This window comes from Flavobacterium salmonis, assembly GCF_903819435.1.
GTDB classification, from domain to species: Bacteria; Bacteroidota; Bacteroidia; order Flavobacteriales; family Flavobacteriaceae; genus Flavobacterium; species Flavobacterium chungangense.
Genome location: NZ_CAIJDP010000088.1, coordinates 1 through 57,671, shown reverse-complemented (window position 1 = coordinate 57,671; position 57,671 = coordinate 1). Strand labels below are relative to the sequence as shown.

Sequence of the window (57,671 nt, the reverse complement as noted above, 5' to 3'; positions counted from 1 at the left end):
TCAGCAGGATCATTAACTTTGACTGTTACCGAAACTGCAGTAGCAAATGGTACAGATTTTAGCACTACTCCAGCAGTTGTTGCAGGTAACGTAGTAGTTCCTTTTGAGAAAAATGTTTCTTCTGTAAGTTTTACTTTCAAGAAATTGAAAGAAGCTATCGAAGGTGAGGTTAAAAATGTGGTCTTCACTATTAGCAGTGTAACTATTAATTCTGTCATTTCTGACAACAAATCAATTCAGGTAAGCTTTAATGAGACAGCTTCTTTAGGAAATGCATTAGCTCCGGGAGTTGGAGGACCAACAGAACCAAATCAGGTTTTTGTTGATTTAAGCAGTGGAAAAATGACAGCAGTTCCTAGAGTTTCATGGGATTTAGGATTTTACTCTGGAACAGATTTTAGAGTAATAATCAACCACACTGTAAGAATGACTGCTAAGCAAACTACTAGTATAAATATTGATGAAGTTCAGGCAGAAGATGCGACTATGCTTGTTAATGGTTATGGAAGTTTAACTCAAATTGATGATCCTGCAGGAGATCTTACTAAAACAGCTATTGCGGAAATATCTGCAACAGATGCTGATAACAAAGTATATGTAATCAATATGGGAAGTAATCCTGGAACAGTTGATCCTGAAGTTGGATCTGAAGGTACAGGTACAGGACCTTCCAGAGGATGGAAAAAAGTTAGAATTTTAAGAAGTGGTAATGATTATAAAGTGCAGTATGCTAATATTGAAGCTACAACTCACGAGGAAATCATAGTTTCAAAGAATGCAGCTTATAATTTTACTTTCTTAAGTTTATTAGATAAGAAAACAGTTAGTGTAGAGCCTCAAAAAACACAATGGGATATTAGTTTTACAAGTTTTACTAATACAGCAGGTACAGCTCCTTACAATTTTGCAGACTTCATTTTAAATAACGTTAAAGGTGGTGCAAAAGCATATCAGGTTCTTACGACAGCTTTTACATATGATGCTTTCGCATTAGCAAATGTTGACAATGCTAAATTTACAGATGATCAAAGAAATATTGGTTCAAACTGGAGAGGAACTGTAGCATCAGGAGCAACAGATGCAAATGGTAACCCAGTTTCTTCATTTAATGCGAGATCAGATCGTTTCTATGTGGTTAAAGATCCGGCAGGAAATGTTTATAAAGTGAGATTTACAGCAGGTGTAAATGCTGCTGGAGAAAGAGGTTATCCTACTTTTCAGTATGCTATCTTGAAATAATAATAAATTTTCAATTAGTTAATAACTTGGTTTTTTTGTTTTTTTTTTGATAAAGAGGTTAGATTTTTCTAACCTCTTTTTTTTTTGAAAAGTAATTTGTAGGTATAAAAATGTAATATTTATTCAATAATTATTTTTTTCCAGGATTTATCGTTTTCATTTTTTAGTTCTACTAAATAAATTCCTGATTGTAATTTTTTTAAAGATACTTCAACAGTATTAGATGAATCTTTAATATCGATAGTTTCGACTAATGTTCCTATTAAAGAGTATACATTTATTTGATCTAAACCTGTTTTTGTTTCAATAGTGAAATTTCCGTTTGATGGATTTGGTGAAATAGAAGAAGCTTTCAAACCAAAATCATCTACACCTAAAGTAGTAGATAAAGGTCTATCAATACCATATCCTCGATTTCCTCCGTGATTTCCCAATCCATATCCTGCATTACTTCTTCTAGCCCAGACAAAATCAATAGAAGTGTTAGCATAATTGAAGGTGTAATCATTTGCGTCTCCGGTTGAAAAATTTCGTTCTGCGATTATAGTTCTGATTCCTGAGGTTACCGTATTTGATGTTACTGTCCAGCTTTGAGAGGCATCCGTACTTGGAGGATCACCTAATCCGGTTTGTCTGGCATCAACCAATGTTGTCCCGTTAGCATATACTAAATCGTGTCCATCACCCATACCTTCACCAGTGGCAAAACTTCCAAATTCCAATCCAAACCATCTGTCAGAGGGACCTATAAGTTTTAATGTTGCTTTTTGAGTAGTATTGTTTAAGGTTAGATTTGCGGTTATACCGCTAGTTCCAAAAGTAACATCTCCGGTAGATTTTTGCTGGGCAAAACTGCTTATACCAATTGCTAAAAGAGTTAAAAGAGTAATTTTTTTCATAATCGATTATTTTAAAAGGTTAATGATGGGTTCGTTTTGAGAAAAAACAGCATATTCAAATGCTGTTTTTCCTTGATTATCTTTAATTGTTTTATCAGCTTTATACTCTAAAAGCAATTTTACTAATTCAGTATTCTTAAATTGAACTGCTAGTGACAATGCTGTGATTCCGTTTGTATCTGTTGCATTTGGATTTGCTTTTTTCTCTAACAATAATTTTACTAATTGTGGCTGGTTTTTATACGTTGCCGCCATTAGAGCCGTTCCCATATCAGAGTTGTAGTTAATGTTTTTTACATTTTCTATCAGAAATTTGGCAACTTCAATATTTCCTCTGTAACAAGCCAGTATCAACGGACTTGTTTTATTTTCGTTAAGCGAATTGATTAAATCCGGGTTTGATTTGTTGAGGTTTTGAATCTCTGTTAAAGTTCCGCTTCGGGCAATATCAAATACATTTTTTTCTTGTGCCGTAGAGATATAGAAGCATAATAAAGCAGTCAATACTAATAACTTTTTCATAGTAAAATCAGTTGTTGAATTAATTTGGTTCAAGAACAAAATTCATTGTAACTTTTACATTTTCAGCGATTTTTCCTTTAACCAGACTTGGGATTTCAATTTTATAATCTTGCGGTTTAACCGAAATAGCACTTGCTGCAAGAATTTTGGCTCCGCTTAAAGTAAGGCTGATTTTTGTTTTTACCTTTTTTGTAACACCATGTATGGTTAGATCACCTTCTAAGTCATAAGTTGTTTTTGAAGCAGATAATTTTTTAGCATCAAAATTTAAAATCTTTCCTTTAAAAGTGGCTTTTGGAAATTGAGAAGATTCCATATAATTTTCATTAAAATGCTCTTCCATTAATGGTGCTTTGAATTTGAATGATTTTATTAAAGTCAGGGCCACAAAGTCACCTGTACTTTTTTCCAGAATGCAGGAAGCTGTTTTGTTTGTTGCGGCTATTTCTTCAAAAGCAGGCATTGAGGCTTCAAATTTTACTTCTCCGGTTCTGGTTACCATTTTTTGCGAAAAGGCCAGGTTTCCTGCCAATAAAAACAATGCTGATATTAGTATTTCTTTCATTTTATATGTATTTAATTTTTATATCCTTCTTTCTGCCAAAGTATAATCATGTCAATAGTTTGTCTTGGCATAGGTCCTGATCTTGGCATTACACTTCCGCAAGACTGAGTCTGATCTATTCTGCAAATTAAATTGCCGTTTTGAGTAGCATCTTTTACCTGATCATAAGTTTGTAAAGTTGGGAATCGGCCTCCTTCTGAATGGCAGCTCACACAATTTGCTTGTATGACAGGCCCAACATTTGCTGTATAAGTAGGTGAAGCAGATGACTCTGACTCTGAAATTTCTTCATAAGTTCTGGTTGTACAGGAAACTAAAAATGCTGTACAGATAAATAATAATACTATATTCTTTTTCATATGTTAACTTAAATGTTTCTTGTTTTTAAAAGGATCTGTACATGTTAAATCCAAAATAAATCTTTCCTTTATTCCAGTCTCCTGAGGCAGTTGAAAATACCGCTACATCATTCATAGGCTGGCTGTTTGAGAATACGAGTTGAAAAACGTGTCCTCCGGTTTCAATATCCAAACCAACCGTAAGCGGATTATGGTAAGGATCTATTGCTTTTTCTTCTGTTATCACCCGCGCAGCATATTCCAGGTTAACGCTCATTCTTTTGGCAATTTTGTATCGTAATCCTCCTGCTGCCGAAAATACATTTTGCTGTTCAATCGAATCATCATATAGATTTTTATAGACATTAATAAGTCCCAATTCGACTGATAATTTTTCATTTACTTTTCTAGAAACCAATAATTGGGTAGTAAAAGCTAAACGATCCGAAAATTGTAAATTTGGATATACTTCTTTTTCCAGTGCGCTGTTGATATCCATTGTATTGTAACCTACAATTGTAACAGGAAAGCCATTTACTTGCTGATTAGCCATTTTATATTTGGCAGTTACCTCATATGTTTTATTGTATGTGTGACGGGTTGCACCAACACTAAGCCAGTTTGTTACACCATAAATTCCACCAAACTTTGTCAGGGCATTATCTAAACCAAAGAAATTATTAAATCCTTCAGACAAATCGCCAAAACGATGTGATACAAGCATATACCATTCTCCTTTTGCCGGCAATTTTGTAGATTGCATATTGGCTATCTGCAATCCTTTAAAGGCTGCAATTTCAATTTGTTTTTCATCTGATTTAATGGTATCCAGCTGACTCAGTAAATCATCTTGTGCAAATAGATTTCCCGTTAAAAAAAACACAAGCATAAAGCCTAAAAAATTCTTCATTTTTATTTTATTAATCATTATTTATTACTGTACACTCGTCTAATTTGATCTCTCCCATAAGGTCGTCATATCCTACAACTCTGCCTTTAAGAGTTATTTCCTGATTTTCTTTAATCGCAGGATCTAATTCTTTTAAATCACAAACAATTGTGTTGTCCAGAGTGACTTGTTTTTGGTCTGTTTTACTAACGATTCCTTTGATGGCAATTGCTTTTTCCAGGTACTTTGCATTTGATTTGTCAATATCAGCATCAAATTCCGCTATAATGCTTTTTGAGTTAACATTAAATACAGCATCTTCAGCAGATACGTTTCTGGCACCTCCATACCAGACGTAGCAGTAACCAAAAATGCCCAAAGCAACTATTGCAAGAATAGTTAATATTAATTTTTTTTTCATTTTTATTCTTTTAGGGGTTCAGTAGTAAAACAGCCTTGATGTAGATTACCCTACCAAAGAATTGTTATTTTTTGAAAAAAAATTGAAAGAAATGTATTGCTTATTTTGTAATCCGGGATATTTGGATTAAAAGGAAACTCTAAAGCTCAGGTTTGGAGTTCTTTGCAGTGAAAATGTTTCGACATCCTCTATCGAATTTGAAAGGGAACTTATTCTGTAATATTCGCTAATTTCATTTTTCCTGTTGAGGATGTTGAGGATGGAGATTCCTAATTTGTACTGAATTCCATTGGCTATTTCCCATTTATAGGTAGAGGAAAGATTGACTTGCGAAAAAATATTCAAATTCGTATTGTTTGGTTTATTGTAAACCAACACAGGATCTGAAAGGTCTATTTTAGAAATATCAGGAGATGTTTTTGGTCTTCCTGAAGACCATTTTGTTCCCAAAGCTATTTTAAAATTATTTTTTTCATAACTTCCGGCCCACGATATGGTGTGTATTAATTCGAAGTTGTTCGGAAAACTTGGATATTCATAATTAGAGAAATGGTAATTATTATTGTTGTAAGTATAGCTAAGCCAGGTCAGAAAATGATTCATCTTTTTTTGAATTAGAAATTCTGTTCCTAAAACTTCATAGTCACCGGTTGTTCTCACAAATTCTAACTGGTTCTGAAAACCCTGACTGGCAGTTGTAATTCCGTTTACTTTTTTATAAAAATTTTCTATATCCAGCAACCAGTCATTTTTTTTATAAAATAGACTCAATGATATTTGCTTGCTTCTTTGTATTGGCATTGTTGTATTATTTGAAATAATCCAGCGCCTTTTTTCAATGCCAAAATAATCTTTCTGTAAATCAATAATTTGTTGAGAATTTTGACTTTTTAATTCTCCAAGCAATTCCAGATTTAGATTTTTGTTGAACCCATAATTAAACTGTATGCGGGGTTCAGGAATATATTTTTTAAATTTTTCAATATAATTTAATCGTATTCCCGCATTTAGTATTACTCTGGAAATTGTGTCATTGTATCTTCCTTCTAAAATTAAGGCATGGGTTCTTAAAACGTCTTTGGTCTTACGATAAAAATCCGGATTAGTTACTTGTTCTAAATTAGTAATACCAATTTCATTAAACTGATAGCCATCATGAAAACTGAATTTTGAATTAATCGTGTGGTTGTTTTCTAAATTAATTCCATTATTAGCGACAGTGTTTTCCTGAATTACTATTTGATTTCCAGTTGTAGTTTTTTGGTCTGCAAGAAGTTCATACGAAGAATTGTAAATATTTATTTTAGTAGTGTTTAAGCTATTCCAGTTTCTTTTCCAGGATAAATTACCACCATAGTTTTGTTGTCGTAAAATATTATCCTCAGATTTATTTATGTTGTACGAAGCAGCACTCTGAAATACTTTTAAGTTATCTTGTATAGTTATCAAATCTAATATTATTTGATCCTTTAAACCTAGTTTTTGAACGTATTTAAGTGTGGCATCGTAGAAATCGAATTCTTTGTCGCTTTTGTAATTAATATTTTGATTTTGAGAAAAATCAGTAATGGTTGTATTTTGAAATACTTTATTAAAATATTCTTTGTACGTTGGTGTTTCTACAAAATCAGTTATGGATTTTCGTCCTGAAATTTCTATATAACTCTTTTTCGAAAGATTGTATTTTGTATAAATATCAGCATTAATCATATTGATTCCTGCGCTAAAACTATTTTTTTCTGTTGTTTCAGGTGTTGAGGAAATAGCCACAACACTAGAAACGCTTTCGCCGTAAAATGGAGAGCTTCCATTTTTATAGATAGAAATAGTATGTGCCAAATTAGGATTAAATACCGATATTAAACCAAAAAAATGTCCGGTTTGAAACATTCGTATTCCATTCCATAAAAACAAATTTTGATCATGTGTTCCGCCACGGACATTAATACTTGATACGCTTTCGTCAATACTGTTTACACCTGGAATTTGCTGCATGGTCTGCAAGGCATCTGATTCAATAAGCCCGGGTAAAATACCAAATTTCTTTGGTTTAATTTCAAACGAACCATCACTGTTTTTCGAAATACCGGAAGCTAAAATAGGATTGGTTTTGATTTCTTCAAGTTCCGTAATTTCAGGTTCTAAGATTATTTTGAGACAATTTTGAGAATCTAAATTCGTGGTTGTTATTTTTTTGACCCTAAATCCGACATGACTAATAAAAAAAATATTTTTAGAGCCTTTTTCGAATTCAAAATAACCATTTGAATCAGTAGTAATATGAGTGATGCTGTTTAAATGAATATTAGCATTTTCAATAGGTTTTTTATCAATATTAGAAAAAACATATCCGCAAATTACTTTTGAATCGTTATTCTTTTTATAAATGTTGATGAATTTATTCCCCAGGTTTTCAAAAGATAAATTGGTTTTTCTGGTGAGATATTGTAGTTTTTGTTCTAAAGAAAGTGAACTTTTAGGAGGCAATAATAAAAAGTTTGAAACATTTTCTTCAGTGTAATTAAAGTTTACCTGATGTTGTTGCTCTATTTCAGTTATAATTTTTTTTAAGGGCATAACATTTCCTTTGTCTTGCGCGTAAACGTTCAGGACAAGAAAAAGGTAAAAAAACAAAAAATGAAATGGTTTGGGGCGTAACATTTATTTTTCGTCAAAAATTATTTTATTTTTTGAAACTTTTTTCGCTTTTAAATGATAGGTTGTACTAATAATTTGTAATGCAATATCCAGGTCTTTCGTAGGCAGTTTTCCTGTAAACAAAGAAGTTGTATCGTTCGCATTTAATTCAATTGTAATGTCGTATTGCCTTTGAAGTTCGTCTAAAATGCTTTTTATATTTTCTTTATTAAAACATATTTGGTTGTCGATCCATGCAGGTTTGGATGACTTTATATCCGTATTGAATTGTTTTCCGTTTTGAAAAGTTACACTTTGCCCGCGTGCCAATATGATTTGTGTGCTGGCATAATTTACTTTGACACGACCTTCATAACAGGTTACATCAAATCTGTTTTTTCTGGCTTTTACATTAAATTGAGTTCCTAAAACCGAAACTTTTCCAAGTGGCGTCTGCACTTCAAAACGTCTGCCTTTTGATACCCTGAAATAAGCTTCACCTTTCAGTTCAAGACGTCTGTTAGTGTTCCAGTTCCATTTTTTATAGTTTATTTCAGATCCTGAATTCAGTACCACCTCAGAATTATCGGGTAATGAAAAAGTAGTTTTTTCTCCAAAATTTGCTGTCTGGCTTTGTGGTACAAAATTCTTCATCACAAAAGTTATCCCAAGTGCTAAGACAAAAATAGCCGCTACACGAAATAACCTTTTTTTGTATAACGGAATCACTTTTGGTGCTGTTTTTTTCTGTTGAAGAATATTTGACAGCATCGCATTTTCATCCAGGTCATCTACTTCAAGGTGAGCCGTATAGTTTTTTATTTTGTGGTATTTTTCGAAATCAGGACTTGCTTCAAACTCGGCTAATTCTTTCTCGGATAAATCATCGTTGAGCCATCTGGCTAATAAATCATCTTCTTTCATTGTATTGGCATTATAATTTTAAAACAACCATGGTTGCATTTACCCTACTTTTATAAATCAATTTCTTTACGTAAACTTAACAAAGCCAGATGAATGCGCTTTTCTACTGCTTTTACGCTTATATTCAACTCTACGGCAATTTCACTATATTTTTTCTTATCAATTCGGTGCATTAAAAATGCCACACGCTGTGTTTCGTTTAAATTTTCAATAGCTTTTAAAAGTTTGGCCTGAAATTGCTTTTCCTCCAAAAGATATTCGGGACTTTCATTGGTTCTGTCTAAAGTGGCGAAATTTTTTTCGTAACGCAAAACTACTTTTTGATGTGCAATTTCATTCAAAGTACTATTGTTTGCAATCGTATAAATATATGATTTTGCTTTTTCAACAGGCACAGAAGCACAGTTTTGCCAAAGTTTCAAAAAGGCTTCCTGAGCTACATCTTCGGCCTGATCTTTATTTCCAAATTTGTAAAAAAGAAAATTCCGAAGTGCTTTGATATGACTTTTAAAAAAAGACGAAAATACTATTTCGTCGCAAGTATTTGATTGTTCTATATTTGGCATTAGCAGTAAAATCTTTCAATTTGGATTTGCAAAAGTATTTCTTTTTAATTCAAGTAGGGTATAACCGAAGTAAAATGTTTTTATTCAGGTATAGACTAGTTGAATTATTTAGTATTCAAAATCAGGTTTTACCTTGCCAACGCTCATTTTAACCATAATTTATTCCTTGTAAAAAAAGGATTACTTTATGTGAAAAAATGGGCAAATTATGCAATAAGTGATGGGCAATTTGCCAAAAACAATATGTTAAATTATACATTTGTAAAAATATAAATATGTTTCGTTTTAATAAATATTTATCCATATTAGCTTTTCTCTTCTTTTTCTCTTGTCAAAGTGAAACAGACGAACAAAGCTATAATACCCAGACAGTAAACAGTTCTTCCCCGCTTACATCCTATTTGCAAAGGGTTGCCATGGTAAAAACCGTACAGGATAACGTAGTCGACGGGTCAAATTATTGCACTATAAAACTACCTTATGCGGTTACTGTTAATAATGCAAGTATTGCGATTAACACTACTGCAGATTATCAAAAAGTGGTTGACAATATAAATGCAAGTACTACTGATGATGATATTGTAAAAATAGATTTTCCGGTAACAATGATTTACTATAATTATATAGAAAAATTGATTCCGAATGAAGCCGACTTTGATTCCTTAATCGATTATTGGAATCTTTACCCTGATCTTTTATCCAAAATAAATGGGTTAAATATAAATTATCCCATAACAATTAATATTTACAACAGTTACAATCAGTCTGCAAGTTCTGTTTCTATTACAAGTGATCAGGCATTTTTTAATTTTATAAAAAATTTAAATGATAGCCAGTATATTTCGTTAAGTTATCCTATTTCAATAACAGAATGTAATAATCAGACAAAATCGATAAAGAATAATTTAGAGTTCGAAAATGCAATTAAATATGCAATTGATAATTGCGCAGAAAATAACATTGTATCGCTTGATTTTACACAAACAATAACTAATGGTACCTGGAAGATTGCTTATTTTTTTAAGGATTCAGATAAAACTTCTTCCTATACTGGATATGAATTTGTTTTTAAAAACGACAAAACGGTGGTCGCTACAAAAGATGGAATTTCTGCCACAGGACAATGGGATTGTAATATAGTAAACGGTGCCAAAGAGTTCAAAATTTACTTTAGTTACAGTTCCTTACTGCTTCATAAATTAGATTATAACTGGGTATTATTTGAATTTAATAATTCTGTAATACGCTTTCGCGACATAACTAACAATAACTATCTTTATTTTGAAAAAAATTAAATTCAAACGAGAACGTTATTAGCATAAGAGTTACAGAGTATAACAAAAAACCAGTTAGTTAAGCTGGTTTTTTTATTGATATTCTCTAAATTTTACAAGTTGGTATCTTTGTGACTTTGTAACTTTAGTTTATATTTGCACTTCAATAAAAGAAAACAAAATTATGTTTGATAATTTAAGTGATAAGTTAGATAAAGCGTTCCATATATTAAAAGGACATGGTAAAATTACAGAAGTAAACGTTGCCGATACCTTAAAAGAAGTTCGTCGTGCTTTGCTTGATGCCGACGTTAACTTTAAAATAGCTAAAGATTTTACCACCAAAGTAAAAGAAAAAGCAATTGGTCAGGATGTATTGACTACGCTTCAGCCAGGACAATTATTGGTGAAGCTGGTAAAAGATGAGCTGACAGAATTAATGGGAGGGGATGTAGCCGGAGTTAACCTTTCAGGAAATCCAACAGTAATTTTGATGTCAGGACTTCAGGGTTCAGGTAAAACAACTTTCTCAGGAAAATTAGCCAACTTTTTAAAGACTAAGAAAAATAAAAAACCACTTCTTGTAGCTTGTGATATCTACCGTCCTGCGGCGATCAATCAATTACATGTAGTCGGAGATCAAATAGGTGTTGAGGTTTACTCAGAACCGGAAAATAAAAATCCTGTAGAGATTGCTCAAAACGCAATCAAACATGCAAAAGCAAACGGATTTAATGTTGTTATCGTCGATACAGCAGGACGTTTGGCTGTAGATCAGGAAATGATGGACGAAATTGCGCGTGTACACAAAGCAATTCAGCCTCAGGAAACATTGTTCGTTGTCGATTCTATGACAGGGCAGGACGCTGTAAACACAGCAAAAGCTTTCAACGATATCTTGAATTTTGATGGAGTTATCTTAACGAAATTAGATGGTGATACTCGTGGTGGAGCGGCGCTTTCGATTAAATCAATTGTAAATAAGCCAATCAAATTTGTAGGTACAGGTGAGAAGATGGAAGCAATTGATGTTTTCTATCCGGAACGTATGGCTGAGCGTATTTTAGGAATGGGAGACGTTGTGTCTCTTGTTGAAAGAGCTCAGGAACAATTTGATGAAGAAGAAGCCAGAAAACTTCAAAAGAAAATCGCGAAAAACGAATTTGGTTTTGATGATTTCTTAACGCAGATACAACAGGTTAAGAAAATGGGTAATATGAAAGACCTTGTTGGAATGATACCGGGAGCTTCAAAAGCTATGAAAGATGTTGAAATCGAAGATGATGCATTTAAACATATTGAAGCGATTATTCATTCGATGACACCGGGAGAAAGAAGCAAACCCGCCATTATCGACGTAAAAAGGAAAGCCAGAATCGCAAAAGGCTCCGGGACAAAAGTCGAACAGGTGAATCAATTGATGAAGCAGTTCGATCAAATGAGCAAAATGATGAAAATGATGCAGGGACCGGGCGGAAAAAACCTGATGAAAATGATGGGTGGTATGAAAGGTATGCCAGGCGGAATGCCGAGATAATAAAAAAGAAAGTTTCAAATTTAAGGTTTCAGGTTATGAAACGAAATTTGGAACTTTTTTACTTGAATATACATAAGTGTCGTTTCAACTTGAAACCTGAAACAAAAAATTAAACCTGAAACAAAAAACAATGCAAATACTAGACGGTAAAAAAACATCTGAAGACATTAAAAACGAAATTGCAGCCGAAGTTCAATCCATAAAAGCAGCCGGCGGAAAAGTGCCTCATTTGGCAGCAGTAATTGTTGGAAATAACGGAGCAAGTTTAACCTACGTAGGAAGCAAAGTAAAATCTTGTCAGCAAATTGGCTTCGATTCAACATTAGTGGCCTTGCCTGAAGATATTACCGAAGTAGATTTATTAGCAAAAATAAAAGAGTTAAATGAAGACGATAATTTAGACGGATATATCGTTCAGTTGCCTTTGCCAAAACACATAGATGAGCAAAAAATTTTATTAGCTATTGATCCTGACAAAGATGTTGACGGATTTCATCCAACAAACTTCGGAAGAATGGCATTAGAAATGGAAAGTTTTATTCCGGCAACACCATTCGGAATTATGGAATTGTTGGAGCGTTATAAAGTAGAAACTGCAGGAAAGCATACTGTTGTAATTGGGAGAAGTCATATTGTAGGACGTCCAATGAGTATCCTGATGAGCCGTAAAGGCAATCCGGGAGATTCAACCGTTACCTTAACACACAGCCGTACTAAAAATTTAGCCGAATTTACTAAAAATGCCGACATCATTATAACAGCTTTAGGAGTTCCTGAATTTTTAAAAGGAGACATGGTAAAAGACGGAGTTGTAATTATTGATGTTGGAATTACAAGAGTTGAAGATGCAGCAAATCCAAAAGGATATGTTATAAAAGGAGATGTTGATTTTGATGGTGTAAGCAAAAAAGCATCTTTCATTACCCCGGTTCCGGGTGGAGTAGGGCCAATGACAATTGCCATGTTGCTTAAAAATACACTTTTAGCACGTAAAATGAGAAGCGCAGGAAAATAATATTTTACAGAATATCAATAAACAAGCCCATTCAAAAGAGTGGGCTTTGTTATTTTAATTTTTAGTTTAAAGTTTCAGGTTTTAAAAATAAAAGATACTTTTGCACCACTAAAAAAACACTTCTCCAAATGGACGATTATTATTCGTTAGTATTAAATTAAAGCAGCTTTTGAAAAATTTCAAAATGCTGTGATAACACCCTGTATTTTGAAATGAAAGCCTTTTACACAAACAACAACGGAGTAACAGAAATCCCAAAATGGAATCCAGATTGCTGGATTAGTATTCAGGATCCAACAGATTCAGAAAAGAAATATTTATTAGAAGAGCTTCAGATTCCCGAAGCCTTTTACAATGATATCGAGGATATCGACGAAAGACCCCGTATCGAAATTGAAGATGGCTGGACGCTGATTATTATGCGGGTTCCTATCAAAAGCGATGATGTTAAATTGCCATTTCAGACGATTCCGCTGGGCGTGATTTTTAAAGAAGATATCTGTGTAACCATTACGTTTTACAAAACAGAAATCATAGCAGATTTTGTCTCGTATTCACAACGTAAGAATATTGAAATCAAAGACAATCCTGATTTGGTTTTACGATTGCTGCTTTCATCGAGCGTCTGGTATTTAAAATATTTAAAACAAGTCAATCAAAAAATAAAACTTGCCGAAGATAATTTGGAGAAATCCATCAAAAACGAAGAGCTGCAGGCATTACTTCAAATCGAGAAATGTCTCGTGTTTTTTATTACTTCTCTAAAAGCCAACGATGTCTTATTTCAGCGAGTTAAAAACCTAAAAGCACATAAGGCAAATTACGATTTGGATTTGCTGGAAGATGTCGAAATCGAATTAAGTCAGGCACAGGATACGGCTAATATTTACAGCAACATCTTAACAGGAATGATGGATGCCTATGCTTCAGTAATTTCCAATAACATGAATAATATTATGAAGCAAATGACGTCTATCTCAATAATTCTGATGATTCCTACGCTCATTGCCAGTTTGTACGGAATGAATGTACCCAATGGTTTAGAAGAGAGCAGATACGGAATCTGGATTCTGCTTTTGGTTTCCATTATTTTATCTGTTTTAGGGGTTTTATTATTCAAAAGAAGAAGATGGTTTTAATTAAAAATCTCACTATAAAACAAAAGCCTGTTCACTACAAATAGGCTTTTTCGTTTTTATATACTTTGGGCGTGACCCTGTTTGCAAAAAGGCGCTCTAATCTTGACGTATATTGTGCGCCTTTCCGCAAACAGGGTCGGGCTATCCATGCTACTTCGGTAGCTTATTTCTATCCCTCACGCGGCTCACAGGAAATTATAAACCCATAGTTCCTGCAAGTTTTTCAAAACCTTTCGGGTATACTTTAAGCACTATAACAATATTATTTTTTATTCTAACAAGACTAATGACCTGTAAGGTTTTAGAAACCTCGAAAGAAGAATCTACATTATCCTTAAAAATATTTTTAGATTTTTATTTGCCAATTCAAAATAAATACTAACTTTGCAATACAAAGTACTTTATTTATGAATCAGAAGCACCAGGAAGATTTAGCTCACATTCGTTCTATGATGGAACGCTCTTCAAGATTTATATCCTTAAGCGGACTCTCAGGAGTTTTTGCGGGATTGTCAGCTCTTATCGGCGGATTGTACGTTTATCAATTATTCAAAGCCAACGGTCTTGATTATTTTGATGGTGATCATAAATTGTATTCCGCCAGTTTAGTTTCAGAGTTAGTTTGGATTGCTCTTCTTATTTTGGTCTTTGCATTTACATTTGGAATCTTTTTTACCATCAGAAAAAGCCAAAAATACAACTTGCCGATTTGGACATCTGCAACAAAAAAAATGCTTTTAAATTTAGCCATTCCACTTTTGTCAGGCGGAATATTTTGTTTAGCGCTTTTATATCACCAAATATATGTTTTAGTTGCTCCTGTGACTTTAATTTTCTACGGTTTAGCCCTTGTAAATGCAGAAAAGTATACATTTTCTGATGTAAAGTATTTGGGATATTGCGAACTGGTTTTAGGATTTATTTCTCTTTTTTATTTAGGATATGGTTTAATTTTTTGGATAATCGGATTTGGTATTTTACACATCTTGTACGGATTAGTAATGTTCAAAAAATACAAATAAGCCCATGGGAATTATTGATAAATTAAATAAAGATTTCGAAAGCCGTGTCAGATTAGGTATAATGTCTATTCTGATCGTAAACGAGTGGATTGATTTCACCGAAATGAAAACACTTTTGAATATCACAGACGGTAATTTAGCAAGTCATTCCTCTGCTCTTGAAAAAGCCCAGTATATCGAAGTAAAGAAAGAATTTGTAGGAAAAAAACCTAAAACCTCATACAGAGTCACCGATCTTGGGCGTGTTGCCTTTAAAGAGCACCTCAATTATCTGGAAAAATTAATGAAATTTTAAAGATTCAAATTTTTTTGCCTAAAAACTTTGAAATACAAAGTACTTTTAAATATATTAAAATAACATCAAAAATAATATAAACAAAATCATAAAAGATATAAATTAATTTCAACACAACAACTAAAATTCTATAACCATGAAAAAACATCAATTTATTCTGGCTAGCAGTTTGATTTTTACACTGCTTTTTTACAATGAGACAATGGGCATTAATCTGGCGCTGTTCGGTTTGGCAATAACGGCGGCCATCTGTTATTTTTTTCAGGACAAATTTACAGACAGAACCCATTTAATATTAGTTGTAACCTCTATATTGTCTTGTCTGGCATTTGCCTGGTACGGAGATTTTGCCTCTTTTTGGGCGTTGTCATTATCAGTTGTCTTTTTACAATTCAAAACCCATGAAAGAGAACTCAAAGTAATTCAGGTGATACCGCTAATCTTTTTAAACGGAATTACTTCCTTAGGACGCATTTTCATGTTTAAACAATGGCTTCCCGAAAAGAAAATCCATAATAATTTTGCAAAAAAACTCGTTGCCTTCGTGATTATCCCAACCGTTTTTTTAGGACTCTTTTTTATTGTCTATTCTTTCGGAAGCGATCATTTTTCTTCACTCTTTACAGATTATACTTTAGATATTGATCTTTGGCAGTTAATCGTTATTTCAGGTTTAGGGTTCTATATTTCTTTCAGTTTTTGGAATTACTGGATCCCGGAAGTTTGTTATGAAAAAAAACATGTATTAGATAATGATTTCAGCAATACAGACACAATAGAAAACCAAAATACATTTTCTTTCCTGGATGTAGATTTTGAAAGAAAGAGTGGCGAAATTACGCTGGTATTGCTAAATCTAATGTTGTTGATTTTCATCGGGACCTATAATTACGAGCAGTTTTTTGAAGTGGTCGAGAAAACAAATTTAAGTTCAGACACACACGAACGCGTAAATGCTGTAATCTTCTCCATCGTTATGGCTGTCGGGGTAATTCTGTTTTATTTCAAAGGCGGATTCAATTTTGATGAAAAAGCCGCACAGCTCAAAAGGCTCGCCAAAATCTGGATTGCATTAAACTGTGTTTTAATTGTAAGTGCGGTGATGAAAAACACTGAATATATTGCATTTTTCGGGTTAACTTATAAAAGGCTTGGCGTATACTTGTTTTTAGCTTTAGCAATTATAGGTTTAATGGTTTCTTTTCAAAAAATAATCAGGCAAAAAACAAACGCTTATCTTTTTAACCACATGATTTGGTATGTATACGGAACGATTTTGATTTGCAGTTATTTCAATTGGGGAAATCTGATTACCAATTATAATATTTCAGTAAATAAAGGAGTAGAGCCGGTGTTTTTAAGTGATTTGAATTTTAATGATGAATCGCGTAATGCCTATTTTTTAGAGAATAAAATTGAACACAAGAATATTAATTTACATAGAGAAACCCGAATTCAGAATCATCAGAAAAAAACGTTTTTATCAAAAGCATTGTATTATGAGTTTTTGAAGAAATAGTAAAATAACTAAAGAAATCCTATTCAATAACGAGTAGGATTTTTTTTATAAAAAAATCTTTTTAATCGATTTTATTCAATTTTTTATTGACAAAAAGCTAATAATAACGTTGAATGTACACTTAAACAAAACTTATTAAGAAATACTTTGTTATATTTGATTTGTGAAATTTGCTTGTTATGTCAGTTAAATATGGCTTAATTAACAGGATTCATAAAATCTAAATATTAATTAACAAACCTAAAAATTATTTACCATGGAAAAAATTACCCCAACTGAATGCCCTGTAATCATTTATCCTCCAGGAACAGATATTACGCCTATTGAAGGAGCAAATTCAATAGGAAATGTGACATTTCAGGAAACGAAATCTGTAGAGATTCTAGCTCCTTATGTTGAAGCCTACTATTCTGCCAAAGACAATACACTTACGATGAATGCTATTATTTATGTAGATGCTGAGGCCATCAAAAACGAAGTACTTGATTATAGCATCATTCAGAATACCTATATAGATATTGAGGGAGATGCACAATTACAGTTTTTTATAGTATACAATCAGCCTGAAGAATTATCGGGAGATTTGTTTATTTATGAAGTAATCTTTCAGGCTGATGCAGATATTTTTATTGGAGGACTTTCAAACCTAACAACAATTCAAACTTTTCTTTGGGATATAGATCCAGTATCATCTAGAGGTACAGTTACTAATGTACAACATAATTAGGATGAAATTATAATCAAAAAATGATGATTAGAGTTTTTTTTATTGCTTTGCTCTCTGTATTAAATACTACATTTGTTTTTTCACAAAAAGAATCTGATTATAAATTGATGAGATTTGAAATAAAAAAAACGGGCTTAAAATATAGTGAGCAAATTAATTTTAATAAAGCTCAACGTTTCTTTTTTGAAAAAGAATGGGATTCTACATTGGTTTATTCGATGAAACAACTTAGTGGTAAAAATAATGCTGAGTTATCGAATTATTGCCATTATTTTAGAGCAATAAGCTTTTTTGAAAAAAAAATTCTTAAAGAAGCGAAAAAAGAGTTTAACTTGATTTCTTCTGATTTTAAATTTTATTATAAAGTCAATTTTTCATTAGGTGAAATTGCTTTAGAACAAAGTGAATTTAAAATAGCATTATCACATTTTAATGCGATTGAAAAGTTAAATGAAGATTTTTATGATTTTAAAAAAAGTACTGTATTTCATAATTTAGGATTATGTTATTTACATCTTGAAAAATTTGATAAGGCAGAGGAGTATCTTTTTGAAAGTGTTAAATTGCAAGAAGTTCAAAAAGATAGTTTAATGCTAATTGGATCTTATATGGATATTGCCACTTTGTATTATGTTCAGTATAAAGATGACCAAGCGATACCTTATTTTGAAAAGGCATATCATCTTTCTAAAAAAGTTAAAAAGGCATATGAATTAAAACAAAACGCCACATTAAACATGGCGGTAGTTGAGGAAAACCGTAAAAACTTTCCCTCAGCCTTAACTTACAGAAAAGAATACGAAACCTGGAAAGATTTCCTAAACGATCAAAACAAAGTCTGGGCTATTGCAGATCTCGAAAAGAAATTTGCCATAAAACAAAAGCAAAAAGAAGTCAACATTCTCGCAGCCGAGAATAAAGCAAAAATAGCCGAAAGAAATGGGTTTCTCATTTCTTCGGTTTTATTGTTTGTGCTGTTGGGTACCGGAGTTTATTTTTACAGGCAAAAAATCAGGAGCAATAAAATCATCTTAGCGCAGAAAAACGAACTGGATGAACTCAATGCTACAAAAGATAAATTGTTCTCAATCGTCAGTCATGATTTACGTTCCTCTGTAAATGCCCTGAAAGTGAGTAATAGTAAACTTCTGGACAATCTGGAAAGTAAAAACTACACGGAACTTGATGTTTTACTGCACAAAAACAGCTCCATTGCCAGTGGTGCATACAATTTGCTGGACAACCTGCTCAATTGGGCTTTATTGCAAACCCAGCAGAGCTATTTTTACCAGGAATCCTTGCATTTGTCTTCGATTGTGCAGCATGTAGAGTACAATTACAGACCTTTAATGCTTAACAAGAATATCAGTTTTGTAATCAATGTTACTGCTTCAGATTATGTGTTTGCTGATCTGGATTCGCTTAAAATCATAATTCGGAACTTTTTAGACAATGCGATTAAATTCTCTAAAGAAAACGGAACGATTTCTATTTACAGCCGTCCTGCATCAGAAGAATTTTGTTATCTGGTCATCGAAGACACCGGATTAGGAATGAACGAAGCAACCCGAAAGGAATTATTAAAAGAGACCATTTTGCTTTCTAAAAAGCAAAACGATGATATCATAGGAACCGGATTAGGAATGCAGTTATGCAAAAGCCTGATTCGCAAAAACGAAGGAACACTCGATATTGAGAGTGAAGAAAATGTTGGAACCAGGATTATCATTGCATTACCAAAGTTTAAAAACCATGGATAATATAAATGTACTTATTGTCGAAGATACACCCGAAGAAAGCGACGCGCTTGTAAAAGTACTGACCGAAAATAATTACAACATTGTCGGGATTGCCCGTACCTATCAGGATGCACTAACCCTTTTTTACAAAAATACAATTGACATCGTCGTTATCGATGTTTTCTTAGATGGAAAACCGGACGGAATTACTTTTGCAGAAACAATAAATATTGTTCCCAATAGCGTAAAACCTTTTGTTTTTTTAACCAGTTCAAAGGATCGTCAGATATTTGAAAGAGCTAAACTGACCAAGCCTTTTAGCTTTTTGCTGAAACCATTTAACGAACTGGAAATTTTGTACGCACTCGAAATGGCTGTCGAAAAGTTTTATGGACAGACCAATGCTTTTCACAGCGAAGATCAAAATGCCGTAATAAGTAATGATTCACTGTTTATCAAAAAAAATAAATCCTTGAAGAAGGTACAAATCAAGGATATTGTGTACATAGAAGTCGAAGACCGCTATTGCAACATTATAACCGAAGCAGAAAAATTCGTCATTTTAATCTCCCTGACCAAAATCATTCAGCTGCTGGATCCGGCAAAATTTTTTCAGACCCATCGAAATTATATTGTAAACGCTACAAAAATTCAGGAAATAATTGTGAATGACAATTTGATTGTTCTAAAAGGCAATCACAAAGTTACGCTAAGCGATAAGTACAAAGACTTTGTAAAACACTTTAGAATATTAAAATAGAGATTATTTGAAAATCAAGGAGATTGTTATAGCGAAAGCTTAATAATCTCCTCTTTTTTTAAATCGGGGATCGTGTTTTGAAATAAATTCTGTTCTTCTTTTTGGAGCTTCCGGTTTTGGTAAACTGGCTTCTTCAGTTTTACTGGAAGGTTCAATTAACTGATTTAATTCTTTTATTTCAGCATCGGTTAAATCTCTGTAGCGTCCCACAGGAACATCCAGTGAAATGTTGATAATCCGGATGCGTTTTAAAGCAGTAACTTCATACCCTAAATACTCAGACATTCTTCGAATCTGACGATTTAAACCTTGTGTCAGAATAATTTTGAAGGTGTATTTACTAATTTGTTCTACTTTACATTTTCGGGTAACGGTATCTAAAATCGGAACACCATTTCCCATGCGTTGTATAAAACGGTCGGTTATGGGTTTGTTTACGGTTACGGTATATTCTTTTTCGTGATTGTTTCGGGCGCGCAAAATCTTGTTTACGATATCGCCGTCATTGGTCATGAAAATCAATCCCTCACTTGCCTTATCCAGCCTTCCGATTGGGAAAATACGTTTTGGGTAATTGATATAATCGACAATGTTGTTTCGGACTTCAAGATTGGTCGTACATTCAATTCCCGTAGGTTTATTGAAAGCCAGATACACCATTTTTTCGTGTTTTTCAACGATTAGTTTTCCATCTATGCGCACTTCGTCATCAGGCGAAACTTTGGTTCCCATTTCGGGTACGGCACCATTTATGGTTACGCGTCCTTCTTCGATGAGTTTATCTGCTTCACGGCGGGAACAATACCCTGTTTCTCCAATGAATTTATTAAGGCGTTTTAGATTTTCTTCCATATTGCAAAAGTAGTCAAAAATTAGACTTCTTAGACTTTAAGATTGTTAGACTGTTAGATTTTTAAAACTAAAAATGAATTTTTAATTTTAACCTCAGAAACTCAGAAAAAAATCTTTGTTCCTTTGGGTCTTAGCAACTTTGAATCTTTTTTAAGAAGAAAATAGAAAATCAATCACTTTCTGATACAACTCGTCATCGTGCATGCCATGTCCTAAATTTTTGGTTTCGATAAACTGACTGTTTTTCCAGTTGCTGGCAATTTTTTTGCCTTCTTCAAAAGCAACAATTTTGTCTGTTGTGTCGTGAGCGATTAAACCCGGTATATTAAATTGAGAAGCAAATTTTTTTCCGGAGAAATCTTCGAGTTTAAAATTGAAATGTGTTAAAAAACGATTTTCTAAAAGCGAAAACATTTTGGTATTTAAACTCAACATCGAAACATAATTGTCAATCAGCGTTTTTAGATCTGAAGGAGCTCCCAAAATTACCATTTTATTAATACTTGTATTTGGAAATAAATACTGATGGTAAACACAGGCCGCACCGCCAATAGAATGCCCGATTATAATATCCGGACGGTATTTTTCTACTGCCTTATTGATGAACTCGGCATAAAGCGGAACGTTAAATTCCCTTCCGCTGCTTTGTCCGTGTGCAGGTGCATCAATGGCAATAATAGTGCTTCCTGATTTTTGAAGATGAGGTAACGTTTTTTTCCAGCGGGAAGAGTTGCTCTCCCAGCCATGAACAAGTAAGATTTTGGTTTCGTTTCCTTTCCAGATATACGTTTGAAAATGATGTTCGTTATGGTGAAACGTTTCTGTTTCTGTGTTTTTTAAAAATTTTGGTAAACTTTCTTTTAGTAATCTGCCGTCCCGTGGCTGGCTGAAAAGTGCGTATGAAAGTTCGACGGCTTTTTGTGGGCGGACATAACTGAGGAGGTTAATGTATTGTCCTACCGATTTTAATGTAATAAAACGAATTCCTTTTTTAATTCCCAAAACCAATAAATTTTATGGTAAAAAAAAGTCCCGATGTTGATCGGGACAATTTTATTTAGATTTTAGAGAACAATTGTTCCATTTTTTCTCTCTCTTCGTCAGCAAGTGCGCTGTCAACTAAGATTCTTCCTGAATGTTCATCAGTGATGATTTTTTTTCTGGAAGCAATTTCAACCTGAGTCTGTGGTGGAATGGTGAAGAATGATCCTGCAGAAGCACCTCTTTCAATAGATACTACCGCTAAACCATTACGAACGCTGCTTCTGATTCTGTTGTAAGCAGCTAATAATCTTGCTTCAATTTGCTCAGAAAACTCAGCAGATTTCTCCGTTAAGAAGATTTCTTCTTTTTGAGTTTCTGCCATAATTGCATCCAATTCAGATTTTTTATGCTTTAAGTGATTGCTTTTAGCTTCTAATTTTTCTTTTAGATTTGAAATAACTTCTTTCTTATGCTCGATAGAAGCTTTCATTTCTTTGATTTGTTTTTCAGCCAATTGAATTTCTAATTCCTGAAACTCAACTTCTTTGGTCAAAGAATTAAATTCTCTGTTATTGCGAACTGATTCTTGTTGTTTTGTGTATTTTTTGATCACTTCTTTGTGCTCTTCAATAGCGTTTTTCTTAGTTTTGATAAGATCCTCAACTACTTCAAGTTCACTTTTAAGTTTTTCTGAACGAGTGCTTAAACCTGCAACTTCATCTTCTAAATCTTCAACCTCTAATGGAAGTTCCCCTCTTACGTTTCTGATTTCGTCAATTCTGGAGTCAATAAGCTGTAAATCGTATATTGCTCTTAACTTGTCCTCAACACTTAATTCTTTCGTATTCGCCATATTCTATAAGTACTTAACTGGATTTGTATTTTCTTCTGATAAAATGATTGCAAAATTAAGGATTTTTTTCCTAAGATAATCAACAATATAATTTTTTGTATACCGTTCGCTCTCAAAATGACCAATATCGGCTAAAAGTAAACGATTTTCGGCTTCATAAAACTGATGATATTTTAAATCGGCGGTTAAAAAGGCATCTGCTCCCGCCTGAAGTGCGTTTTTGATGGCAAAACTTCCTGATCCTCCCAAGACGGCAACTTTCTTTATTTTTTTTCCTGTAAAGGCTGAATGACGAATTCCATCGGCGACCATTTTATCTTTTACGAAATACAAAAAGTCTTTTTCATCCATTTCAGTTTCCAGTTCACCAATCATCCCAAGCCCGATATTTTGATGTGAATTCTGTAAATCATAAATTTCATAAGCGACTTCTTCGTAAATATGATTGGCAAAAAGGGCTTTTAAGATTCCGGATTGCAAATATTTTTCAAAAACAACTTCAATTTTTATTTCGGTTCCGGTATGTAGTTTTCCTTTTTCGCCAATTACAGGATTACTGTCTTCATTTCCCTGAAAAGTAAAAAAGCCTTCAGAGTTAAAACTACAGTTGTCATAATTCCCTATTGTTCCTGCACCAGCTTCAAACAATGCATTTCTAACTTTTTCTGAATTATTGGGCGTTGTGTATGTAACTAATTTTTGAATGAAATTTTGCTTCGGAATCAAAACCTTTGTATGGGTTAAGCCTAAAGCATCACAAAATATTTTGTTTACTCCTTGCAAATGATTGTCCAGCGCAGTGTGAACGGCATAAATGGCGATGTCATTTTTGATGGCTTTTAAAATGGCACGCTCGACATAGTTTTTGCCTGTGAGTTTTTTGATTCCGGAAAATAATATCGGATGAAAACAAACGACCAGATTGCAGTTTTTAGCAATGGCTTCTTCGATTACATTTTCTAATGCATCGTGGCAAACCAAAACGCCCGTACTTTCAGTTTCTGAATTTCCGACTAAAAGGCCTACATTGTCAAAATCTTCGGCATAAGCCAAAGGAGCCATTTGTTCGAGTACGTCTATTATGTTTTTGATTTTCATTTATGAAATTTCAGGTTTTAGTTAGTAACAATTATTGACACAATGTAAAACTTATTGTTACAATTACAAATTTACTACATTTGTAATATAAAATTTAATAATCATGACTACAATAAAAATTAACGAACATACCAAGTCAGGCAAAGCATTCATGGCTATGTTTGACGCTTTTTTTAAAGGTGTTGAAGGAATTGAAATTGTTGAAACTGATGATTATGTACAGGTGAATGAGGAACCAAGTATTTATACTCCTGAATTTGTTGAGAAAGTAAAAAAAGCGGAAGAGAACATTAAAAATGGTGAAACAACAAGGCTAAATCCAGATGATATATGGGGAAGTTTAGGGTTGAAGTAACTAAGGTGGCAAATCAGGATATTGAAAAACATAAAAAATCAGGAAATAAAATCTCTATTAAAAACATTGCTAAAATTTTAATTGATCTTACAGAAAATCTATATGAAGGTTTTGGAAATCCTGAACCATTAAAATATGAATATACAGGATTTTGGTCAAGACGGATAAATCAAAAGGACCGATTAATTTATCGCGTTGATGACGAAATTGTAACCGTATTTGTAATTTCCGCAATGGGGCATTATTCAGATAAATAACTTTATGAACTTACTTCGAAAAATACTTTTCCCATTTGCCATTTTATACGGATTCATTACTTCAATTCGTAATTTTCTTTTTGATAAAGGAATTCTAAAATCTACTTCATTTGATATTCCGGTTATTGCGGTTGGAAACCTCAGTGTAGGCGGAACTGGCAAAACGCCTCAGATTGAATATCTAATTCGATTGTTATCGGATAATTACAGAGTAGCTGCTTTAAGTCGTGGTTACAAACGTAAATCTGAAGGTTTCATTTTGGCAGATTCAACTTCGAATGCCGAAATTTTAGGTGACGAGCCTTTTCAGTTTTACCAGAAATTTCCAAATATTCAGGTTGCGGTTGATGCGAATAGAACCAACGGAATTACACAATTGCTTTCACAGAAAATAAAACCGGAAATTATTTTATTGGATGATGCCTATCAGCACCGAAAAGTAAAAGCGGGATTTTATATTTTACTGACTGCTTTTGGCGATTTGTATGCAGATGATTTTATACTGCCAACAGGAAGTTTGAGAGAGAGCAGGAGAGGGGCTAATAGAGCTAATATTATTGTAGTCACAAAGTGCTCAAAGAATTTGTCTGATGAAAAACAAGACGAAATTCGTTCGAAACTAAAATTAAATTGCGGTCAACAAATCTATTTTACTTTTATAGACTATGATGATGCAATTTATAATGTAGAAGAAAAAATAGCTGTAAACGAAATAAAATCAGAACCAAAAGTACTTTTGGCCGGAATTGCAAAACCGAAACCTTTTTTTGATTATTTGAAGAATGAAAATGATGAATGTCTTACTTTTCCTGATCATCATCATTTTTCTGAAAACGATTTAAATGAAATTCGAAATAAAGCTCAAAACAAAAAAATCATTACAACCGAAAAAGATTATGTGCGTTTAAAAGATGCTGAAATAATTTCGAATTTGTATTATTTGCCTATAAAAAGTACTTTTATAAATCATAAGCAAAATTTTGACGCAACTATTTTGCAGTATGTAAAAAGTTAGTTAGATTAAAAAATCAATCAAAAAACGTAGCAATAGTGTTGTAAAATATATCAGGAACAAAAGGTTTTGTAATTACATCATTCATTCCAAAAGATAAAAGCTGCTCTCTGTTTTCATCGAGCGAAATAGCCGTAAGGGCGATGATTGGTGTTGTTTTGTTAAATTCACGTATAAGTTTTGTTGCTGTTGTGCCGCTTATACCAGGTAAATGAACATCCATTAAAATTAAATCAAAAGTTTTTATTTTTAATAATTCAATTGCTTCTTCTCCATTATCAAGTATCTCACAGTATATAGATTTGTTTTCGAGCATTTTACGGGTAATCATCTGATTGATTTTATTGTCTTCAATCAACAAAATGATTTTGTTTTTTAATTGATCATCATTATAAGATTTTGCCTCCTGAATTTTTTCTGACGGGTTTTTACTGATGTCGAAGTTTAATTTAAAATTAAACGTAGAACCTTTGCCTACTTCACTTTCTAAGTGAATTTTACCTCCTAATAGGTGAATGAGTTTTTTTACAATTGTAAGTCCCAAACCTGTTCCGCCATATTTGCGATTAACTTCTATAGAACCTTGTGAAAAACTTTCAAAAACTTTTTTCTGTTTATCTTTAGGAATTCCGATTCCGTTATCCGTAATTTCAAAATAAACTGTTGCTTTTTCGTTTTCCAGAGCATGTAATTTTGCGATAAGTGTTACTTTGCCGTTTTGGGTAAATTTTAAGGCATTGTTAATTAGATTCAGGATTATTTGAGAAAGTTTGGTTGTATCGCCAATTAAATTATCCGGAATAGCATCGTCTATTTCTAGTAAAAAATGATTATTGTTGGCTGCTGCTAATTCCTTTAAAGAATTTTGAATATTGTTAAGTAACGCTTTTAGGTCGAAACAAATTTTTTCTATTTCAATTTTAGTTGAATCAATTTTGTTTATTTCAAGTATTTCATTGATAAAGGTAGTGAGGTAATTTCCTGAGAATTTCAATGAATCTAAATATTTTAGTTGTGATTCTTTTGGGCTTTCTTCAAGTAACAGATGCGCGATACCGTTAATTGCATTTAATGGTGTTCGAAGCTCATGGCTTACTGTTGATAAAAAATCAGTTCTGGCTTTTGAAGCTTCTTCAGCTTTATTTTTTGCCAGAATAAGTTCTTTGTTTTTTTCTCTTAAAACTAAATTATTCTGATTTCTAATAACATTGTTTTTGTAGAGAGCCAGACTCAATAAAGAAAGAATTGAGATTAGCGCAATGGCTAAAATGCTTATCAACTTTGAGTATCGATACGTTTTTATCTGTGCATTTTCCTCGCTTTTTCTTTTTTCTTCATTTAAAAGATGAATTTGATTGTTTTTTTTATGTTTATCAAAATTGAATTTGCTGTCATTTAATTTTAGAATATTATGCTCTATTTGATAATATTCACTCAGGTAATTGTAAGCACGCTCGTATTCTTTGTTGTTTTTGTGATAGTTGCTTATGGCTAATGTAATATTTGCTTTTTGTTTTAAATTTTTAGTTTTTGAATTTTCCTCTAAAGCATTATTAAAGTAAAAAATGGCAGAATCATTTCTTTTTAGTTGTGTTTCAATTAATCCAAGTTGATAGTAAGCTTCTGATCTGACACCTAAAGTATTATTATTGTCAGGGCGTTGAACGATCTTTTTTAGCGTTTTAGAAGCTAATGTGTAATTTTTAAGTGATTTGTATGTCATCGCTTTCTGGAAATTCAGATATTCATAAGAATTCCTGAAATTGGATTTTTGTACAACGATGTCTGCTTTTTTATCGGAGATGGCTAATTTTTTATAATAGGAAGAACTATCTGTATCCGGTTTAGTTTGCGAATACAAAAAAGTGTAAAAAAAACTGATAAAAATAAAAAGGTATTTCATAATGTAATACTTTTTATAATGGAATCTTATGTTTTTTTCATCAGTATAATTAAATCGATAAGTCTTGATGAATAGCCTATCTCATTATCATACCAGCCAACGACTTTTACCATTTTATCGATAACAGAAGTTAGTTGAGAATCAAATAAGCATGAATTTGTATTGCCTATTACATCAACTGATACGATTGGATCCTCTGTGTAATCTAAAATGTTTTTTAAATATGTTTGGGATGCTTTTTCAAAAGCATCATTAATTTCATCTATTGTTACAGCACGTTTTACATTAAACGTAATGTCAGTTAAAGAACCGTCAGGAACCGGAACACGAATTCCGCAGCCCCCAATTTTTTGGTGTAAACCCGGAAAAATTTTTGTTAGTGCTTTCGCAGCCCCAGTTGTCGTAGGAACAATAGACTGACTGGCTCCTCTTGCTCTTCTTAAATCTTTATGCGGTTGATCATGTAAACTCTGATCGGTTGTATAGGAATGTATAGTGGTAATATAGGCTTGTTCAATTCCGCATAACTCATCAATTATTTTTATCATCGGAGCAGCATTGTTTGTCGTGCAGCTTGCATTCGAAACAATTTTTTCGCTTCCGTCTAAAATTCCTTCATTTACTCCTAAAACAACAGTTTTTATAGTGTCTACTTCTGACGGAGCAGAAAGAATCACTCTTTTGGCTCCTGCTTCAATATGTGCATTTAACTCTTCGTAGGTTTTGTATTTCCCTGTTGATTCAATTACAAAATCTATATTATGACTTTTCCAGTCTAAATTTGAAATATTTTTTTCATGAAAAAACATATAATGTTTTTCATTAACTATTATGCTTTTTTCGTCATGAGATACCGTAAAAGGTAAAACTCCGTGAATACTGTCATACTTTATCAAATGTGACATCGTTTTGTTGTCTGCAATATCATTAATTGCAATCACTTCAATTTCGGGATGGTTTAAAAGTAATCGAAATAAATTTCTGCCAATTCTTCCAAAACCATTTATAGCAATTCTAGTTTTCAATTTTTTATTCTGTTGGTTTGTTTAATCGGTTAAACAATTAATGATTAACCGAATAAACTTTTTACAATATATGTTTTTGTGCTTTATAAGATGAACGAACAAGAGAGCCGCTCTCTACATGGCGGAATCCAAGTTCAAGTCCGAATTTCTCATATCTGGCAAATTGCTCAGGAGTTATAAACTCTTTTACAGGTAAATGTTTTTTGCTGGGCTGTAAATATTGACCAATAGTTACTACATCAACGTTTGCATTACGCAAGTCAGTCATGGTTTGAAAAACTTCTTCTTCAGTTTCGCCAAGTCCCAACATAATTCCCGATTTGGTTCTGTTAATCCCTTTTTCTTTTAAATAACGTAAAACTTCTAAACTACGATCGTATTTTGCCTGAATACGTACTTCACGGGTTAAACGGCGAACAGTTTCCATATTATGAGAAACAACTTCAGGATTTGCTTCTACAATTCGGTCAAGATTTCTTTCAATTCCCTGAAAATCCGGAATTAAAGTTTCAAGGGTCGTATTTGGGTTCATACGTCGAATTGCTTTTACGGTTTCAATCCAGATAATAGAACCGCCATCTTTCAAATCATCTCTGTCTACACTTGTAATTACAGCATGTTTGATGTTCATTATTTTGATAGAACGTGCTACTTTTTCTGGTTCATCCCAATCTACTGTTTCTGGTCTTCCGGTTTTTACACCACAAAAACCACAAGAGCGGGTACATACATTACCTAAAATCATAAAAGTTGCAGTTCCTTCTCCCCAACATTCACCCATATTTGGGCAACTTCCTGAAGTACAGATGGTATTTAAGCTATATTTGTCTACCAGACCACGAAGTTCAGTATATTTTTGACCAATTGGAAGTTTTACTTTTAACCATTTTGGTTTTCCGGTAGGGATATTTTCTACTACAGTTTCCATACATTAAAATTGAACTACAAATATACGCAAAGTTGTATAAGTTAGAGATGTGTCTAATTGTTATCTTGTCGAGTTTATTTGTTAATTATCGATAATTTGTTAATTTTATATAATAAATTAGATGCTAATTTTAGTAATGTAGAGGATTTATGGTTCTTTAACGGTTAAAAGAAATAAATATAAATCGTTTTATATTTTTAGTTCTAAGTATATTTGTTCTGTAATTAAATTAAAAAAGATGAAAAATAAATTTATAGTTTTAGGAATTCTATTGGCTTCTTTGAGCTTTACAAAAGTACAGGCACAAATTAATTTTGGTGAAAAAGCTATAGGAGCAGTTCAAAAAGGGGTGGCTAGTTTTACCCTTACAAACGAAGATGCAGCTAAATTATCTAAAGAAGCTGTAGCTAAATTAGACGCAGAACACGAAGTTGCAGGTCCTACTGATCCTTACACCTTAAGATTAAACAGGGTTTTTGGTAAGCACACTTCTGGTGACGGTTATACTTTAAATTATAAAGTGTATAAAATAAAAGAAGTAAACGCATTTGCAACAGCAGATGGAAGTGTAAGAGTCTATTCAGGATTAATGGATATTATGGATGATAACGAATTACTGGCTGTTATTGGTCATGAAATTGGTCACGTTGCTAATAATGATTCAAGAGATGCTATGCGTGCAGCTTATCAAAAAGAAGCTTTGATAGATGGGGTTTCGTCCCAGTCTGCAACTGTTACAAGTCTTACGGATAGTCAGTTAGGGAAAATTGGAAGTGCCATGATTGATAGCAAGCATAGTCGTAAACAAGAAGCTGAAGCTGATTTATTTGCTTATAATTTTATGAAAAAGAATGGTTATAATGTTAATGCCGAAGAATCTGCATTCAGGATATTAGCCAAAATGAGCGAAGGAACTCAGTCTTCTTTTTTAGATCAGATGATGAGTTCGCATCCGGATTCAAAACAAAGAGCTGAAGATGCTAAAAAGAGAGCAGAGAAAGATGGTTTGTATAAAGCGTATGTGCAGCAAAAAATTGTAAATACCGCACCGGCACCTGCTAAAAAAGCAACAACAAAGAAAAAGACAACTAAAAAGAAATAAGAAGTCTGAAAAACAGAAAACCCGACAAGTTTAATATTGTCGGGTTTGTTGTTTTATCCTAAAACATGATGTGCCAATACTTTTTGCACATCATAAACATTTACTGATTTATTAAATTGTTTTATAATACTCGGTTGTAATTCGCTTGAAACCCAGATTTTTAATTCGGCATCAAGTTCGAACGTTCCGGCAGTTTCTACGCTGAATCGTGTAATACTTTTGTATGAAATTGACTTGTATTCGGTCTTGCTTCCTGTAATTCCTTGTACATCAACTAAAATTAATCTTTTATTAGTGAAGACAAAAGTGTCCCGGATTAATTTAAAACCCATTTCGATTTCTTCGTTATCGGTTAAAAGCTGTCCGTATTTTTTAATTAAATCTTCCTGGCTTACTGAACCGGCGTTGCCAAGAATTGCTGAAAATATTCCCATTTTTTTTAGTTTTTTAATGTTATACAACTAATATGTTTTTTTAATAGTTGTAAAAGTAGTTAAAATATAGGAATGAGTTTTTCAGGGATTAGGAAATGAAGTTTAATTGTAATTTTCTTATTAGGGTCAAAATTTAATAAAAAAAAAGCAGAACCTAAATTCTGCTTTTTGTGTTGTTATTGTTCCATTTCCGTTTTTATTATTATCGGAAGATTATAAGCGGTTCGCACCGGTTTTCCTTCTAATATTCCCGGAGTCCATTTTGTTCTTAATGATTTTAGAACACGTATAGCTTCTTTTCCTAATCCGTAACCAGGATCGTTTTTTACTGTAATATCAGTCATTGAGCCGTCTTTTTCGATAACAAAAGAAACATATACTCGCAATGTTCTTTCAGCGTCCAGTTCAGGTTTGTTAAAGTTGTTTCCAACATAAGTGTAGAACTTAGCCATTCCACCCGGGAATTCCGGCATTTTGTCTAATATGGCTGTGCTTACAACCGTATTTCCGTCGCCTGTTGTTTTAGTTGCTTCTCCTCCCGTTCCATTACCGCCTGTTGTTGGCAATACATTGACAGCAGTTCCAGTTCCGGTAGAAGTATTATCTATTACTGGAGCATTGTCTTTGTTTGTTGCAATGTTTTGTATAGCATCCTGAGTTACAGCGACAACAGGGTTTACTAATTGACTGGATTGTGTTACTTGGGTAACAGCTTGTTGTTGCTGTGCTGGTGGGGCAACGGCTTCTTCCGTTTTAGGTTTTATTATCTGATCTAAATCAACTGTTCTAATTACTTCGTCTATAGGAGGAAGATTTTCGATTATAGCAGATGATTTTGTAAGTTTACCAACCAACATAGACAAACTTCCTAGTGCAGCTATCAATAGCAACGCCATAAATAGTGCGGTAATTGTTGTTTTGGTATTCTCCTGACGTAATTGGTACGCGCCGTACTCTTTGTTTTTGTTTTCGAAAACAAGATCAGTCCATTTGGTTTCGTAAAGGCTTAATTTAGACATAGTAATTAGATTTAAAAGGTTAAGTAACATTAAATCATAAGCATGACAAGGTTTATAGTTTAACTAATAACGAAAACAAAGAACTTTTTGTGTGTGAAATGTTTGGTTTTTTAAGAATAAATATGCTGATATCTTATTCTTTGATTAAAGATAGTAAATTATCTATTTCGTTCGATAATTTCTGCTAATAATTTTTTAGCACGAAGTAATTTTACTTTTACATTGCTTAAAGGCTCATTAATTTTGAGTGCAATTTCCTGATAAGTCATTTCCTGAAAATAACGCAACTGAATGACTTCCTGATAATGTGGTTTTAATTCTTTGATGCATAAAAGCAAGCGGGATAAATTTTGCTCTTTAATCAGTGCATCTTCTGCAGAGGGAGTAGGGTCGGCAATATTGTAGGCCTGTTGATCTTCATTGTCTGTGATTTCTATAAAAAGATTCGTTTTCTTTTTACGCAGTAAATCAATGTAAACGTTTTTTGCAATACTGATTAACCAGGTGTTGAATTGAAAATCCGGGTTGTAAGTTGCAATCTTATCGAAAGCTTTTGAGAAAGTTTCAATAGTAATATCTTCAGCTGTAGTCTCATTTTCGGTACGTTTCAACATAAATCCGTACACTTCATTCCAGTAAAAATCTAATAAAAAAGTAAAGGCGATTTGATCGCCTTCTTTTGCTTTTTCTATTTTAGAATTTATTTCCAATTTGCTGGTTTTGAAAAAATATTAGTTATAAATATATTAATTTGAATAATTACAAGCACGATTTCAATAATAGGAAACCAAACTTTAAGATCATTTTCTTTTAATTTTCCTGCAGAAAATCCGAATACAATCCATACAATCGTATAGCGGGTTGCTAATAATGCCAGGACTATGATCCATTGAAATTGAAAAGCTAGTAAAAGTATAACTAATAAAAAGAATAATAATTGTGAGCTGTAAAAAAGACCTAATTGAATTTTGTCGAAAAATTTATAATAATTTGCAGTAGCAACGTGTCTTCTTTTTTGTGTAAACCACTCTTTGTAGGTTTCTTTTGGTTTTGAATAAGTAAAACTTTCAGCTGTATATGCAATTGTAGTGTTTGCTTTGTTTGCCGCCTGGTTTACAAATAAATCATCATCGCCTGAACGAACCTGAATGTGTTCAATAAAACCGTTTACATTAAAAAACTCTTCTTTTTTGTAAGCCAGATTTCTCCCGACTCCCATGTAAGGAAGGCCTGTTTTTGCCCATGAAAAATATTGTAATGCTGTAAGAACTGTTTCAAAACGGATAATTTTATTTAATAAAGAACGTTCCGTTTTTTCATAACCTCCATATCCTAATACAATAGTTTTATTCATGGTAAATTGTGAAGTCATGGCAGTAATCCATTCTTTTGAGACTGGATAGCAATCTGCATCAGTAAATAGTAAATAATCTTTTGAAGAGGCTTTGATGCCTAAAGTTAAAGCGTATTTTTTATTCCCCCAAAAAGCTTCGTTGTTTTTTACTTTTACTAATCGAATGTTTGAATATTGTTTTTCAAATTCCTCAAAAACTTCTAACGTTTCATCACTAGATGCATCGTCAATTAAAACAATTTCAAAATCAGGGTAATTTTGCTCCGCCAATAATGGAATGTATTTTTTTACATTTTCTTCTTCGTTTTTTGCACAGACAATTACAGAAACCGGAAGTTTTTTTGGTGTAATGGTTTGAGGTTTTCCAAAAGCGAACTTTCCAAAAATCCCTAAGTAATAAAAAATTTGTATGAATACAACAGCAATAAAGAAGTAAAGTAAAAGTATAAGCATCTGTTTTAATGTCTTTTAATTTTTGAATCTTGCGAGTGCAAATGTACTTATGAATTCCTAATTTTCAATGATTAAAACCGATTTACTTTCTGCATTTCGACATTTCTTTTGCAACGGCAATAGCCTGAGGGTTTTCGGTCTTTTTTAACTCTGAAATTATATTTTTATAATTTTGGTCATCACGATTTTGTGATAGTTTTTTAGTGGCCTGAATTTCATCAATTTCTATCTCAAAACCAAAAATACCTTTAGCTTCGCGCATTGTTTTTGCAGATAAGTTTTCTACAATAACAGGGTTTTCTGAGTTGGCTTCATATTTATCAACTAATTTTTTAAGTTGTTCTATTGAAGCAGCTTCGTCTACAATTTTAATTCGTCCGTAAACATGTACGGCTATGTAATTCCATGTAGGCACATTCTCATGATCATACCACGAAGAAGAAATATACGAATGTGGGCCGGTAAATACTGCTAAAACCTGATCATTTTCAGTAAAACCTTCAGCCTGCTGATTCAGTTTTGAAATATGTCCCTGAAGGATTTCTTTTCCGTCAGCATTCACTTCAAGTTCAATCGGAATATGGGTTGCGCATAATTTGCCATTTGTCTGATTGATTAAAATTCCAAAACTGTTTTCTTTTAAAAAAGTTCTGATCGATTCCGGATCTTCATTTTTATATAAGTCAGGTGTATACATTTAGGAATGTTTTAAGTGTTTTTTTGTCTTGCTAAAACTTATAAATCGTTCACATATGCTTTGATTGAAAAAAGGCTTGAAACTAAGTTTTTCTAAAATTAAACAATTTTGGATTAACACTTAGCCATAAAACGATAATTCCAAAGGCAGTAAAAGTAATTCCTCCAATGATAAATCGTAAGGCAAAATCATCAGTAATTGATGAAGCAAAAAAATCGAATAGTCTCGAGAATACTCCTTTTCTGAAGAATTTAAGTCTTATAATAATGTACATTACTATTGAGACTAAAATTGTATTTAGAGATGAAAATTTATACTTCCAATTCAAAAAAGAAATTAGAATGACTCCAGCTGATAAGCCTAAGAATATCCAGATATAAATACTAGGCCAAAAACTGGAAATATCTTCAGTAGTTGGAAATAATCTATTCCAGCATTCCGATTTTTGATCCTGAAAATGATTTGTAGCACAAATGAATTTTTCTGCAACAGTATAAAACCTTAATTGCAGCATGCCATGAATTAAGAAAATTATTCCGATCAACTGAAATAAAATTACTCTAATATTTAGTTTTTTCATTTAGGAGTTAAATAGGTAAAAAAATCTAGTTTAAATAACATTTACTTCCGCTTCGATTTGAATGCCAAAAATTTCAAAAACTGTTTTTTGAACATCTCTAGAAACCGCCAGAATTTCCTGCCCGGTTGCATTTCCGTAATTTACCAAAACCAAAGCCTGATTTTTATGAACTCCGGCATCGCCAAAGCGTTTTCCTTTAAAACCTGCCTGTTCGATTAACCATCCCGCCGGAACTTTTACTTCGGTTTCAGAAACTTCATAGTATTTCATTTCAGGGAACTTTTTATGAATTTTTTCGAAATGAGATTTTAATAAAATTGGATTTTTAAAAAAACTCCCGCTGTTTCCTAATTCTTTAGGATCAGGTAACTTACTTTTTCTGATAGCGATAACGGCGTTACTGACATCTTTTAAGGTCGGAACAGTAATGCTGTTCTTGGTCAATTCTATAGTAATATCGCCATATGAGGTATTGATTTTATGATTGCGTTTTGTCAATTTGTAAATTACCGATGTAATAATGTATTGATCTTTTACTTCGTTTTTAAAAATACTTTCACGATATCCAAAATTACATTCGGTATTTGTGAAGGTTTTCATTTCCTGAGATTCAATGTTTATTGCCTCGCAGGAAACAAAGGTGTCTTTTATTTCGGTTCCGTATGCACCAATATTCTGAACAGGTGTTGTTCCAACATTTCCAGGAATCAGGGACATGTTTTCCAGTCCTCCAAAATTATTGTCTATTGTATAAAGTACGAAATCGTGCCATGTTTCTCCGGCCTGACTTTCGACCCAAACGAAATCATCATCTTCTTTGATCATTTTTTTACCTTTCAAATCAATATGAATCACCAAAGCGTCAATGTCTTGCGTTAAAAGCATGTTGCTTCCTCCGCCTAAGATGAATTTTTTCTCGTTTTTATTTTCCTTCAAAATAGTTTTCAATTCATCAACTGAATGTACGGCAACAAATTGTTTAGCTTTGGCTTCTATGCCAAAAGTATTGTAGTTTTTTAAAGAAAAATTGGATTGGATTTCCATAAATATAACGCTTTTGTAAATCCCGTATTTGGGCATAATTGATTTCAAATGTAATGATTGTAATTTATTATAGTTGGTTTTAATGTGTAATATTATTGCTTTTTTCAGTCTTTTTGGTTATTTTATCAGATTTTTCACGCCTCGTTAATTGGTGTAGATTGTTGATGCTGATGCAATTAAAAAGTCAGCTATTCGATACGAATCTGTTTTTATGAGGTTAGCGAAATATATCTGAGGTGTATTAATTGGAGCTAAATTCTGTTTCTGTAATAAATGCCAAAATAGTACTTAACGTTCAACCGATAAAAATGTTGCAATTATTTATTTAAATTCAATAGGGTATGATACTTGTCTGCTATGACTTTCATATTAATGTCATAATTAGTATTATCTTCTACAAAGTTTCTATTTTGAAGAATAGCTATATTTCGGGATTCGATATTTTTAATAGCCCAAATCAGTTCTTCGGCCAGCATTTCGATATTATCAATTTCAATCAACTGTCCGTTTTTACGATGTTTAATCCAGCTTTGATTTCCCGGAATATCCGAAACTACGGGATAACAATTACAGGCCATAGCTTCAAATAAAGAGGCTGAAACACCTTCGGTAATGGGCATGCTGATATAAATATTCGATTGCTGTAGTAATTTAGGGAGTTCTGTATTCGGAATTCTTCCTGTAAAGATTACTTTGTTTTCGATTTGCAATTCTTTTGCCAGATCTCTCAAAAACTGCAATCGGGTTCCGTCGCCAACGATGGTTAATGAAAAATCAATTCCTTTTTGGTTTAAAATTCCAAAAGCTTTTAGAATAGAATCGTGTCGGTATTCTGGTTGGAGAGAACGTGTTACAATTGCTTCAATTCTTTTTGGATTATGGGTTGACGGAGTAAAAATAGATAAATCAATTCCTTTTGGAAGAACCAGGACTTTATTCATATCCACGCCAATTTCTCTCATCGAAATAGTCATTACAGGTCCCCAGGCGTGAATTAAATCGGCTTTTTTGAAAGCATATTTTTGAATTAATTTTTTTAAGGGATATAAAACAGAAGTTTCAGGCCATAAATCAGTTCGGCCTTGCTGAGCAATTGCAATTGGATGCATTCCGGAAATTGCGGCAAGAAAACCATAACTGGTTGTTCTTTCTGCAATAATCATGTCTGGTTTTTGCTGACGGATTGTTTTTCTAATCGAAACAGGAGAAAAGATATATTCAAAAAGACGTTTGAACCGATTCAGTTTTGAATTGTTTGGTGTTTGAAGTTCCCAGGTGCTGATTTCGAAATCGCCAAATTCTTTCAGGCCTTTCATCCATGTTATAGCATCGGCACGATAGGATTCTCCCAGAAAAAGTATTTTCCTTTTTTTCATTCGATAAACTTAAAATTCCTCTGTTTCTAAAGCGCGATTAATGAATTCATTTAAAGGTTTTAGTGCGATTAGTTTCTGACTCATTTTGCCAACAAAATCTTTTTTGGTGACTTCAGAAATGTCATATTTTTGAGTAGCAGTAAAACTTTTTAATTTTAAAAAGGCAATTGCCGGATGATCTTTTTCGTAACCACGAGGCATGCTTTTAAGAGAATTATTTTCGTTTATATCTAAATTTCCAAATTCTTTTTTGAAATTTTTATCAGCCAAAATAGCTTCCAGATCATCGTGAAAAAATGCAATTTCTTTACGGACTTTTTTTAAATCCTCGGCTTCCGGCGAATAAAATCCTCCTGCAATAAAGCTGGCGCCTTTTTCAATATGAACATAATATCCAGCACGATTCGCTCCTTTAGCTCCGGCAGACATCCAAACGCCTAAATGTGCTTTGTAAGGTGATTTGTCTTTTGAGAATCGAATATCACGATTAATCCTAAAAGTACAATTCTTGACTTCTAATAATTCCAGTGAAGGATCAAGGGGTTTCATTACATCTAGGAAATCACTTACCAGTTGATGATAATCTTTTTTGAATACTTCGTACCGTTTTTTATTGTCCTGAAACCAGTCTCTGTTATTGTTCTTTTTTAAATCGTCTAAAAATTGCAATGATTCTTTTGTAAGCATAATCGATTTTTTATTGCAGTTGTTTCTTTAACTTTTGAATTCTTTATAAAATTACAAATTAAATATTTTATAACTCTGATGTGTCGATTTGACAATTTTTTCGGTACGTTCCGGATGTGTATCTGAAATAAAAAGCTGGCCAAAAGTTTCGCTGTTAACCATTTCTATTATTTTGGCGACACGGCTTTCATCTAATTTATCAAAAATATCATCAAAAAGTAACAATGGTTTTACGCCGCTTTGTTTTTTAAGAAACTCGAATTGTGCCAGTTTCAAAGCAATCAAAAATGATTTTTGCTGGCCTTGAGATCCGAATTTTTTTATTGGATGTGAATCGATTTCAAATGATAAATCATCTTTGTGGATACCAACACTTGTGTAGTGCAGCGCACGATCCTTATTGATATTTTCCTGTAAAAGAATCAGGAGATCTTTGTCAAACAAATGACTTTCATAAACCAATTGAACTGATTCTTCGGATCCTGTTATAGCTTGATGGTGTGTATTAAATATAGGTATAAATTGTTCCAGAAAATCTTTTCGTTTTTCAAAAATAGACTGTCCAAAACTATTCAGTTGTTCATTATATATAGATAAGGTGTCATTATCAAAAACATGATTCAGTGCAAAATATTTCAGTAAAGCATTACGCTGAACAATTATTTTTTGATACTGAATAAGCTGATGCAGATAATTAGAATCTAATTGCGAAATCACACTATCCATAAATTTACGTCGTGTTTCGCTGCCTTCTACAATTAAATCACGATCTGCCGGAGAAATAATCACAAGCGGAATGAATCCAATGTGGTCCGAAAATTTATCATAAGCCTTGCCGTTTCTTTTTAAAACCTTTTTTTGCCCTTTTTTTAAACTGCAGACAATTTGCTCCGTCCTGTCATTTTTTTCTATTTCGGCATCAATCACAAAAAACTCTTCTCCATGTTTGATGTTTTGCACAGCCAACGGATTAAAATAGCTTTTTCCGTAAGCCAAATGATAAATAGCATCGAGTACATTGGTTTTGCCAATTCCGTTTTTGCCAACAAAACAATTGATCTTGTGGTCGAAATCAAAACTAACTTCGGAGAAATTTTTATAATTGAATAGAGAAATTTTGTTTAAATGCATTTTAAGGAACTCTAAAGGTGAATTTTGGTGTTTTGGAAAGCCAAGAATTCGAGGGTGCAAATTATCGAAAATTATCGATATAAAAGGCTTTTGAGGCTTTTTCGAATGATTTATTTTGCAACTGAACTAAAAGGAGTTATGATTGTTGAAATTATTTTTTTTAAAATAGTGATAAAATTGATTTTTTTGACGTCAATTTCAATAAAAATTTTATTTTTGCCGTTCACTAAATTAATTTTAAATGGCAACTTACAATAAAAGAGGATATAAGACACCAAAAGAGAAGGAAGTAAAAGAAGTTAATGAAGAACAAGAGGTAATTATTGACGAAAAAGATAGTACAACTGCCGGTGTTTTCTCAAAGTTAGATGAAACTGCTTCAAGAACTGAGGACTGGGTGGCTAAAAATCAAAAAATCATTATTGGTTTGGTTGCCGGTATTGCTGTAGTAACAATTGGATATTTGGCTTACCAAAAATTTATTGAAGCTCCTAAACAAGATGAAGCTGCAAATGAAATGTTTGTTGCTCAGGAAAATTATAAAAAAGCAACAGAAGGAGTAGCAAGCGATTCATTGTATAAATTAGCTTTAAATGGTTCTGAAGGTAAATTCGGATTTATTAAAATTGCTGACGAATATTCTGGAACAGATGCTGGTAACTTAGCAAACTATTATGCGGGTATGGCTTCTTTGAATATCGGTAAATTTGATGATGCAATTAAATATTTAGGAGAATTCAAATCAGATGAGGCTATCGTTAATGCTTTAGCAATTGGAGGAATTGGGGATGCTTATTCTCAAAAAAATCAACAAAAAGAAGCTCTTGACTACTATGTAAAAGCTGCAGAATCTAATAAAAACGATTTTACAACACCTCGTTTTTTATTAAAAGCAGGTAAAACAGCTTTAGCTTTAGGTCAAAAAGAAGACGCCTTGAAATACTTTACAGATATTAAAGAAAACTTTGATGCAACTCCGGAAGCTGCTTCTGTTGATGTATTGATTGGATTAGCGCAATAATTTTATTTTTTGAGTTCAGATTTAGTTTTTAGATTTGTATTTTTACAATCTAAATTAAAAATCTAAAATCTTAAATATAAAAGATGGCTACTGAAAATAAAAATTTATCAGAATACGATAAAAACACAATCCCAAATGCGAAAGACTTTCGATTTGGGATTGTTGTTTCTGAGTGGAACGAGACTATAACAGAAGGGCTTTATAATGGTGCTTTCGAAGCATTGACAGATTGTGAGGTTCCGGCACAGCAAATTATCCGCTGGAATGTTCCCGGAAGTTTTGAACTGATTTATGGGGCAAAAAAAATGTTGCAAACACAAAATGTTGATGCAGTTATTGTAATTGGTTGTGTTATCCAGGGACAAACCAAACATTTTGATTTTGTATGCGAAGGTGTTACACAAGGAATCAAAGACTTGAATGTTCAAACAGATATTCCGGTTATTTTTTGTGTTTTGACAGACAATACAATGCAACAATCAATCGATAGAAGTGGAGGGATTCACGGAAACAAAGGAACTGAAGCTGCTATTGCTGCAATAAAAATGGCGTACATTCGTCAGCAGGCTTCAATTTCACATCCGTTTAATCAGCCTTTGTTGTCTTCAGGTGCAATTCAAATTGAAGAAACTCCAATCAAAATAGAAAAAGAATAAACACAATTGTTTTAAAAATACTAAAACCTATACTGTGTCAAATAGTATAGGTTTTTTGTTTTTTTTATGACATCACATATTCCAAAAGCCAAGAGAAAATTCTTAAATTTGTACACCTTGGTTTAGATTTTAAATCAAAATTCTTAAATCGTTAATCTACAATCTTAAATTTTAATGTCAAGTATTATTCAATTGCTTCCTGATCATGTTGCTAATCAAATTGCTGCCGGAGAGGTGGTTCAAAGACCTGCTTCAGTCGTAAAAGAATTGTTGGAGAATGCTGTTGATGCTGATGCAACCGACATTAAACTTATTATCAAAGATGCCGGAAAGTCATTAGTTCAGGTTATTGATAATGGTAAGGGTATGAGTGTTACAGATGCTCGTTTGTGTTTTGAGCGTCATGCAACCTCAAAAATACGTCAGGCCGAAGATTTATTTTCGTTATGCACTAAGGGTTTTCGTGGTGAAGCTTTGGCCTCTATTGCGGCAATTGCGCATATGGAAATGAAAACGAAGCAAGATCAGGAAGAACTAGGTACACACATAGTTATTGAAGGAAGCAAGTTTATTTCGCAGGAAGTAGCAGTTTTGCCAAAAGGAACTTCTTTTGCAGTTAAAAATTTATTTTTTAATATTCCCGCCAGACGTAATTTCTTAAAGTCGGATACCGTTGAGTTTCGTCACGTAATGGATGAATTTCAGCGTGTAGCTTTGGCGCATCCCAATATTCATTTTACTTTTTATCATAACGGAAGCGAAATGTATAATTTGCCGGCTGCAGGTTATCGTCAGCGTATTGTTGGAATAATGTCTGGGAAAACCAATGAAAAGTTAGTTCCTGTAAATGAAGATACTGAAATTATAAACGTTCAGGGATTTGTTTGTAAGCCTGAATTTGCTAAGAAAAGCAAGGGTGAGCAGTTCTTTTTTGTAAACGATCGTTTCATAAAAAGCGGTTATTTACATCACGCAGTTATGGCTGCTTATGACGGACTTTTGAAAGATGGTTCTCAGCCAAGTTATTTCTTATATCTGCAAGTTCCGCCAAACACAATCGATATCAATATTCATCCAACAAAAACTGAAATTAAGTTTGATGATGAACAGGCTTTATATGCTATTTTAAGGGCCTCAATTAAACATAGTCTTGGACAATTTAATGTTGCCCCTGTTTTAGATTTTGACAGGGATTCGAATTTAGACACACCATACTATTATAAAGATTTGGAAGCAGAAACGCCAACGATTCAGGTTGATGGAACTTTTAATCCTTTTACAGATGATAAAACAAATCAGCATTATTCAAAAGCCGGTTCAGGATCTGGTTCGGGTTCCGGTTTTAGTTCAGGGTCAAATTCATATTCCGGATATTCTAAAAGAGTAGAACCAACAGCAAGCTGGGAAAGTTTATATGTTGGGTTGGATTTAGATAATGTAGAAAGTATTGAGAGTTCGCCTTTTACATTCGAAAATGAGGAAGTAACATCGTCATTGTTTAATGATGATGAAATAGAGCAGGCAAGTCAAAAAACATATCAGATACATAAAAAATATATTGTTTCGCCGATAAAATCAGGAATGGTAATTGTGGATCAGCAACGCGCTCATCAGCGTATTTTGTACGAACAGTTTTTACTGAATATGACAGTAAATCAGGCTTCAAGTCAGCAATTGTTGTTTCCCTTGAATTTGTTTTATTCTTCAGATGAAATGACATTGATTGAAGAGTTAAAGCCTTCATTAGAAACAACAGGTTTTGTTTTTGAGGAAGCACAAACGGATCATATCGTAATTTCAGGAATTCCGGTAAATATTGCCGAAAGTGAAGTTTCTATAGTAATCGAACAATTATTAAGTGATTTACAAGATGGAATCCCAGCCAATAGTTATAGTCAAAATGATACCATTGCCAAATCAATGGCCAAAAGTTTAGCGGTTAAAACCGGATCTTATTTAACCGAAAAAGAACAGGATAATTTGGTAAACGGATTATTTGCCTGTAAAGATCCTAATATTTCACCTTTTCAAAAACCTACTTTCATCACCATGCGTGTGGAAGATATAGATAAAAAGTTTGCCTTATGATGAATATGACTCCAGTTGTAAAACAACTGATTATTATTAATATTCTTTTTTTTATTGGATCTCAATTGGTCAATGTCTCTTATGGATATTTACCACTGTTTTATCCGGAAAGTAATAATTTCGAAATTTGGCAAATTTTCACCCACATGTTTATGCATGCGCAATGGCCGAATTTTGCGCATATTCTCTTCAATATGTTTGCATTGTATAGTTTTGGATCTGCATTAGAACATTTTTGGGGAGGGAAAAAATTCTTGTTTTTTTATCTTTCTTGCGGTTTAGGTGCTGCATTGCTTCATACAGGAGTGAATTATTTAGAGATACAGAGTATTTTAAATGCTGTAACCAATCTGAATTTGTCTAAATCTGATCTTCATTTGATTTTAAATGCAGATTATCAGTCTTTATTTGATGCAAATGGGAAAATGATACCGGGTCAAATTGCTACTATTTTGGATAAGGCAAACTGTACACAGGAACAATTTAATTCTTTGGTACAAGCAAGTTCAATAGTTCAGTCACCTGTTTTAGGAGCATCTGGCGCTACCTACGGCTTAATGACGGCTTTTGCATTTATGTTTCCTAATGCCCAACTTGGATTTATGTTTATTCCCGTTCCTGTTAAAGCAAAGTATTTTGTTCCGGTAATTTTAGCAATTGATTTGTTTTTTGGATTGAAAGGAAGTTCTTTTTTTGCAAGCGGTAGCACCGGAATCGCACATTTTGCACATCTTGGAGGAGCGTTAACAGGTTATTTAATGATGTTATACTGGAAAAAAAATCAGTTTAATGGCAATCGTTGGAATTAATTTTTAACTTTAAATAATTAATAATAAAACCAAAAAGAATCTTTTATGAATATTCTGGATGATTTAAAATTACAATACAAAATAGGTGGTATTGCACTACGTTTGATTTATTGGAATGTTGCATGTTTCTTAATTTCATTAGTGTTTTTTTACCAATATTCCGAAGGCGGATTTGCTTATCCAAGTTGGCTCGCATTGTCGTCTGATCCTCAGGTTTTTTTATTCAGACCCTGGACATTTATAACGTATGCATTTTTTCATTCTTCATTTTTACATTTATTGTTTAATATGATGGTATTGAATTTTGCGAGCCAGTTGTTTTTGACTTTTTTTACTCAAAAACAATACTTAGGCTTATATATTTTAAGTGCCATTTTTGCAGGGATTACATTTGCATTAAGTTATTACTTTTTGAATATTTCAGCTCCTATTGTGGGGGCTTCCGCTGCAATTATGGCAATTCTTGTTGCTGCAACAACGTATCAGCCATTGATGAATGTTCGTTTGTTATTGATTGGAAATGTAAAATTATGGCATATTACAGGTGTGATACTTATTTTAGATCTTATGCAATTGCGTTTGGATAATACAGGTGGACATATCTCACATTTAGCCGGGGCCTTTTTTGGTTTTATTTACATTAAACTACTTCAAAACGGAACAGATTTAAGTATTATTGTTTCCAGAATAATAGATTTTTTTGTTAACTTATTAAGGAAATCACCTTCGACCCCATTTAAAAAAGTTCATAAAAATTATCAAAAACCTACAGAAAAAGTTACTTCAAGGATTGTTACAAAAGACAAAACACAACAGCAAATAGATGAGATTTTAGATAAAATTAGCCAATCTGGTTATGATTGTCTAACAAAAGAAGAAAAAGAGTTTTTATTTAAAGCTGGAAAATAATTTTAGCAAGATAATTATGAATAACCTTTCGTGGTTTAATAAAATAATGTTCTTTTTAAATATAGTACTAACTATTGTTACATTTAGTGTCTATATTTTGCCTTTTTTAGCACCTAAAAGTTTTCCGCTTTTATCGGTGCTTACGCTGTTTATGCCGGCTTTTTTTGTTTTAAATGGCTTCTTCTTCGTGTATTGGGCAATTCAGTTTAAAAAACGCCTTATTTTGTCTGGTTTGGTGTTGTTGACAGGAATTACATTTATCAGTAAATTCTATAAAATTTCTGGTAAGGAATATGTAGAAGATGAAAAAGATTTTTCTGTAATGAGTTATAATGTGCGTCTTTTTAATGTTTTTAAATGGTTGGATCGTGATGATATCCCTTCAAATATTAAAGCTTTTATTGATGAAAAAGACCCTGATATTTTGTGCATTCAGGAATATTCAAATTCAGCTCACCTTGATTTAAAAGTGTATCCGCACCGTTATATTTTTATTGACGGGAATCAAATAAAAACAGGGCAGGCTATTTTTTCAAAATTCCCAATTATAAATGAAGGAAACATTGTTTTTCCTAAATCAGATAATAATGTAGTTTATGCTGATATAAAACGAGGGAAAGATGTTATTCGTGTTTATAACATGCACTTGCAGTCAATTAAAATATCACCTGATGTTGATAAGATTTCGAATGACATTGATAATGTAAACCAACGTAAATCACAACAAATTTATAGCAGAATCAGTGCGGGATTTAGACAGCAGCAGGAGCAGGCAGAAATATTTAAAGAAAATATTAAACAGTGTAAAAATCCTATTGTTATATGTGGAGACATGAATAATAGTCCATTTTCGTATGTTTACAGAAACATTAAAGGAAAGCTAAAAGATACTTTTGAAGAAGCTGGGGAAGGTTTTGGAGCGACATATAAATTTCGCTACTATCCCGCTAGAATTGATTATATTTTTACAGATCCAAAAATGAAAGTAAAACAGTTTGAGAGCTTTTCTGATTTTGAAAATTCTGATCATTATCCAATAATGACAAGGATTTCGATGGAATAATTAATAATAAATTTCAATTTTTAATGCTCCAAATTCCAATAAAAAAATCCAAAACGTAGATTACCCTATTATTTTACTTCTAATTTCTGTGCTTTTAAATAATCCATTGCAAATTTACCTTCATTGAATAGTAAATCCAAAACGCTTAGGTTATTAATAAAACCATGTTTTTCGTCAAAAACCTGAGGGTATTTTTCGAATGAATTGGTATCTTTCTTTCCATTTGCTAAATATCTGAAATCAAGCATATTTTCTGTTTCATGAAAATATTCGGTTGTTTTACCAAACCCCAATTTCATACGTAAACATTTGGTCACTATATCCAGCACTTCCAGATTTAAATCCATAAGATACATGTGTTTTTTTTCGAATACAGGAAGAATATCGTCTTCAAAAAATTCAAAAAAAGGAGAGCTTCTGTAGGCGGCTTCCAAAGATTTGAAATGCTGTTTCTGCCAGTCAAATTCATTCTCAATTAGAACATCTTTCGTTTTTTGATGTGCCGTTTTAGAATGTTTAACAGGAATATTTAAAAGTTGAATTCCGTTTGGACTGTAGATATAGGTGCGGTTCCTATTAGTCTGTTTCTGAAAATTATCTTCCATTTCAAAAGTGATATTTTCAGATTGAACCATAACTGCAAAATGGCTTATCGATGGAAAATAGGTAGGAAGTAATAAGGAATTCATTTCTTTAATTTTAGGTTAAAAGTTTCAGGTTTCAAGTTTCAAGTTGTTTGCGAACCTGAAACTTGAAACCTTACTCAAGAGCTTGCTCGAACAGGCGAAGAAAACAAAAATAACTTTTTTATTTATGCTTTTTTCTCTTGTCTTTTTTTCCAAAAATACTCTCCAATAAAAAATACGGCTAATGCAATCAGAAAATATTTGAAATAGGATTGTGGCTGCCCTTCGCCATCAACAGTGGTGAAAACCCTGTCCCAGCGAATTTTATTAATACCTTTTCCGTTGGTGTCCCAACTCATCCAGATAAAAACAGGTTTCCCTACAATGTGATTTTCGGGAACATATCCCCAATAACGGCTATCTTCTGAGTTATGACGGTTATCACCCATCATCCAATAGTAGTTTTGTTTGAAGGTATATGTAGTAGCCGGTTTACCGTTGATTAAAAAATGTGCTCCATCTAATTGCAGCGTATTGCCTTCATAAGTAGTTATGATGTCTTTGTAAAATGGTAACGATTCATTTGTTAAAGCAACTGTTTTTCCAGCTTCCGGAATGTATATTGGACCAAAATTATCCTGATTCCATTTGTTGATATGCGGGAAAATTGCATTTTCATTTCCTTTAGAAATTTGCCTTTTAACATTGGTAACGCCGGGAGTATTTTTCAAACGTTCAGCATTTACTTCTGTTAAAGCAGCAAAATATAAAGTGTCTCTTTTTGTTTGATCTCTGAATCCTAAAACATCAACAAGGTTGACATTAAGTTCTTTTAAAAGAGATTCGAAATCAATTGGTGTTTTACCGTCTAATGCTACTGCATAAGAATATTGTGGTTTTGCTCTTTCAGGAAGAATTAGCTTTTTATTATTTATGTATACAAAACCGTCTTTTATGGATAAACTATCACCTGGGATACCAACGCAACGTTTTACATAATTTGATTTTTTATCAATTGGTTTTATTACACCGGGTCTTCCTTTTGGTTCAAAGAAGTAATGCACTGTATCAACCGGCCAGTTGAAAACAACAATGTCATTTCGTTTTATTTTTTCTAAAGCAGGCAATCTAAAATAAGGTAATTGTGGCCAGCTTAGATATGATTTTCTCTTAGTTAACGGAATAGAGTCGTGTACCATTGGTAATGCAATCGTGGTCATAGGAACTCTTGGGCCATAGTTTACTTTACTTACGAATAAAAAGTCTCCAATTAGCAGTGATTTCTCTAAGGAAGAGGTTGGAATTGTAAAAGGCTGTACCACATATGTGTGAACTAATGTTGCTACAATTATAGCGAAAAGGAGTGAACTAACTGTGTCTGCTGTTCTGTTTTCGGGTGTTAATTTTCTATTGGCATTGTACTCTGGTTTTTGAGTATAGTTTACATAATAAACATAAAATCCTAAAGTAAAAATTCCTAAAATAGTATCTAAAGTTGTTTTTTTGCCAAAAGTTCTCAGTGTTTCTACCCAAACAACCGGAAACATAATCAGATTAATAATCGGGATGAAAAGCAGTAGTGTCCACCATGTAGGTCGGCTTATGATTTTCATTAAAACAATCGAATTATAAACAGGGATCGCTGCTTCCCAGGATTTTCGGCCTGCGGCCTGATATAATTTCCAGGTTCCCAGAAAATGAATTATTTGTACGGCTAAGAAAAAAACAAACCAAAGATAAAGTGTCATAGTTTTATATTTTAGTTCTGAAATTTCAGAATATTATTTTTTGGATTTTATTTAGATTCCAGATTTAAAACGTCTTTCATTGTGTAGATTCCTTTTTTACCTGCTAACCATTCAGCAGCAATAACAGCTCCTAAAGCAAAGCCTTCACGATTGTGTGCAGTATGTTTTAACTCGATGCTGTCAACGCTTGAATCATAAGTTACTGTGTGAGTTCCGGGAACATCACCAATTCTTTTGGATTCGATGTAAATTTCTTCCGGTTTTGGACTTTCCATTGTCCATTTTGCGTAAGCGCTGTTTTCAATCACTCCTTTTGCCAAAGAAATTGCAGTTCCGCTTGGTGCATCTAATTTTTGGGTATGGTGAATTTCTTCCATTGATACTTTATAAGAGTCAAATTGAGCCATGATTTTGGCTAAATATTCATTTAACTCAAAGAAGATGTTTACTCCCAGACTAAAGTTTGAACTCGAAATAAAACCACCTTGTTTTTCTTTGCATAGTGCTTCCATTTCATCATAATGTTCCAGCCAGCCAGTTGTTCCTGAAACTACCGGTACATTTGCATGAAAGCAACTTGAAATATTAGAAACGGCTGCAGTAGGAACACTGAAATCTATGGCGACATCTGCTGTTGAAAGTCCGTCATATGTATTGAATTCATCTTTTTTTAAGACAATTTCATGACCTCTTTCCAGAGCAATCCTTTCGATTACCTGACCCATTTTTCCGTATCCTAAAAGTGCAATTTTCATTTTTTTGTATATTTTTAAATTTAAATAGAGGTAAAAAAGCTATTTAAAAGTTGTAATTAAAAGTTAGTCCAACATTTGGTTTAAAAGTTACATCCGAGGGATAAATTTCCGGACGAAGAGATAGTCTTTCGTTGACGTTAAATTGAATCAAAGCAGCATCAACATTTGCGTCAATGATGTTTAAGACGTAAAATCCAACAACAAATAAAGCGGATAAATCACGATTACGCTGGTAAAATTTTTGACCGGCAATAAGTCTGTCATCGCTCAGGTAATCAAAATCACCACTTTCTGCGCTATATCCTTCAAGTCTTCGTTTGTATTCGTCACGATACTGATGGTATTTTTTGTTATTGTCAATATAAAAATACAAACTGGCACCAATTGCACCATAAACCAAAGGGATTTTCCAGTATTTTTTATTGTATGCCTGTCCTAAACCGGGCAAAATTGCCGAATAAAAGGCTGCTTTTGCCGGTGTAAGGGGATCTATTTCCTGCAATTTGGTAGTGTCTTTAGCGACTAAAACCGTTTCTTCTTTTGTTTGTGCAAAAAGAGAGACGGTTCCTAAGAGAAAGAACAATAGGCCTATGGGGACAATTTTATTCACTATCCGTTTATTAGTTTTATAATTCTGTTAAAGTCGGCTTCTGAGTTAAACGGAATCGTAATTTTTCCTTTTCCATTTCCGGCAACTTTTATATCAACTTTTGAGCCAAAATAATCATTAAAGCTGTTTTTTTGTGTTTCTCTGACTACAAAAGCAGCGTCAGATTTTGGTTTTCCTTCTGCTTTTGGTTGCTGCCCTTCATGATAATTTTTAACTAAAGCTTCAGTTTCGCGAACAGATAAATTCTGACTTACAATTTTTTGATAAATATCTGTTTGAACGTCTAAATCCTCTATATTAATAATAGCTCTTCCGTGACCCATACTGATAAAACCATCACGAATACCGGTTTGTATAATCGGATCTAATTTTAAAAGGCGTAAATAATTGGCAATAGTAGAACGCTTTTTTCCTACACGTTCACTCATTTGCTCCTGTGTTAACTGAATTTCATCAATCAAACGCTGATATGAAAGCGCAATTTCGATAGGATCTAAGTCATGACGCTGTATGTTTTCAACCAAAGCCATTACCAATGATTCATTATCATTAGCAATACGGATGTAAGCCGGAACGTGGGTTAAACCAACCAGAGTAGAAGCACGTAAACGGCGCTCTCCGGAAATTAACTGGTATTTGTTGAAATCTAATTTTCGAACAGTAATAGGTTGAATCACACCAAGTTCTTTAATAGAAGTGGCTAATTCGCGTAATGATTCCTCATTGAAATTACTTCTGGGCTGAAACGGATTTATTTCGATAGCACTAATTTCAAGCTCAATGATGTTTCCAACTACCTTGTCAGCATTTTTATCTTCTACTGATGTAATATCGTTTTCCGGATCTTTTAATAATGCTGATAATCCTCTTCCTAAGGCTTGTTTTTTAATTGCTTTTGTCATAAAAACTATTTGCTGTTTTTCTTTATAATTTCCTGAGCTAAATTAATGTAATTCACAGCTCCTTTACTGGTAGCATCATAATTAATGATACTTTCACCAAAACTCGGTGCTTCACTTAATTTTACATTTCTTTGAATTACGGTTTCAAAAACCATATCATTAAAGTGTTTTTGAACCTCTTCAACAACCTGATTTGATAAACGTAATCTCGAATCGTACATGGTTAGTAATAGCCCTTCAATGTCTAAATCAGGGTTGTGGATTTTTTGAATACTTTTTATGGTGTTCAAAAGTTTTCCTAATCCTTCGAGTGCAAAATATTCGCATTGAATAGGAATAACCACTGAATCCGCCGCTGTTAAGGCATTTAGTGTCAGTAATCCTAAAGAAGGTGCGCAGTCGATGATAATAAAATCATATTCTTCTTTAGCCTCTTCTAATGCTTTTTTAAGCATGTACTCACGGTTTTCTTTGTCAACCAATTCAATTTCGATAGCAACAAGGTCAATGTGAGCCGGTATCACGTCAACATTTGGAGCCGTACATTTTAAAATGGCTTCCTTTGGTGTTACAGTGTGTTCAAGAATTTGATAAGTTCCAATTTCAACTGATTCTACGTCAATTCCAAGGCCAGATGTAGCATTGGCCTGAGGATCAGCGTCGATCAATAATACTTTTTTCTCTAAAACACCTAATGAGGCAGCAAGATTTACTGATGTAGTAGTCTTTCCAACGCCTCCTTTTTGATTAGCAATCGCAATGATTTTGCCCATTTATTTTCTGAATTTTGAACCGTAAAAATACAATTATTTATGGTTTTTGAAAATCTATTTTGTTAACATTTGCTAAACATTCTTTAGCCTTTGTTTGGTGGGAGTTTGATTGGATTTATTTTTTAGGTATTACGAAATTTCTTTCTGTTTGTTATATCAAATATCAAACAAACAGGGGAAGAAATTGTTTTTTAAAACTAAAATTTAAAATTTAGTCTATTTTTTTTCTTTCAGATCTTTTATAAGACTTGTTGTGAAAAATAAAATCGTAATTCCGCCAAACAAAATACAGAGCCACATAAACCAACCTTGCTGCCAAAAAGATGTATGCTCCGTTTTATTTTTCGCTGTTGAATTTTGCTGAATATTGTAGATATATGTTTGAGGTAAAATTCCTTTAATATTATTTTTAAAATCAGAAAGATCATAATCAGGTTCAGTCAGCTTATTATCGCCTGTTTTTATGCTGTATTTTTCGTTTGCATTCAAATCGGCAATAATTGAAATTGGTTTTTGACTGTATTTTATTGTCGAAACAGACAAAGGAAGATTATCGTGATTTTCTATTTTGATGTAGAATTCTTTTTCGAATATTTCGGGAATTTCAAAACTGTTTTTAGTATTTGAATTTAATTCTAATGAAACAATTTCTTCATCTGCTATTTGCGATTTTCGTTTATTTTGAATAGTTACTTTTTTGTAAATAATTGCTTTACGTTTATAATAGGTTGGTCCTGTAATGTCACAAGTAATCTGGTTGATTACTTGTGGTCCGTCAAAAACAACATGGATTTGAGTTTCTTTTTCAGATGAAATTTCAGATGTTGACGATTTTTTGGGTTTAATTTCCTGTAATGTGTTTTTTTGAAGTTGCGTGTTAAAATTCCCCACTTTTAAAATATTAATTGGAAGTGTTTTTTGATCATCAAAATCAATTTTTAAATATTTATAAGTGCTTAACGGATAGGAAATAGTTTTTACTACACTTGCTTCTGTCGAACTGTTTAAGTCATATAAAACTTGTGAATTTGATATTCCAAACCATTCTTTCTGATCGCTGCTGCCGGATATAGAATACTTTTTTTCAACATCGGCATTAGCAATAAACAGAGAAAGCTGATTGTTGTTTTTGGTTAATGGAATAGCAACAACAATCGAAGTACTTTTCTTAGGGGACACTGTTTTTGAAACAATATTATATTCTTCAAATGTATTTAATAAAGCTTCAGAATTACTTTTTATGAAATATGGAATTTCATTTCCTTTAGAATTAAAAATTCTGATATCGCTTAATTCTTGTTTAGAATGTGAACGGATTTCTGGTGACAAAACAATTTCATGTAAACCATTTTCTTTGACTTCTTTTATTTTTCCGGTAATTTGAAATTGACCAAACGAAAAGTTAGTCAGGAATAAGAGTATAAAAAAATTATTTAATTTCATCAGTTTCATCAGTTTCATTAGGTTTGGTTTCATCAATAACAAGCACTTTTATTTTTTGATAAACGAAAGAAATTATCAAAATTAAGATTCCTAAAAGAATAAAGGATATGATTTTTCCGGTTTCAGAAATGTTGCTGATGTCGTATGAAAATAATTTCAAGATTGTTAATCCAAGTAAACTTAGCGCAATAATTCGAATTGTTTTGACTTGCTTTTTTATTCCGATAATTAAAAATGCAAAAGCCAGAATTCCCCACAGTATTGGGAAGCCGGTTTTTATTATTTTAGTTCTCGCCAATCCAATAACATCTTCTGCTATCAATTCACGAAGGTAAGGGATTTCAGATTTGTAACTTGCATACATTGTGCTGGTTTGTATGTCTTGTAATGTGACTGGTGAATTCATCAATACAAGACCATGAAGCATGACTTCTGAACTTGCAATATAAATAATAAAGAACGCTGCGACCCAGACAAAATAACGATTTTTGAAAAAACTGAAATTGTTCCTGTTTTGAATCTGGAACAATTGATAGCCGGAATATACGATTATTGCTAATGAAATATAATGAAGATAAAATGCTATTGGCTGACCCTTCCCTGTACGAATGATATCCGTATGTTCGAAAAAAGCATAATTTGAAAAACCGAAAGTAAACAAAACAATATTTGTAACAGCAATTATGATAGCCAGCTGAGATCCTTCATTCGTTTTGCTTTTAATTAAAGCAGAACTTAACATGACGCAGAACAATAAATGATAAAGAACAGGTAATGCAATGGCGCTATTAATATTTTCAATATGAGTATTTGACTGGTAAATAATTTCGAGTAAACCTGTTAAATACAATATAGAAAGCCCTATAATCAAAACGTACTTTTTATACTTTTCAGGATTGAAAGTGATATTCAAAAATGTAATGGTTTCGGTTTCATTTTTCAATAAAAACCAAATTGCAAATAGCGATGAGAAAGCAAAAACGCCTGTTATAAATATTGGATTAATTATAATTTTTAAAGGTAAATCATTGCTGTAAAATAAATCCCAGTCCATTATCAGGCTAATAATCATTAAGATATGATCGATTACAGAGCCAAATCGATAACTTGAAATTTTTGATTTTTGAGAAAGCCACAACAATAAAACAGCTTCTGCAGCCCAGAATAGTGTAATATAATTGCCTTCAAACTGAATAGGGATTGCCAGTGTTATAAAAGTCAGTGTTAATCCAATAAGCAAGTAAACTGCTTTTTTGTCCAATCCGAATTTTTTGTATAAAAACAAGGCATAAGTCAAATTTAACAATGCAATTGCGGTAGTAAACAAACCTCTTAATTCAGGATGAAAATTTGATAAAATTGCCATTCCAGCTGCATAAAACAAGAAGGTGTTGCTTGCTAAAATAGTCAATTGAGTTTTAGAGAATTCTCCTTTTGTTCTTATATTGTTAATGATATTCATTAGGATAAAAATAAAATAGAAGGCAAATCCAAACAGTAAAGCGCCAAGGTAATGTGGTTTTTCACCTGTCAAGTCATCGGCGAGCCATCCTCCATAAAGTAAAACCGTAAAAATATAGGTGAGCATGTTAACAAGATTCCATTTTTTGTAATAGGCAATGGCTAAAATTCCAATGTTTAGAATAGTAATATAACTAAAGAGCACGATGTAATTTCCTTCTCCGGCACTAACCATAAAAGGAACTGCAAAGCCACCAATTAAAGAAAGTACAGCAAGCTCTATTCTATTGTAAGATAATGATATTAAAGCACTAAAAGCTGTGATGACAACCATTATGCTAAAAGCAATGGATTGATTAAACAAATGATAATCATGAAAAGCAATTCCGATTGTAAAATAGAAAATCGCAATAGCCCCGGCTACAATTACCGAACTGAAAGCAGCGTAATTTTTACGTAATTTATGTGCAATTCCCATTACTAAGACACCACATAATACGCCAATTCCAACACGCGCAGGTTCGTTGATCCAATCCTTATCAATCGCATACTTTACAAAATAACTGATTCCTAAAACCAGAATTAAAACACCAATTTTGTTGATCAGATTTTCACCAATAAATTTCTCTAAGTCCGGATTTTGTTCTTTGAAATTTTCCCAAAATGATTTTTTTGGTTCAATAGGAGTAATAGGTTTTTTAATTGCTTCCTGATTAGTAAGGCGCGGTTTCGCCTCCATAGAAAGATCTATTTGTGCAGGCTTAAATTCTGATGTTTTTTCTTTTATTGCAGGAATTGGCGCCTCTTTAATTTCTACATTTTCTTCGAATTTGATTTCTTCTTTTGGAATAACAACAGAAGCGGATATCGGTTTTTCAATAGGTTTTTCAGCTGTTTTTAAAAGATCGATTTTTTTGCTAAGCTTTTGAATATCATTTTCTAGATTATCAAAGCGACTTTTAATTGTATTAAGAATGTAAATAAGAATACCAAATAATCCTGCTAAAAGAAAAACCTCCATATAGTTGTAAATAAATGTTTCTAATTGGTAAATATAATAACATTTTAATGCGATAACAGTTTTTTAATTTTTTACTTTTTGGATTTACATTTATTAATACTGGAAACTTTTTTGGTGTAAAAGAAAAATATCTCTACAAAAAGCGGAATACATTATGTGATTTTTTTTATTTAAATCATGTTAATTGTGTGTTTTATAGATAAATAAGATTTGATTTAAATTTATTAAAGATCTTGTGAGAAAATTGCCTGCTCATGCTGTATATTTGCAGGAATTATTTTAATAATTAGACACATATGATTATTCATTTTATTTTTAATTGTATATGTTTAGCCAAATTCTAATATAATATTTTCAATTACAAATCTTCTTATAGTTAGAGGAAGTTAAAGCCAAAATTTAATTTGAAGAGTTCATTCAACAACCAATTTTTAGGCTATTCTCGAATTATTAATACACCAAAGCTAAATTTATTTTATGAAACTGATTAACTTCATTTTACATCAAAACCGATGTTTTTTTCTTCTATTTTTTATTGGACTGTCAATCTATTCTCAGCCAAAGCAAAGGGAAGGAGATTTATTAATAAATGATTATCTGACCAAAGGATATGATTATCAGGTAGAAGGTAAGTCAGATTTGGCAATGATAGAATATGACAGGGTTTTGAAATTGGATAATACTAATAATACAGCCTATTATAACATTGCTTTGATTTATGCAAAATCAGGACAACAGCCTAAGGCAATAGAGATTTGTGAAAAAGCCTTGCAGTTTTGTACCGGTGATTTGGTTGACTTTTATCTTATGAAAGCCAACTGCTATTCTGACATTGGGAAATTTGAAGAGGCATTACCTTTGTATCATAAAACTTTGTTATTAGAAGTTTCGGACTCAAATAACAATACGCATTATAACCTTGGTTATACTTATTTTAAATTGCATAAATGGGAAAGTGCTATTGTTTATTTAAAAGAATATCTGGAAAAAGGAGAAAAAGAAAATGGTAATTATAATGATGCATTATTTTATGTTGGAAGCTGTTATAACCAATTAGGTAATGACAATGAAGCAATACTTTATTTTGATAAAGCGATTGCTCAGAAACCGTATTATAGTTATTTTTTTAACAAATCAGAGTCTTTGATAAAGCTTAACAGAAAAGAAGAGGCATTAAAAGTTATTGAAACAGGATTGATGAATAATCCTGATAATGCTGAATTATATTTTAAAAAAGCTCAAATATACAATTCTTTGAAGCAGCCTGAGAAAGCCAACACAGAACTGAAGCGCGCCTATGAAATTAATCCTGCAGATACCGATATCCTTTTAGACATGGGCGTTATGTATGAACACGATAACCAGATAGGGATGGCAATAAAGATGTATAAAAAATGCATTCAGTTAAAGGATAACCTATCAGGAGCTTATGGTAATTTAGCAAATATATATAGCAATAATGAATTAAAGAAAGACAGTGCATTTTACTACTATCAAAAAGCTTTAATTACAGATAATAAAAATGCTAATAATTATTATAATTTCGGTAATCATTATAAAAAATACAAAAAATATGACCTTGCATTAGAAATGTATGCTAAGGCAATAGAAGTTAATCCTTCCCTGACACAAGCCTATATAAATAGTGCCATAATTTATGATGTACAAAAAGATTTTAAAAAGGCAATAGAATCTGTTATAATTGCAATTGATTTGGAGCCGGGAGATTACTCAAATAATGCATTTTTAGCTTCTTTATATTTTGATGCTATGGATTATAATAATACAATTTTGTATACTACTAAAGCCATACGATTGAGTACACCGGAAAGTAAGGATTATGGATTATTGTTTAAAAGAGGGGTAAGTAGACAAATTGTAGGAGAGTATCAAAATGCATTGTATGATTACTTAGATATAGTGAAAAACTATTCAGCCAATGAAAAGAAACAGCATGCAGATGTTTTTTCTAATATTGGGTATTGTTATATGGAAGATGATCAATTGGAGGCTTCTCTTAAATATTTTAAGGAAGCAGTAACCTATAAACCGGAAATTGATCAGCTTATAGGCTTGTTTACCGTTCAGTATTTGCTTAATGATAAAGTTGGAAGTGAAAAAACGATTAGCAAGGCAAAAACGGTAGAACCCAAATTAAAAGAAGGCTACAAAGGCATTGGAAAACTTGAAAAAGAAGGATATTTTTATACAAAAAGACATAAAGAGTTACTCCAGAAAATATTGAAGTAACTTCAAAAAACCTCAAAACCTAAAAATAGCTAATACATTTGTACTTTTTATAAAAGTATAATCTGCAGGATTAGGTTTGTAGAAAATAATCAAATTGTATTGAAAATTATCTAATTAATTCAAGTTGCTAGTTAATTGATTTGTTTAATTGTAGTGCGAATACAAACAGTGTAAGCTTTATAATAAACCCATCGAGTGTCACAGCGTGTATTGTTCTTGGGAAAAGTTTTTTGATATCGCTAATTGTTGTTTCTACCCTTTTTCTCATTTTTAATCTCTAAGGGTTTAATTCCCCGAAGCTCTGCTTCGTTTTTTTTCTTATTATTTTTATGTGAGTGAGTATATCCATAAGAGCCATAATGTTT

Annotated in this window: 56 protein-coding genes and 1 pseudogene (1 of these 57 running past the window's edge); 22 read left to right on the top strand and 35 right to left on the bottom strand. The window is 32.6% G+C overall.

Annotation, left to right across the window (positions count from 1 at the left end; translation table 11 throughout):
* Window positions 1-1,239, top strand: the 3' portion of a protein-coding gene (locus FLACHUCJ7_RS21465; RefSeq protein ID WP_180910386.1) for an HmuY family protein. 168 nt of this gene lie to the left of the window's left edge; 1,239 of the gene's 1,407 nt are visible here — the last part of the coding sequence; the start codon falls outside the window, past its left edge; it ends in the stop codon at window positions 1,237-1,239.
* Between the two features lie 119 nt (window positions 1,240-1,358).
* Here FLACHUCJ7_RS21465 and FLACHUCJ7_RS21460 read toward each other — a convergent pair whose 3' ends face one another.
* From FLACHUCJ7_RS21460 to FLACHUCJ7_RS21420, 9 genes are all read right to left on the bottom strand, one after another.
* Window positions 1,359-2,138 carry a T9SS type A sorting domain-containing protein gene (locus FLACHUCJ7_RS21460; RefSeq protein WP_180910385.1) on the bottom strand — a complete coding sequence of 260 codons (780 nt, stop codon included), beginning with the start codon at window positions 2,136-2,138 and terminating at the stop codon, window positions 1,359-1,361.
* 6 nt (window positions 2,139-2,144) lie between these two features.
* Entirely contained in the window at window positions 2,145-2,660 is a 516-nt protein-coding gene (locus FLACHUCJ7_RS21455; protein WP_180910384.1) for an ankyrin repeat domain-containing protein, read from the bottom strand.
* 19 nt (window positions 2,661-2,679) lie between these two features.
* A complete protein-coding gene (locus FLACHUCJ7_RS21450; RefSeq protein WP_078225830.1) occupies window positions 2,680-3,225 on the bottom strand; it encodes a YceI family protein in 546 nt (181 codons plus the stop codon).
* Window positions 3,226-3,236: 11 nt separating this feature from the next.
* Complete coding sequence (locus FLACHUCJ7_RS21445) at window positions 3,237-3,584, bottom strand: hypothetical protein (protein WP_180910383.1); 348 nt, start codon at window positions 3,582-3,584, stop codon at window positions 3,237-3,239.
* 25 nt (window positions 3,585-3,609) lie between these two features.
* Entirely contained in the window at window positions 3,610-4,473 is an 864-nt protein-coding gene (locus FLACHUCJ7_RS21440) for a DUF5777 family beta-barrel protein (protein WP_078227878.1), read from the bottom strand.
* Window positions 4,474-4,483: 10 nt separating this feature from the next.
* Window positions 4,484-4,873, bottom strand: a complete 390-nt coding sequence (locus FLACHUCJ7_RS21435; RefSeq protein WP_180910382.1) for an OB-fold protein — start codon at window positions 4,871-4,873, stop codon at window positions 4,484-4,486.
* A 126-nt stretch (window positions 4,874-4,999) separates the two neighbouring features.
* Window positions 5,000-7,450: a TonB-dependent receptor gene (locus FLACHUCJ7_RS21430; RefSeq protein ID WP_230408894.1), complete on the bottom strand. Its 2,451-nt coding sequence runs from the start codon at window positions 7,448-7,450 to the stop codon at window positions 5,000-5,002.
* An 84-nt stretch (window positions 7,451-7,534) separates the two neighbouring features.
* Complete coding sequence (locus FLACHUCJ7_RS21425; RefSeq protein WP_180910380.1) at window positions 7,535-8,434, bottom strand: FecR family protein; 900 nt, start codon at window positions 8,432-8,434, stop codon at window positions 7,535-7,537.
* Window positions 8,435-8,484: 50 nt separating this feature from the next.
* Window positions 8,485-9,000: an RNA polymerase sigma factor gene (locus tag FLACHUCJ7_RS21420; protein WP_180910379.1), complete on the bottom strand. Its 516-nt coding sequence runs from the start codon at window positions 8,998-9,000 to the stop codon at window positions 8,485-8,487.
* Between the two features lie 275 nt (window positions 9,001-9,275).
* On the opposite strand from FLACHUCJ7_RS21420, the gene FLACHUCJ7_RS21415 reads away from it, so the two are divergent.
* The 10 genes from FLACHUCJ7_RS21415 (at window position 9,276) to FLACHUCJ7_RS21370 (ending at window position 20,027) form a co-directional block, all read left to right on the top strand.
* On the top strand, window positions 9,276-10,295 hold the full coding sequence (locus tag FLACHUCJ7_RS21415; RefSeq protein WP_180910378.1) for a hypothetical protein: 1,020 nt from the start codon (window positions 9,276-9,278) through the stop codon (window positions 10,293-10,295).
* A 163-nt stretch (window positions 10,296-10,458) separates the two neighbouring features.
* Window positions 10,459-11,811 carry a signal recognition particle protein gene (gene ffh / locus FLACHUCJ7_RS21410; RefSeq protein ID WP_031455924.1) on the top strand — a complete coding sequence of 451 codons (1,353 nt, stop codon included), beginning with the start codon at window positions 10,459-10,461 and terminating at the stop codon, window positions 11,809-11,811.
* A gap of 130 nt (window positions 11,812-11,941) precedes the next feature.
* On the top strand, window positions 11,942-12,826 hold the full coding sequence (locus FLACHUCJ7_RS21405; protein WP_180910377.1) for a bifunctional 5,10-methylenetetrahydrofolate dehydrogenase/5,10-methenyltetrahydrofolate cyclohydrolase: 885 nt from the start codon (window positions 11,942-11,944) through the stop codon (window positions 12,824-12,826).
* 212 nt (window positions 12,827-13,038) lie between these two features.
* Complete coding sequence (locus FLACHUCJ7_RS21400) at window positions 13,039-13,965, top strand: magnesium transporter CorA family protein (protein WP_180910376.1); 927 nt, start codon at window positions 13,039-13,041, stop codon at window positions 13,963-13,965.
* Between the two features lie 407 nt (window positions 13,966-14,372).
* A complete protein-coding gene (locus FLACHUCJ7_RS21395) occupies window positions 14,373-14,987 on the top strand; it encodes a hypothetical protein (protein WP_078225839.1) in 615 nt (204 codons plus the stop codon).
* A 4-nt stretch (window positions 14,988-14,991) separates the two neighbouring features.
* Complete coding sequence (locus tag FLACHUCJ7_RS21390) at window positions 14,992-15,282, top strand: winged helix-turn-helix domain-containing protein (RefSeq protein ID WP_180910375.1); 291 nt, start codon at window positions 14,992-14,994, stop codon at window positions 15,280-15,282.
* Window positions 15,283-15,418: 136 nt separating this feature from the next.
* The gene (locus tag FLACHUCJ7_RS21385) at window positions 15,419-16,801 is read left to right on the top strand and encodes a DUF4153 domain-containing protein (RefSeq protein ID WP_180910374.1); all 1,383 of its coding nucleotides are present in this window, start codon (window positions 15,419-15,421) and stop codon (window positions 16,799-16,801) included.
* 256 nt (window positions 16,802-17,057) lie between these two features.
* A complete protein-coding gene (locus FLACHUCJ7_RS21380) occupies window positions 17,058-17,528 on the top strand; it encodes a hypothetical protein (RefSeq protein WP_180910373.1) in 471 nt (156 codons plus the stop codon).
* A 20-nt stretch (window positions 17,529-17,548) separates the two neighbouring features.
* A complete protein-coding gene (locus FLACHUCJ7_RS21375; protein WP_230408893.1) occupies window positions 17,549-19,288 on the top strand; it encodes a tetratricopeptide repeat-containing sensor histidine kinase in 1,740 nt (579 codons plus the stop codon).
* Window positions 19,281-20,027, top strand: coding sequence for a LytR/AlgR family response regulator transcription factor (locus FLACHUCJ7_RS21370; RefSeq protein WP_180910372.1), 747 nt, complete (start codon window positions 19,281-19,283; stop codon window positions 20,025-20,027). The genes FLACHUCJ7_RS21375 and FLACHUCJ7_RS21370 overlap by 8 nt, the downstream gene beginning before the upstream one ends.
* Window positions 20,028-20,066: 39 nt before the next feature.
* On the opposite strand, the gene rluF is transcribed toward FLACHUCJ7_RS21370, so the two are convergent.
* From rluF to FLACHUCJ7_RS21350, 4 genes are all read right to left on the bottom strand, one after another.
* Window positions 20,067-20,879: a 23S rRNA pseudouridine(2604) synthase RluF gene (gene rluF / locus FLACHUCJ7_RS21365; RefSeq protein WP_031455915.1), complete on the bottom strand. Its 813-nt coding sequence runs from the start codon at window positions 20,877-20,879 to the stop codon at window positions 20,067-20,069.
* Window positions 20,880-21,029: 150 nt separating this feature from the next.
* Window positions 21,030-21,881: an alpha/beta fold hydrolase gene (locus FLACHUCJ7_RS21360; protein ID WP_180910371.1), complete on the bottom strand. Its 852-nt coding sequence runs from the start codon at window positions 21,879-21,881 to the stop codon at window positions 21,030-21,032.
* Between the two features lie 55 nt (window positions 21,882-21,936).
* Window positions 21,937-22,716, bottom strand: coding sequence for a zinc ribbon domain-containing protein (locus FLACHUCJ7_RS21355; protein ID WP_180910370.1), 780 nt, complete (start codon window positions 22,714-22,716; stop codon window positions 21,937-21,939).
* A 3-nt stretch (window positions 22,717-22,719) separates the two neighbouring features.
* Window positions 22,720-23,814, bottom strand: coding sequence for a Nif3-like dinuclear metal center hexameric protein (locus tag FLACHUCJ7_RS21350; protein ID WP_180910369.1), 1,095 nt, complete (start codon window positions 23,812-23,814; stop codon window positions 22,720-22,722).
* Between the two features lie 103 nt (window positions 23,815-23,917).
* On the opposite strand from FLACHUCJ7_RS21350, the gene FLACHUCJ7_RS21345 reads away from it, so the two are divergent.
* From FLACHUCJ7_RS21345 to lpxK, 3 genes are read left to right on the top strand one after another with little or no spacing between them, the layout of a single operon-like run.
* Complete coding sequence (locus FLACHUCJ7_RS21345) at window positions 23,918-24,169, top strand: DUF2683 family protein (RefSeq protein WP_180910368.1); 252 nt, start codon at window positions 23,918-23,920, stop codon at window positions 24,167-24,169.
* A complete protein-coding gene (locus FLACHUCJ7_RS21340) occupies window positions 24,145-24,426 on the top strand; it encodes a Txe/YoeB family addiction module toxin (protein WP_180910367.1) in 282 nt (93 codons plus the stop codon). Before FLACHUCJ7_RS21345 ends, FLACHUCJ7_RS21340 begins: the two co-directional genes overlap by 25 nt.
* A gap of 4 nt (window positions 24,427-24,430) precedes the next feature.
* Window positions 24,431-25,441 (top strand): tetraacyldisaccharide 4'-kinase, encoded by a 1,011-nt coding sequence (gene lpxK, locus FLACHUCJ7_RS21335; RefSeq protein ID WP_180910366.1) that lies wholly within the window; start codon window positions 24,431-24,433, stop codon window positions 25,439-25,441.
* 13 nt (window positions 25,442-25,454) lie between these two features.
* Here the strand turns inward: lpxK and FLACHUCJ7_RS21330 are convergent, their stop codons facing one another.
* From FLACHUCJ7_RS21330 to lipA, 3 genes are all read right to left on the bottom strand, one after another.
* Window positions 25,455-27,341 carry an ATP-binding protein gene (locus FLACHUCJ7_RS21330; protein ID WP_180910365.1) on the bottom strand — a complete coding sequence of 629 codons (1,887 nt, stop codon included), beginning with the start codon at window positions 27,339-27,341 and terminating at the stop codon, window positions 25,455-25,457.
* Window positions 27,342-27,367: 26 nt separating this feature from the next.
* The gene (gene gap, locus FLACHUCJ7_RS21325) at window positions 27,368-28,366 is read right to left on the bottom strand and encodes a type I glyceraldehyde-3-phosphate dehydrogenase (RefSeq protein WP_078225850.1); all 999 of its coding nucleotides are present in this window, start codon (window positions 28,364-28,366) and stop codon (window positions 27,368-27,370) included.
* Between the two features lie 61 nt (window positions 28,367-28,427).
* The gene (lipA, locus tag FLACHUCJ7_RS21320) at window positions 28,428-29,294 is read right to left on the bottom strand and encodes a lipoyl synthase (protein WP_180910364.1); all 867 of its coding nucleotides are present in this window, start codon (window positions 29,292-29,294) and stop codon (window positions 28,428-28,430) included.
* A 238-nt stretch (window positions 29,295-29,532) separates the two neighbouring features.
* On the opposite strand from lipA, the gene FLACHUCJ7_RS21315 reads away from it, so the two are divergent.
* The gene (locus FLACHUCJ7_RS21315; RefSeq protein WP_180910363.1) at window positions 29,533-30,396 is read left to right on the top strand and encodes a M48 family metalloprotease; all 864 of its coding nucleotides are present in this window, start codon (window positions 29,533-29,535) and stop codon (window positions 30,394-30,396) included.
* Window positions 30,397-30,449: 53 nt separating this feature from the next.
* On the opposite strand, the gene FLACHUCJ7_RS21310 is transcribed toward FLACHUCJ7_RS21315, so the two are convergent.
* The 10 genes from FLACHUCJ7_RS21310 to recF all read right to left on the bottom strand — a co-directional run bounded on the left by FLACHUCJ7_RS21310 (window position 30,450) and on the right by recF (window position 39,171).
* Window positions 30,450-30,830 (bottom strand): PH domain-containing protein, encoded by a 381-nt coding sequence (locus FLACHUCJ7_RS21310; protein WP_031455903.1) that lies wholly within the window; start codon window positions 30,828-30,830, stop codon window positions 30,450-30,452.
* Between the two features lie 176 nt (window positions 30,831-31,006).
* Entirely contained in the window at window positions 31,007-31,849 is an 843-nt protein-coding gene (locus tag FLACHUCJ7_RS21305) for an energy transducer TonB (RefSeq protein WP_180910362.1), read from the bottom strand.
* A 158-nt stretch (window positions 31,850-32,007) separates the two neighbouring features.
* The gene (locus FLACHUCJ7_RS21300; protein WP_078225854.1) at window positions 32,008-32,559 is read right to left on the bottom strand and encodes an RNA polymerase sigma factor; all 552 of its coding nucleotides are present in this window, start codon (window positions 32,557-32,559) and stop codon (window positions 32,008-32,010) included.
* On the bottom strand, window positions 32,550-33,656 hold the full coding sequence (locus FLACHUCJ7_RS21295) for a glycosyltransferase (RefSeq protein ID WP_180910361.1): 1,107 nt from the start codon (window positions 33,654-33,656) through the stop codon (window positions 32,550-32,552). Before FLACHUCJ7_RS21295 ends, FLACHUCJ7_RS21300 begins: the two co-directional genes overlap by 10 nt.
* Window positions 33,657-33,738: 82 nt before the next feature.
* A complete protein-coding gene (locus FLACHUCJ7_RS21290) occupies window positions 33,739-34,353 on the bottom strand; it encodes an FMN-binding negative transcriptional regulator (RefSeq protein ID WP_180910360.1) in 615 nt (204 codons plus the stop codon).
* 82 nt (window positions 34,354-34,435) lie between these two features.
* Window positions 34,436-34,933 carry a hypothetical protein gene (locus FLACHUCJ7_RS21285; protein WP_031455897.1) on the bottom strand — a complete coding sequence of 166 codons (498 nt, stop codon included), beginning with the start codon at window positions 34,931-34,933 and terminating at the stop codon, window positions 34,436-34,438.
* Between the two features lie 30 nt (window positions 34,934-34,963).
* Window positions 34,964-35,977, bottom strand: coding sequence for a UDP-N-acetylmuramate dehydrogenase (gene murB / locus FLACHUCJ7_RS21280; RefSeq protein ID WP_078227881.1), 1,014 nt, complete (start codon window positions 35,975-35,977; stop codon window positions 34,964-34,966).
* Between the two features lie 317 nt (window positions 35,978-36,294).
* On the bottom strand, window positions 36,295-37,353 hold the full coding sequence (locus tag FLACHUCJ7_RS21275) for a glycosyltransferase (RefSeq protein ID WP_180910359.1): 1,059 nt from the start codon (window positions 37,351-37,353) through the stop codon (window positions 36,295-36,297).
* A gap of 9 nt (window positions 37,354-37,362) precedes the next feature.
* Complete coding sequence (locus tag FLACHUCJ7_RS21270) at window positions 37,363-38,040, bottom strand: DUF2461 domain-containing protein (RefSeq protein WP_078225857.1); 678 nt, start codon at window positions 38,038-38,040, stop codon at window positions 37,363-37,365.
* Between the two features lie 51 nt (window positions 38,041-38,091).
* Window positions 38,092-39,171, bottom strand: a complete 1,080-nt coding sequence (gene recF / locus FLACHUCJ7_RS21265) for a DNA replication/repair protein RecF (RefSeq protein ID WP_180910358.1) — start codon at window positions 39,169-39,171, stop codon at window positions 38,092-38,094.
* Window positions 39,172-39,412: 241 nt separating this feature from the next.
* Between recF and FLACHUCJ7_RS21260 the strand changes: the two genes are divergently transcribed.
* The 6 genes from FLACHUCJ7_RS21260 to FLACHUCJ7_RS21235 all read left to right on the top strand — a co-directional run bounded on the left by FLACHUCJ7_RS21260 (window position 39,413) and on the right by FLACHUCJ7_RS21235 (window position 45,717).
* Window positions 39,413-40,192, top strand: a complete 780-nt coding sequence (locus FLACHUCJ7_RS21260; protein ID WP_031455892.1) for a tetratricopeptide repeat protein — start codon at window positions 39,413-39,415, stop codon at window positions 40,190-40,192.
* Between the two features lie 83 nt (window positions 40,193-40,275).
* Window positions 40,276-40,848 (top strand): 6,7-dimethyl-8-ribityllumazine synthase, encoded by a 573-nt coding sequence (gene ribH / locus FLACHUCJ7_RS21255; protein WP_078225859.1) that lies wholly within the window; start codon window positions 40,276-40,278, stop codon window positions 40,846-40,848.
* A 174-nt stretch (window positions 40,849-41,022) separates the two neighbouring features.
* On the top strand, window positions 41,023-42,936 hold the full coding sequence (gene mutL, locus FLACHUCJ7_RS21250) for a DNA mismatch repair endonuclease MutL (RefSeq protein WP_180910357.1): 1,914 nt from the start codon (window positions 41,023-41,025) through the stop codon (window positions 42,934-42,936).
* Window positions 42,933-43,745 carry a rhomboid family intramembrane serine protease gene (locus tag FLACHUCJ7_RS21245; protein WP_078225861.1) on the top strand — a complete coding sequence of 271 codons (813 nt, stop codon included), beginning with the start codon at window positions 42,933-42,935 and terminating at the stop codon, window positions 43,743-43,745. The genes mutL and FLACHUCJ7_RS21245 overlap by 4 nt, the downstream gene beginning before the upstream one ends.
* A gap of 45 nt (window positions 43,746-43,790) precedes the next feature.
* Window positions 43,791-44,654 (top strand): rhomboid family protein, encoded by an 864-nt coding sequence (locus FLACHUCJ7_RS21240; protein ID WP_180910356.1) that lies wholly within the window; start codon window positions 43,791-43,793, stop codon window positions 44,652-44,654.
* Between the two features lie 16 nt (window positions 44,655-44,670).
* Window positions 44,671-45,717, top strand: coding sequence for an endonuclease/exonuclease/phosphatase family protein (locus FLACHUCJ7_RS21235; protein WP_180910355.1), 1,047 nt, complete (start codon window positions 44,671-44,673; stop codon window positions 45,715-45,717).
* A gap of 68 nt (window positions 45,718-45,785) precedes the next feature.
* On the opposite strand, the gene FLACHUCJ7_RS21230 is transcribed toward FLACHUCJ7_RS21235, so the two are convergent.
* From FLACHUCJ7_RS21230 to FLACHUCJ7_RS21195, 8 genes are all read right to left on the bottom strand, one after another.
* The gene (locus FLACHUCJ7_RS21230) at window positions 45,786-46,406 is read right to left on the bottom strand and encodes a WbqC family protein (RefSeq protein ID WP_078225864.1); all 621 of its coding nucleotides are present in this window, start codon (window positions 46,404-46,406) and stop codon (window positions 45,786-45,788) included.
* A gap of 122 nt (window positions 46,407-46,528) precedes the next feature.
* The gene (gene lepB / locus FLACHUCJ7_RS21225) at window positions 46,529-48,091 is read right to left on the bottom strand and encodes a signal peptidase I (RefSeq protein ID WP_180910354.1); all 1,563 of its coding nucleotides are present in this window, start codon (window positions 48,089-48,091) and stop codon (window positions 46,529-46,531) included.
* 47 nt (window positions 48,092-48,138) lie between these two features.
* On the bottom strand, window positions 48,139-48,846 hold the full coding sequence (gene dapB / locus FLACHUCJ7_RS21220; RefSeq protein ID WP_180910353.1) for a 4-hydroxy-tetrahydrodipicolinate reductase: 708 nt from the start codon (window positions 48,844-48,846) through the stop codon (window positions 48,139-48,141).
* 43 nt (window positions 48,847-48,889) lie between these two features.
* Window positions 48,890-49,456: a DUF5683 domain-containing protein gene (locus FLACHUCJ7_RS21215; RefSeq protein ID WP_078225867.1), complete on the bottom strand. Its 567-nt coding sequence runs from the start codon at window positions 49,454-49,456 to the stop codon at window positions 48,890-48,892.
* A complete protein-coding gene (locus tag FLACHUCJ7_RS21210; RefSeq protein ID WP_031455882.1) occupies window positions 49,456-50,358 on the bottom strand; it encodes a ParB/RepB/Spo0J family partition protein in 903 nt (300 codons plus the stop codon). The genes FLACHUCJ7_RS21215 and FLACHUCJ7_RS21210 overlap by 1 nt, the downstream gene beginning before the upstream one ends.
* A 5-nt stretch (window positions 50,359-50,363) precedes the next feature.
* Window positions 50,364-51,131, bottom strand: a complete 768-nt coding sequence (locus tag FLACHUCJ7_RS21205; protein WP_031455881.1) for a ParA family protein — start codon at window positions 51,129-51,131, stop codon at window positions 50,364-50,366.
* Between the two features lie 216 nt (window positions 51,132-51,347).
* Window positions 51,348-52,607 (bottom strand): hypothetical protein, encoded by a 1,260-nt coding sequence (locus FLACHUCJ7_RS21200; RefSeq protein ID WP_123921938.1) that lies wholly within the window; start codon window positions 52,605-52,607, stop codon window positions 51,348-51,350.
* On the bottom strand, window positions 52,561-55,056 hold the full coding sequence (locus FLACHUCJ7_RS21195; protein WP_180910352.1) for a DUF2339 domain-containing protein: 2,496 nt from the start codon (window positions 55,054-55,056) through the stop codon (window positions 52,561-52,563). The genes FLACHUCJ7_RS21200 and FLACHUCJ7_RS21195 overlap by 47 nt, the downstream gene beginning before the upstream one ends.
* Window positions 55,057-55,533: 477 nt before the next feature.
* On the opposite strand from FLACHUCJ7_RS21195, the gene FLACHUCJ7_RS21190 reads away from it, so the two are divergent.
* The gene (locus FLACHUCJ7_RS21190; RefSeq protein WP_180910351.1) at window positions 55,534-57,306 is read left to right on the top strand and encodes a tetratricopeptide repeat protein; all 1,773 of its coding nucleotides are present in this window, start codon (window positions 55,534-55,536) and stop codon (window positions 57,304-57,306) included.
* Window positions 57,307-57,433: 127 nt separating this feature from the next.
* On the opposite strand, the pseudogene FLACHUCJ7_RS25645 reads toward FLACHUCJ7_RS21190, so the two are convergent.
* Window positions 57,434-57,577 (bottom strand): annotated as a pseudogene (locus FLACHUCJ7_RS25645) (IS982 family transposase); the annotation flags it as partial.
* Window positions 57,578-57,671 lie beyond the last annotated feature (94 nt).

Coding starts and splice junctions, on each gene's coding strand:
- FLACHUCJ7_RS21330 (WP_180910365.1), bottom strand. CDS start 27,341: ATGAAATACCTTTTTATTTTTATCAGTTTTTTTTACACTTTTTTGTAT.
- ribH (WP_078225859.1), top strand. CDS start 40,276: ATGGCTACTGAAAATAAAAATTTATCAGAATACGATAAAAACACAATC.
- rluF (WP_031455915.1), bottom strand. CDS start 20,879: ATGGAAGAAAATCTAAAACGCCTTAATAAATTCATTGGAGAAACAGGG.
- FLACHUCJ7_RS21260 (WP_031455892.1), top strand. CDS start 39,413: ATGGCAACTTACAATAAAAGAGGATATAAGACACCAAAAGAGAAGGAA.
- FLACHUCJ7_RS21310 (WP_031455903.1), bottom strand. CDS start 30,830: ATGGGAATATTTTCAGCAATTCTTGGCAACGCCGGTTCAGTAAGCCAG.
- FLACHUCJ7_RS21315 (WP_180910363.1), top strand. CDS start 29,533: ATGAAAAATAAATTTATAGTTTTAGGAATTCTATTGGCTTCTTTGAGC.
- FLACHUCJ7_RS21455 (WP_180910384.1), bottom strand. CDS start 2,660: ATGAAAAAGTTATTAGTATTGACTGCTTTATTATGCTTCTATATCTCT.
- FLACHUCJ7_RS21210 (WP_031455882.1), bottom strand. CDS start 50,358: ATGACAAAAGCAATTAAAAAACAAGCCTTAGGAAGAGGATTATCAGCA.
- FLACHUCJ7_RS21390 (WP_180910375.1), top strand. CDS start 14,992: ATGGGAATTATTGATAAATTAAATAAAGATTTCGAAAGCCGTGTCAGA.
- FLACHUCJ7_RS21350 (WP_180910369.1), bottom strand. CDS start 23,814: ATGAAAATCAAAAACATAATAGACGTACTCGAACAAATGGCTCCTTTG.
- ffh (WP_031455924.1), top strand. CDS start 10,459: ATGTTTGATAATTTAAGTGATAAGTTAGATAAAGCGTTCCATATATTA.
- lpxK (WP_180910366.1), top strand. CDS start 24,431: ATGAACTTACTTCGAAAAATACTTTTCCCATTTGCCATTTTATACGGA.
- FLACHUCJ7_RS21430 (WP_230408894.1), bottom strand. CDS start 7,450: ATGCCCTTAAAAAAAATTATAACTGAAATAGAGCAACAACATCAGGTA.
- FLACHUCJ7_RS21385 (WP_180910374.1), top strand. CDS start 15,419: ATGAAAAAACATCAATTTATTCTGGCTAGCAGTTTGATTTTTACACTG.
- FLACHUCJ7_RS21270 (WP_078225857.1), bottom strand. CDS start 38,040: ATGCTTACAAAAGAATCATTGCAATTTTTAGACGATTTAAAAAAGAAC.
- FLACHUCJ7_RS21425 (WP_180910380.1), bottom strand. CDS start 8,434: ATGAAAGAAGATGATTTATTAGCCAGATGGCTCAACGATGATTTATCC.
- FLACHUCJ7_RS21405 (WP_180910377.1), top strand. CDS start 11,942: ATGCAAATACTAGACGGTAAAAAAACATCTGAAGACATTAAAAACGAA.
- FLACHUCJ7_RS21440 (WP_078227878.1), bottom strand. CDS start 4,473: ATGAAGAATTTTTTAGGCTTTATGCTTGTGTTTTTTTTAACGGGAAAT.
- FLACHUCJ7_RS21290 (WP_180910360.1), bottom strand. CDS start 34,353: ATGTATACACCTGACTTATATAAAAATGAAGATCCGGAATCGATCAGA.
- mutL (WP_180910357.1), top strand. CDS start 41,023: ATGTCAAGTATTATTCAATTGCTTCCTGATCATGTTGCTAATCAAATT.
- FLACHUCJ7_RS21375 (WP_230408893.1), top strand. CDS start 17,549: ATGATGATTAGAGTTTTTTTTATTGCTTTGCTCTCTGTATTAAATACT.
- FLACHUCJ7_RS21285 (WP_031455897.1), bottom strand. CDS start 34,933: ATGAAAAAACTAAATATTAGAGTAATTTTATTTCAGTTGATCGGAATA.
- FLACHUCJ7_RS21305 (WP_180910362.1), bottom strand. CDS start 31,849: ATGTCTAAATTAAGCCTTTACGAAACCAAATGGACTGATCTTGTTTTC.
- FLACHUCJ7_RS21460 (WP_180910385.1), bottom strand. CDS start 2,138: ATGAAAAAAATTACTCTTTTAACTCTTTTAGCAATTGGTATAAGCAGT.
- FLACHUCJ7_RS21190 (WP_180910351.1), top strand. CDS start 55,534: ATGAAACTGATTAACTTCATTTTACATCAAAACCGATGTTTTTTTCTT.
- FLACHUCJ7_RS21200 (WP_123921938.1), bottom strand. CDS start 52,607: ATGAAACCAAACCTAATGAAACTGATGAAACTGATGAAATTAAATAAT.
- FLACHUCJ7_RS21395 (WP_078225839.1), top strand. CDS start 14,373: ATGAATCAGAAGCACCAGGAAGATTTAGCTCACATTCGTTCTATGATG.
- FLACHUCJ7_RS21275 (WP_180910359.1), bottom strand. CDS start 37,353: ATGAAAAAAAGGAAAATACTTTTTCTGGGAGAATCCTATCGTGCCGAT.
- FLACHUCJ7_RS21415 (WP_180910378.1), top strand. CDS start 9,276: ATGTTTCGTTTTAATAAATATTTATCCATATTAGCTTTTCTCTTCTTT.
- FLACHUCJ7_RS21400 (WP_180910376.1), top strand. CDS start 13,039: ATGAAAGCCTTTTACACAAACAACAACGGAGTAACAGAAATCCCAAAA.
- FLACHUCJ7_RS21450 (WP_078225830.1), bottom strand. CDS start 3,225: ATGAAAGAAATACTAATATCAGCATTGTTTTTATTGGCAGGAAACCTG.
- FLACHUCJ7_RS21420 (WP_180910379.1), bottom strand. CDS start 9,000: ATGCCAAATATAGAACAATCAAATACTTGCGACGAAATAGTATTTTCG.
- FLACHUCJ7_RS21195 (WP_180910352.1), bottom strand. CDS start 55,056: ATGGAGGTTTTTCTTTTAGCAGGATTATTTGGTATTCTTATTTACATT.
- FLACHUCJ7_RS21240 (WP_180910356.1), top strand. CDS start 43,791: ATGAATATTCTGGATGATTTAAAATTACAATACAAAATAGGTGGTATT.
- FLACHUCJ7_RS21380 (WP_180910373.1), top strand. CDS start 17,058: ATGGAAAAAATTACCCCAACTGAATGCCCTGTAATCATTTATCCTCCA.
- murB (WP_078227881.1), bottom strand. CDS start 35,977: ATGGAAATCCAATCCAATTTTTCTTTAAAAAACTACAATACTTTTGGC.
- lepB (WP_180910354.1), bottom strand. CDS start 48,091: ATGACACTTTATCTTTGGTTTGTTTTTTTCTTAGCCGTACAAATAATT.
- FLACHUCJ7_RS21245 (WP_078225861.1), top strand. CDS start 42,933: ATGATGAATATGACTCCAGTTGTAAAACAACTGATTATTATTAATATT.
- FLACHUCJ7_RS21235 (WP_180910355.1), top strand. CDS start 44,671: ATGAATAACCTTTCGTGGTTTAATAAAATAATGTTCTTTTTAAATATA.
- FLACHUCJ7_RS21295 (WP_180910361.1), bottom strand. CDS start 33,656: ATGCTTATACTTTTACTTTACTTCTTTATTGCTGTTGTATTCATACAA.
- FLACHUCJ7_RS21445 (WP_180910383.1), bottom strand. CDS start 3,584: ATGAAAAAGAATATAGTATTATTATTTATCTGTACAGCATTTTTAGTT.
- recF (WP_180910358.1), bottom strand. CDS start 39,171: ATGCATTTAAACAAAATTTCTCTATTCAATTATAAAAATTTCTCCGAA.
- FLACHUCJ7_RS21205 (WP_031455881.1), bottom strand. CDS start 51,131: ATGGGCAAAATCATTGCGATTGCTAATCAAAAAGGAGGCGTTGGAAAG.
- dapB (WP_180910353.1), bottom strand. CDS start 48,846: ATGAAAATTGCACTTTTAGGATACGGAAAAATGGGTCAGGTAATCGAA.
- FLACHUCJ7_RS21370 (WP_180910372.1), top strand. CDS start 19,281: ATGGATAATATAAATGTACTTATTGTCGAAGATACACCCGAAGAAAGC.
- FLACHUCJ7_RS21340 (WP_180910367.1), top strand. CDS start 24,145: ATGGGGAAGTTTAGGGTTGAAGTAACTAAGGTGGCAAATCAGGATATT.
- FLACHUCJ7_RS21355 (WP_180910370.1), bottom strand. CDS start 22,716: ATGGCGAATACGAAAGAATTAAGTGTTGAGGACAAGTTAAGAGCAATA.
- FLACHUCJ7_RS21435 (WP_180910382.1), bottom strand. CDS start 4,873: ATGAAAAAAAAATTAATATTAACTATTCTTGCAATAGTTGCTTTGGGC.
- lipA (WP_180910364.1), bottom strand. CDS start 29,294: ATGGAAACTGTAGTAGAAAATATCCCTACCGGAAAACCAAAATGGTTA.
- FLACHUCJ7_RS21345 (WP_180910368.1), top strand. CDS start 23,918: ATGACTACAATAAAAATTAACGAACATACCAAGTCAGGCAAAGCATTC.
- FLACHUCJ7_RS21230 (WP_078225864.1), bottom strand. CDS start 46,406: ATGAATTCCTTATTACTTCCTACCTATTTTCCATCGATAAGCCATTTT.